Origin of the sequence: Pseudoalteromonas lipolytica, assembly GCF_900116435.1 — a bacterium.
GTDB lineage: Bacteria > Pseudomonadota > Gammaproteobacteria > Enterobacterales > Alteromonadaceae > Pseudoalteromonas > Pseudoalteromonas lipolytica.
Map to the genome: position 1 here is coordinate 1 of NZ_FPAZ01000021.1, position 57671 is coordinate 57671.

The window sequence follows — 57671 nt, forward strand, 5'->3', positions numbered from 1 at the left end:
CGAGTCTGTTAGCAATATCCCACACAGTTTCGTTTCGGAATAAACTCATTCCAATTACAGACCACATAATAGCTTCTAGCGGTAACCGCCTTCTGCGAACAGTGGCAACTCCCGCATGTTCAAATGCTTGTTCAAGAATATCTGGGTCAAGAACCTGCTTAAGTTTGTCGAGTGTATGTACATCATCTAAAAAGGAGGACATATCATCGAAGTGTTGAATTAGAGACATAAAAAAATCCGATACTATTTCTAATATCGGATTGTGAAGCTATGAAAAGATCAGTCAAGTGATCATAAAAATATGCTTAACTGATCTGCATTACGCATATGCGGGCTTTTTCATATAATCAAATAAATGATTAGAACTGCAGGCTAACGTTTGCGAAGTATGCATCGTAATCTGAGTCATCCCAGTTGTTTGCATAACCCACTTTTAAGCCCACATTTTTGTTGAAATAATGTTGAGCACCAAAGCTGTAATCATCTTCTTTGTTAAAGGTAACAAATGCCGATGTTGCTTTTGAGAAATAGTAGTTAGAACCTAACTCCCATGAACTACCTGCATTATCAGTATCAGAGATAGTCCCTTCAACCGTTAAGTAATTACCTTGTTTAAGGTCCATGAAGTACTTCGCATTCACTGCGCGATAATCAAAGTCATCATCCGCTGTTAATGTGAAGCCCACGTAATCTGTGCTGTTTAGCTGGTGATTGTACTTAAGATCAAACATCACCGAATTTTCACCGTCTTCAACGTCGATAAATGTCGCTTTTAACAGTAGGTTCGGATTAAAGAAATAACCCGCAGATACGTTAAATACATCTGTGCTCGAACCATAGTCATAATTGTTATAGCCCGCACCAAATACGAAATCTTTTACAAAGTACTCACCGCCAAGACCCGTCACATCACCAAAGTCATCATCAGCATACGAACCATACACGTTGGTTGTTTTGTTGATGTATTCAAATTGATCATACGGACCTAATGTCGTCTTTGGAGCAAAGTAGTAAGTTGAATCAACACTCACAGTGTCGTTGCCATCGGTGTCCATATACCCTAAATGGCTAATTGATTGATAACTATCCGCAGCAGTCGCGGCAGTTGACAGAAGCATACTTGAAATAATAACTGCTAACTTTTTCATAAACAGATTTCCCTATTAACATTGTTTTATTGCTATTAAAAACTAGCCTGTTGGCTAATGTGGGCACATGCTAACGTGAGAAAACTGAACAACAACTTAACTAAGCGCTTGTTTTTACTATACTAATTGTAATAAAGTGTCGGTAAATGTAAAGAAAAAGTTGGCTTAAACGGATGTTCAAAGCCCCCTTTTTCTAGAAAAGAACAAGCAGTTCAGTACCTTATATAGAGAATTGGCTTATAATTTTATAAACTTCATTAATGTTATCTCCGGCTTTAAAGTCTTTAGTGATTGGTGTTGGATCTGACCCAACCCAAATTTTCAACTCCGCATCTAAATCAAAATGACCGGCACTTTCCTTACTAAACTTGGTGATTTTTGAATAAGCAATACTCAAAATTTCCATTTTAGAACCAGTAACACCTTGTTTATCAATAAGGATTAGTCTTTTATTGGTAAAGATAAACATATCGCGTACAACCTTGTAGGCTTTTTGTACGCTTTCTCCTTCAATTAATGTATTGGCAATTAAATGCTCTAAGTCACTGTTATCGACTTCGCTTGCATTCCCCATTAACCCACTTAATAGACCCATGATTAGCTCTCCTTATTAAATATTTGATTTTCAAGTGTATGACCATTAACCAATTGGCGATAGTGCCAACCTTGTTGATAACAAAAATGAAGAAGATTGATATCAAATGGGTCAGCGCCCTTTTCAAACTCTATAACATATTCTTTTGATTGACTCATATAGACATGGTTGACCTCTGGCAAACTTGATAGTTTGGTCTCTACACCGTCGTATAATTGACTCAGTTGCAAAGTGATATAATGTTTGTTGTCCTGACTTGTTGAACGAGCTTGATGCTCGCTTAACACACCTTGGTCTAAATGCAGCACTTGAGAGCATAAACGCTCGAGTTCAGTTAAATCATGCGAGCTCAAAATAAAAGTCGCTTCATTGCTAAGTGTACTGACAAGCTCGCGCACTTCACGCGCATGAATCGGATCAAGGCCAGCGGTTGCTTCATCTAGCATCACGATTTCAGGTGTGCCTATTAATGCTTGCGCAATTGTGACGCGCTTGCGCATGCCATGCGATAAATCATCAGGGCGCTGTTTAGCTACCTCAGCCAAACCAACCAGCTCAAGTACGCGTGCGGTTTCTTTGTTGCGTACCGCATTGCTTAAGCCTTGTAATTGACCATAAAAATTAAGTTGATGGGCAATGCTAAAGCGCGGGTCCAGTTGAGCATCTTGTGGTAATGCAGTGAGCTTACCAAACAAGGCCGCACTGCCCGGTTTATGTCCCATTACCGATAAACTTCCTGCGCTAGGTAAAATGTAACCACAGAGCAAACTAAATAGCGTTGTTTTACCGGCTCCATTTGGCCCAACCAATGCCACTGGTGCCCCTTTACTAATTTCGAAACTGACATTATCGAGCGCGCGTTTGCTGCCATAATTTTTCGATAGACCTTCGCCACGAATTAATACGGTCATAATGAACTCCTTGCAAAAATACGCTCAGCCACAACTAACAAAACAGCTGTCTGCAGCAAAGGTAAACCGACACCTAACATCAGCCCTGCCCTTTGCCCTGCCATAAGGTCAATTTGATAACCTGGAAACAGATAATTTAACACCTCAAAAATAGGCCATTGCCAGCTTAAAAGACCAATTATAATGTTCCCTGCTGCAAAAAATAAAATAGCCAAAACAAAGGATAATCGCGCAGAACGTGCAAACGTATTTAAAAAACTCATTAACGCGATAAATGGCATAACGGTGATCACTAAATGCAGTAATAAAACAACACTGCGGCTAAGCCCAGATACAAATAAGCTCGGCTCTCGGTACGCTAACATCGAAACAGTGGCCATTAAGGTCACAAATAAAAGTACGGTGAGTATTAATAACTGCCCTAAAAAGCGACCTATAATTATTTCGCTACGCGTCGCTCTCAAGGATAAAAAGCGCAGTGTGCCGCGTTGTTTATCTCCCACGGTTTGGTCACTGCATAAAAATAAACAAAAACCAGGAAAACTAAACAAAGCAATAAGCCAATACACCGCAAGCTCTGATTCTGGCCAATCGAGAAGTTTACTAATTCCGATAGCACCAAACATTTGCCTCGCAAAATCGGCAAAATCTGGCGAACTTATTAAGCTAACAGATTGCGCTATGGGGTAGCGTAAAATTAATAACCAACAAATGGCAAATGCGGCAACGGCTAGTAACCCTCTTTTGGTTAAAAAGAGTCTTACAAGCTCAAATTGTGCAATTTGCGCAAGGCGTTTAGGATGTAACTGCGTCACTCATAATCCTTAATGAATTTTAATATTTAATTTACACTAAGGTGAAACAGCTTGAATTACCAGAAAAAAAGAGCCGATAAACGGCTCTTATGTAACAAAGTATATTTTTAAGTTAGAGGTGCTGCTCATAAATGGCGAGTGCTTGATCTAAATCGGCTAGCAAATCAGCCACATCTTCTAGGCCTATATGTAAACGTATCACAGGGCCTTGCGTCCAACCTGTTTCAGAACGCAGTCCTTTCATGGTTAAGTTTGCCGTGACGAGGCTTTCATATCCTCCCCATGAAAAGCCCATTTTAAAATGCTGTAAGCTATCTAGAAATACATCAATGGCTTGCTGATTACCTGCTTTCATTACAAATGAAAACAAGCCATTACTGCCATCAAAGTCACGCTTAAAGAATTCATGCCCTGGGCATGTTTCGAATGCAGGATGGCGTACATGATCAACCAATGGGTGGGTTTCAAGCCATGTTGCAACGTCAATTGCAGCTTGCTCATGTTGTTTTAATCTCACAGCCATCGTACGAAGGCCGCGCAATGCTAAATACGCATCATCTGCTGAGGTACATTGACCCAATAAATATGAGTTTTCTCTTAATGTTGGCCAATATTTTTTGTTTGAAACCGCCACACCCATCATTACATCGGAGTGACCAACAATGTACTTTGTTGCAGCTTGAATACTGATATCAACACCGTGCTCAAGTGGGCGATAATGCAAACCGTTCCCCCACGTATTATCAAGCATGGTCATCACACCACGTTCGTTTGCTTTAGCAACCATCGCTGGCACATCTTGAATTTCCATGGTGATTGAGCCCGGCGATTCTAAAAATAGCACGCGGGTGTTGTCTTTTATAAGCGCACTAATGCCCGCGCCAATGCCTGGCGGGTAGTAAGTGGTTTCTATGCCCAAGCCCGCCAGTATTTTATCGCAAAAGTCGCGTGTCGGCTCATAAGCCGTGTCGACCATTAAAATATGATCACCCGTTTTTACAAACGACAATAAAGCGTTACTAATCGCAGCAGCGCCTGATGGATAAAGCGCACAGCCTTCGCCACCTTCAAGTTCAGCGATGGCTTCTTGTAATGCAAAGTGTGTTGTTGTTCCTCGTCTGCCATAAAAAAGTGTTTTATCACCCCGTTTTTTTGCTGCTTCTTTTAACTCTGCAACTGAGTCGAATACCACCGTTGACGCACGTTGCACTACCGGGTTAACAACGCCTTGCGTATAGGCTTTCTTACGCCCTGCAGAGACGAGTTGGGTATTTCTATTTATCTTTTTCATTTGTTTTCCAATCTGCTTTACAGGTTGCGCCAGTGCTCAACCAAAAATCGTGAAATAGAATCTTGTCGCGTTAGCTTAAGGTGATTGCCTTGTTCATGCCATTGCCCAAATTCATTAAGTTCTGCACGACTAAACCATCTCGCATCGTCTAATTCGTCTTTATCAACTAAGATATCTTCTGACACGGCGGTTGCCATAAAACCAAACATTATAGAGGAAGGAAATGGCCACGGTTGAGAGGCAATGTATTGAATGTCTGTCACCTCAATCCCCGCTTCTTCCATTACTTCGCGTGCAACGGCTTGTTCTAACGTTTCGCCAGGATCAACAAATCCAGCAAGCGTTGAATAAACCCCTTCGGGCCAACTTGCTTGGCGGCCCAGTAAACAGCGCTCAACGCCATCAGCAAAGGTTTTTGTTACAATCATAATAACGGCAGGATCAGTGCGCGGGAATGTTTGATGTTGGCAGGTTTGATTTTCACATAAGCGTGAATGACCCGCTTCAACCATGTTATTTTCATGACCACATCGACCACAAAAACGATGCGTTGCATGCCAAAAGCATAAACCTCTGGCAAGGGCTGCAATAGAGCCTTGTTTAAGTTCAACTTGAGGGCCTAACTTGCGAATATCAACAAATTCAGCACCATCAAGTACGGGAGCTATTACCGATTCTGGAACGTCACTTACATCCAATGCAAAATGAGCAATGTCCTGCTCATCAAGGCCAAGCAAAATGCCTTTTGATAAGTCTAAATGATCCACTCGCGATAAGCGTAAATAACATACTTGCGGCGTATCTTTTACGAATAAACTTTGATTTTTATTAACTAATAACCAGCGGCTTTGCGAATTTATTTGTGCCTTTAGCCACTTAGGATCTTTGCGACGATTTGATGCACGGTCCAATGGCATTTGAGAGTAATTCAGCATGACGTTCCTTTGAAATAATTTACATCTTCTACTCTAACCATTTAAAGAAACTACGTTTTAGTATCCTAAAAAGGTTCGTCTACGAAATTACCATAAGCTGATGATAAACCCAATTTATAACGGGCATAAAAAAAGCCCAAATGGGCTTTTTTATGCTCTCTCACAATTTTACAAGCTCGCTAGGTGTGCCTGTAATTTTTGGTTTTCAGCCTCTATGTGCTGATAAAACGCCAAATCTTCTAATTTACTTGCGGCAGCTTTATCGATAATAATCACTGCATCTTTGTGTAGCTGCAATGCTGATGCTGGGCATTTCGCCATTAATGGGCCTTCAACCATCGCATGTACAGCATCGGCTTTACTTTCACCTGTAGCTAGCAGCACCACTTTTTTAGCGTCGAGAATGGTGCCAATCCCCATCGTAATTGATAAATGAGGCTGGTATTCGCCCTCAGCAAAAAAACGCGCGTTATCATCTATCGTTGCTTTAGTCAGTGTTTTAACACGTGTGCGTGATGCAAGCCCTGACGACGGCTCATTAAAGCCAATGTGACCGTTACGACCAATGCCCAGTAATTGCACATCGATGCCGCCCGCATCGACAATTTTTTGCTCGTAGTCTTTACACGCAGCCAAAGGATTCTCTGCATCCCCTGGCGGCACATGCGTATTGGTTTTATCGATATCAATATGATTAAACAGCTGCTCATTCATAAAGTATCGGTAACTTTGTGGATGCTCACCTGTTAAACCTAAGTATTCATCTAAATTAAATGTTGTCGCTTGGCTAAAGGAAATATCACCCGCTTTATTTTTAGTAATGAGTTCTTGATATAGCGCAACAGGTGTTGAACCTGTTGCGAGACCAAGTACTGACGCTGGCTTTTTTAATAATTGTTTTGCAAAGATGTCAGCACCATAGGCTGCGACTTGTGCGGCATCATCAAGAATCACTATTTGCATATCGATTAGCTCTAATTTTAAGTTGGAAAAAAATGGGATCTAAAACCCAACCACACGTGCAATCTAATTGGGTTTTAGATCAAGCCACTGCCAGGATACGGTACAGTGACTACAACCATTATGACAACGCTGTCATTATCACTTTTAGATTTAAGTTTGTAAAGTAAAAGTGAATAAAAAATAACTGTTTTCGACAAAAATATGGGGCTATTTTGTCATACACTCACGAAAATTTTGCGGCGGTACATCCAATGTAACACCAGCATTTGAACGGCCAGTAATGCAATAACACTCATTAAAGGCTGCCATATTTCTGGTGTTGAGCGGATCACTCCACCAAACACACTTTGGCTTACATAGCCCCAATTCACCAAACTTGATGCCAAATAAATAATAATTGAATTAGCACCAATGATCACAAATGGATACGCTGCTCGCTGGCCTGGCAGAATATCCACCAGCGCGTAAAACACAGCAAGTAACATCGCACTCCAGCCAACAGTGACCAATACAAACGAACTCGTCCATAATTCTTTATTTACCGGAAAATGTAAGTCCCATAACCAGCCTAAACACACACAGATAACCCCTGAGGCAAACAGTATCACCGACATTTTCCATTCACCCATTTGCTGAGCTCGGGCAATAAGTTGGCCTGCAAACACACCGATTAAAGCATTAACAATCGCTGGAACATTCGACAGCACGCCTTCTGGGTCAACGACACGGTTTTGATAGCTAATGCCTGGTAATAAATGTGCATCAAACCATGCATTCCAACTCCCCGCTGCAGATAAGTCCCCTGCACTGCCACCGGGTACTGGCACAAAGCACAAAAGGACCCAATAACCGACTAAAATAGACAATGCCGTGATAACTTGAGTACGCAGACTCGTGTGCCACACTAGCATGGCACAAAAAAACCACGCGATCGCAATGCGACCAAGTACACTGGCATAACGGATTTCATCAAGCGCCACAGGCATGCCTGTGCCCCAACCATGATTATACAAAATCCCTAATAGGCACAATAATAACAAACGCTTAGCTGCCTTACGGTAATACACTTTACGCTCATCCCAACTTAAGTGGTCAATGCGCTTCGGTGCAAGCCCCATAGCAACGCCTGATAAGAAAATAAATAACGGGAAAATTAAGTCATAAAAAGTAAAGCCATGCCAGGCACTGTGCACAGTATGTGCTTCAAATACTTTCCAGCCAGTCCAGCCTGTTAACACAAATAGCGCTGCGAATATCGACTGACCACCTAATATCCAAAACATGTCCATGCCACGAAGCGCATCTAATGAGGCTAAACGTTTTTTTGTAGGGTGTGTTGTTGTCATGTTATTACCTCGAATACAAAAAGCCCCGCGATACAACGGCGGGGGTTTTTACCAGGGAAGTTAATTACAGCGCTTTACCAGCAATAAAAGTAGCTGTCACACATTGATGCTCATCAAGTACGACAAAATCGGCATCATAGCCTTCTAGTAAGCGGCCTTTTTTCTTTAAACCGAGGTACTGTGCAGGATACAGTGACGCCATGCGTAATGTTTCCGCTAAACTAACATCTAAGGTATTCACGGTGTTTCGCACCGCGCTTGCCATGTCTAATACACTGCCCGCCAACTCGCCCGTCGTTGAATTTAAACGATCACCTGTTCGAATTACTTTTCGACCATCAAAAAAATCAAATTCCATATCATTTGTACCCACAGGTGGCATCGCGTCTGTGACTAACATGATTTTCCCACGTTGCTTGGTACGAATTGCCAACTTGGCTGATGATGGGTGTACATGGTGACCATCAACAATCAATCCGCACCAGCTGTTATCATCCCAAAGCGCGGCACCAACAACACCAGGCTCTCGAGAAGTGAACGCTGACATAGCATTAAATAAGTGTGTAAACCCATCGGCTCCCGCTGCAAGTGCTGCATTCGTTGTCGCAAAATCAGCATTCGTGTGACCAATAGATACTTTTACACCACATTCGATTAAACGAGCAATGTCGTCGGTACTGACACTTTCAGGTGCCAAGGTCACCATTTTTATACCCAAGTCTTGACGTGCATAAATCGCAAATTCTTGTTCTGTTATTGGTCGAATGAATTGCTCACTGTGCGTGCCTTTTTTAGGGAATGATAAATGTGGGCCTTCAAAGTGTATTCCTAGTACCCCAGGTACCCCCTCAGCAAGTGCTTTGGCTGTTGCATCAGCCGCCATCGCCATTACTTCAACTTTATCGGTGATCAAGGTGGGCATCAGTGCCGTAGTGCCAAACTGACCATGTGCTTTCGCTATTCGGTCTAAGCATTCTGTTGTTTGCTCAGCATTAAAGAAGGCACCGCCTCCTCCATTCACTTGTACATCAATGAAACCCGGAGCGACTAAGCCATCTAATTCAATCGCATTATCAACAGCATCAACAAATGTCATCACCCCATTTGCAACACTAAAAAAAACATTTTCTAAAAACTCGTCACCGGTAAACAATGACGTAGCATGATAAGTAGCCATTACAGAGCAACCTCTTGATTTTGTTCGAGCACTGATTGTTGTGCGAAATACACAGCGCCCATTTCTGGTGGCTGAATAGGCGCTTCTACGCGTTTTGCTATCTCAGTATCAAGCCATTTATTAAGGGGCTCTGCTAGGCCACCAATCATCGATAACCGAGGAGGCTTATTTTCAAGTAAACGGTGCGCTAATTTACTCACATAATCAGCACCATCTTGAACGATAGCAGTGGCAACCGCATCGCCATTATTAGCAGCGTCAAACACATAGCGCGCTAGTTTTGCATAACTACTTGAAGGCTGTCCCGACATTTGCTCAACAATACCCATCGCATTTTCAGCAGAAAAATGTTCAGTAATCACTCTTGTTAAGCTCGTTGAAGGCCCTAAGCCATCTAAATTAAGTAATGCGGCTTTAATTGCTTCTAAGCCCATCCATGCGCCACTTCCTTTGTCACCTAACGCAAAACCGTGGCCACCAAAGTTAGTCGTGCGACCATTTACGCATGAAAAACCACATGAGCCCGTGCCTGTAATAATAACAGCGCCATCACTGCCCTCATGTGCCCCTATACACGCGGTGTGTAAGTCGGTCGTTAAGAACATTTGTTTGAATGGATGATCCCATTCCATAATTTTATCGTAAAGGCTCGGAAGATTTACACCCGCTAATCCTAAGCCAGCATAAAGTTGATGAACCGTTTCAAGGGGTAATCCCGCGTCTCGAAGCGCAAGCTGTGTGGAAACCATGATTGATTCAAGTGTGCGTTCCAAACCATGTAATGGATTCGCTGGACCACCCAGGCCGGTTCCTAATACACCCTGTTTAACAGAGTAGATAGTTGCTCGACATTTCGTTCCGCCACCATCAATACCAATAAACAACTGGTCCTCACTCACACTCTTCGCCATCATTTAACGACCCCTAACCTTCGTTTAGTTTTTGTCTCAATCGCACTTTTTTTCTTATCTGAATGCGAAATCATCTCGACCCATGTTGATTTAATGTTACACAACAAATGACAGCGTTGTCATTATATTTTTTATAAAAATTAGCATTAGTTTCATATTTATTCATAATCCACTGAATTAAATAGCTTTATTTAAAGGTAAGAAATTTTAATTCTCCACCAAGGATGGCTGATAACGCTTTCATTCACACCTTTTTTGGCATAAATCTGGTTTTGACAAACCACGTTTCCTTTATTTGTAATCAGTGTAACTCATGTTAGCTTAGCTGAAATAATACTTTATTTAAATATTTTATTTATTATGGAATAATTTTTCTTCACTTACCGAGCAACAAAGAATCATCAATACAATGAAACTCAGCAGCAGCGTGTTTAAGCACATCGGCAGTAAGGTATTCAGCGCCATACACATCGCAAGGAATGTGGTAGTTGTGTGCTAGGTGGCCAAGCAATAAGGCAAAGTCACCATCGCCGGAGAGCAAAATCATTTTATCGAGTTGTTTTGCATGCTCAAGCATATCAATGGTGATACCAACATCCCAATCCCCTTTTGCGCTCCCGTCGCGGCGTTGAATAAAAGGTTTAAGTTTTACCTCAAAGCCAATCGCACGGAGAATATTTTGAAACTGAGACTGTTTCTCATCACCGCGATAAATTGCATACGCAATCGCGCAATCAATCTGATACCGTTCGCTCATTTTCGCCCAGAAGGCATTGTAATCAAAATTCTTTTTATAGCTCTCTCTGCAGGTATAATAAATATTCTGCACATCAACAAAAATGCCGACTTTTGGCTTATCAACTGCTTGCATACTGATTCTATTCTTAGTGGTTTGATCACACTGTAGCATATCTTGGTTGAAATTTACGAAAGAGTAACCTAAATTGGTTACATAAAACAAAGTAACCGAATTTGGTTACTTATCGCGATGTAACCGAATTAAGTTACTTTAAAAAGGAAATCCATAATGATAGCGGTGATCAGTGGTGATTTAATTAAGTCACAAAAAATCCCCCAGCAAGAATACGACGCGATGCTGTATCAGCTTGATCAGAGTCTACGCTTTATTGCTAATCGGTTCGACGCTGACTATACCATTTACCGCGGCGATGCTATGCAACTGCATCTAGCGACGCCTGATACAGTATGTTGTGCGGCGATACTTTTATATTTGCAAATGAAAGCCGCTAATTATGAGCTCAGACAAAGCCTGGCCATTGGAAAGGTTGATAATCCACGGGCTGATATAAAAACAGCCACAGGCAGTGCCTATACTCTATCTGGCCGGGGGTTAGATAATATGGGCCATCAACGACTCATTTTACAAATAGACAATCAGCCCCTTGACGAGGGTTTTTTACTCAATATTGAACTAATTGAAGTATTACTTGAAAAAATGAGTCAAAAACAAGCAAATGCGTTATTTTATTATTTAACAGCAGAACACAACAATCATGCCGAACTTGCTAAAGAACTCGCAACAAGCCGAGCCAATGTCACAAAACTTTTAAATTTAGCTCACTACCAATTAATTGAACGTTTTATGCAGTACAGCCAAACCACACTCAAAGGAATGACAACATGAGTTTTTCATTACTTATCGTAAGCTTAATTTTAGCGCATTTAATTGCCGACTTTTACTGGCAACCCATGAGCTGGGTGCATGACAGAAATACACGCCACTTTCGTGCCAGTAAACTTTACTTACACGTGCTCACCCACGGTGTTAGCTCATTTTTGGTGCTATTACTTTGGGAGTTTAATTATGGTTGGCAAGCGCTTTCAAGCGTCGTTATCGCCACGGCAGTAATTATGGTTACACACTATGTAATCGACCTTGCTAAATCTTACTCAAGTAAAGGCGTGGTTCCTTTTATTGTCGACCAACTTGCACATTTAGTTATCTTGTTGTTACTGGCTATATGGTTAAGCGACAACGATGAGTTTTTTACACATAGCTGGGAATGGTTGATGCAACCGGCAACATTATGGGTGCTGTGTGGCTATTTATTGGTTTTAAATCCAACAGCGGTGTTTATTCGCATGATGTTAGAGCGCATCACATCTGGCTTTAGCGCCACTGGCAGTTTACCAGCCGCAGGACAAAGTATCGGCATGCTTGAGCGCGTATTAATGCTAACATTTATCTTACTGGACCAATTTGCAGGCGTTGGCTTTTTACTTGCAGCAAAATCCGTATTCCGCTTTGGTGATTTAAGTGCCAGTAAAGATAAAAAACTGACTGAATACGTTATGCTCGGTACCTTACTCAGTGTCAGCATGACTTTATTCATTGGCTTAGCGGTTAATTACCTCAAAGCAGTGTGACTTTGCAGACCCATAAAAAAACGCGCCAAAATAGGCGCGCTTTTTATTAATCAACCGATAAATTAGCTGTTATTTGAGCCACCGTTTTTAGGGCGACGTTTGCGTTGAGCATTCCCCCCTACAGACTGACGCTTAGCCCATGGGCTTTGTGTTTGCTCGTCACTTCCTTTAGTGGCATTAGATTTTTTTCCCGAACCACCACGGCGTGGACCTATGCCACTGCCATTGCTATTTGGTTTTTTACTATCCGACTTCGGCTTAGAAAACGGCTGTTTGGCTTTTTTCGGCTTTTTAGGTTTAATTGGGCGTGCATCAAGCTCTCTTTCAGGCACGGGATTGCTTGGTTCAAACCCCGCTTCAGTCGCGCGCGGGATCAATTCACCAATAAAACGTTCAATACCGTATAGATCAATGGCATCCTCGGCTGTCACAAACGAAATAGCATGCCCAGAAGCACCTGCACGACCAGTTCGACCAATACGGTGTACATAATCTTCGTACACATTCGGCAAGTCGTAATTGATAACGTGTGGCAGCTCAACAATATCAAGCCCTCGGGCTACGATATCTGTGGCAACTAATACGCGTACTTCGCCATTTTTAAAACCTTCAAGCGCTTTAACACGCGCACCTTGCGATTTATTACCATGAATAGCCGCGCCCACAATGTCATCACGCTCTAACTGTTTAACCAAACGGTTAGCACCATGTTTGGTACGGCTAAAAACTAATACCTGTTGCCAATTGTTGGTACGAATCAAATGGCTCAGTAGGGCTGTTTTTCTTGACTTATCAACCGCGTAAACCGATTGTGACACAGATTTTGCGGTGGTGTTTTTAGCTGCTACAGAAATCTCGACTGGGTCGTTAATAAGTCCCTTTGCTAAGGCACGTATTTCATCAGAGAACGTCGCTGAAAACATCAAATTTTGACGCTGCGTAGGTAACTTCGCAATGATACGTTTAATATCGTGAATAAAGCCCATATCAAGCATACGGTCGGCTTCATCAAGCACTAACACTTCTAAGGTATCAAACTGGAGCGCATTCTGATTATGTAAATCCAGTAAGCGTCCCGGTGTTGCAACTAAAATATCAACACCTTTACGAAGGCGCATCATTTGCGGGTTAATTTTAACGCCACCATACACCACAAACGAACTAATATTAGAATGCTTAGCATATTCTTCTACGTTTTCGCTCACTTGTAATGCAAGCTCACGTGTAGGTGCAAGCACAAGCGCGCGCACGCGATTTCCACTTGCCTTTTTGCCTTTGGCTAAACGCTCGATTAACGGTAAAGTAAAACCTGCTGTTTTGCCTGTACCGGTTTGCGCCGCGGCCATCACGTCTCTACCCGCTATAATCGCAGGGATCGCTTGTGTTTGAATAGGCGTAGGTGTTTCATAGCCTTTTTCTAAAACTGCATTAACTAAAGACTGTGATAATCCTAAGCCATCAAAACTCATAGTGTCTCTCAAATTCAAAAAGTCAGCTGAATTGCCGAAGTGCGCGCATTATACCTATGATAGCCAATAATGCATGGAATTATTTTATAACGGCGATTTATTGGTATGTGTAGTAAAGACGAAAAAAGCGGCCTGAGCCGCTTCTTTCTAGTCGTTTGCTTTTACTTAACGCCTAGCTCACGTAAACGTTCTTGTAAATAACTATCGGCAGTATAGCGCTCAGACAAAATAACATCTGGACGCGGGTGAAGGAATAACGGTAACGAAATGCGTGATTTCGTTGACGCTTTACCCGTTGGGTTGATCACACGGTGAATAGTCGATGGGAAGTAACCGCCCGACGCTTCTTGTAACATGTCACCAATATTGATGATCAGGTTACCAAAATCACACGGAACATCTAACCAACCGCCATCTGTTGTTTGTACTTGCAAACCTGGTTCGTTGGCTGCTGGTAAAACAGTTAATAAGTTAATATCGCCATGTGCAGCGGCGCGAATCGCACCCGGCTCTTCATCACCCGTCATGGGGGGGTAATGTAAAATACGTAGAAGTGTTTGCTCAGAGTCTGCAATCATATCTTTAAGATCGATAGAAAACTTAGCACGCACGTCTTCTGGTGCTTCAGCTTGAACCCAGCTTAAAAGTGTGGCTGCAAACTCATTGGCTAAGCGATAGTACTCACGAATTTCTTCTTCTAATTGTGCGGGCACTCGGCCTTTAGGATAAACGTGGTAGTACTCTTTAATATCTTTTACGGTAAAGCCTTTTGCAACTTCAGACACAGACGGCGGGAAATAACCATCTTGTGTTTCTTTTGAGAATAAAAACGCATGCTTTTGCTCAGAATTAAAGAATTCTTGCCAATTTTTATAGATTGATTCAACTAATGACTGAGGAATTGGGTGATTTTTTAATACACCGAAACCTGTGTTTCTTAGTGACTCAACAAATTGAGCGGCCGCATCGCTCGCTTTATAATCAACGGTAGGTAAATGTTGCATTGTCTTTTCCAGTGAATAAGGTTCTAGAAGTCTGTGCTAAGCATAGCATTTCTTCATTATAGCGCTTCGCGAGGATAGAGAAACGCAGTTAAAAATATAAGGACTTATGTCCTCCCCTACAGGCTGAGTTCCTGAAATTTGACACAGATCAACTAAACTTTATCGACTATAATACACACGCTAGAACGCACTTTAATGTGCTTATTTAGATACGTTTCAACGTAAAAGGATTGTTTATGTTCGCCAGGCTTCACCTTGTACTTTTCAGCTTACTAATGCTACTCGGTCAATATACCTTTGCAGTAGAACAGACAAGCTATAAGGTTGAAAATATTAAAGACAATATATACCGCTTTAGTGCCGGCCATTACCACAGCGCCTTTATGATCGTTGATAAGGTTGCATTAGTGACTGACCCACTCAATAGTGATGCCGCAAAATATTTAAAAAGTTATATAAAGAAAACGTTTAACGCCGACATTAAATACATGGTGTACAGCCATAGCCATGTTGACCATGCCATGGGCGGTAATGAACTCATTGATAAAAACACCACCGTCGTTTCTCATAAGTTTGCCGCTGACGACCTAAGATTGAATAAAGTGCCGACAGCCCTGCCTGATCTGACATTTAGCGATACATTAACGTTGAACCTAGGTGAGAGTTACGTTGTGCTCAATTACTACGGGCCAAATAATGGCCGAGGTAATGTCAGTATGCGTTTTATGCCAGCTAATGTACTTTACGTTGTTGATTGGATTGTACTTGGCCGCATGCCTTATAAAACCTCATAGGGTACGATATTAACGGAATGCTCTCTTCCACAAAGGCCATTCTTAATGAGCCACCTTTTGCTGTGTTTATAGGTGGGCACGCTGATACTGGCAACCGCGATGATGTGGTGTCGTACTTACACTATATTGAAGACTTACATGCAGCCGTTCGCGATGGCATGTTAGCAGGCAAAAAACTCTCAACCTTACAAAAAGAAATTACTTTAGAGAAATACAGCCATTTAAAAATGTATCAACAATGGCTGCCACTAAATATAGAAGGTGTGTATAACAACCTCGTTGAGATGGGCTATTTTAATTTCCGCAGCGATATTGATGCCCAGTTTTAACTGAATATCAAAAATAATTAATAGCGTGATAGAAACGCATCGAGCTCTTTGCGCATACGCTCGACCAGTACTTTTGGACCACCATCATACATATCATTATGGCGAGAACCTGCCATTGTTACTTGTGTAACAGGGTATAAAGCCAACTCTTGCTGTGTGAGCAATACGTTGTCATCTGCAGGGTAGTCACTGCCGCGTAGCGTAAGCACAGCAATGTTTTTATTACGTGGTATCAGCATACGACGATGATCAAGGGTGATCACTTTACTCACTTTCGCTGGGTAAATAGCGGCATACAAGGCTGCAATATCGCCGCCATTTGAATGCCCAAACAAGGTTAACTGGTTAAAATCATACGCAGGATAACGCCCTTTAAGTTCATTCACTAAAAACACCAGCGTTTCTACACCGCGATGCCAATTTTCCATCCGCGTCGTCATGTAAGGCGGCTCAGGATTTAAACTTGGGTCACCGTTTAATTCATGCGCAACTTCAACCGTTAAATAGCCATGCTGATGAAAAACCTGCTGCGCAAATTGATAATCAGTATGCGCCATACCGTAACCTGCGCCAATAAAAACAACGGGGCACTTTTTCTGCGCGGTGCATTTACTATCGATAGGCGTTATCGTCACTGGAATATGGCGCGATCGTTGGGTATCAAACAAAACCTCAGTTTCAGTAGCAATGGCTCGCTGTCCAAAAAGCGTAAACGCTAATAACAAAGTTATTTTTCTTAGAGTCAACACTTTCTACTGCTCTAATTTATATTCTAAACTGCGTTTAACCATCGGCCACTCGCCATCAATAATTGAAAACACCACCGTGTCACGCACATGCCCATCGGCCATTACTTGGTGGTTTCGAAGTACACCGTCTTGTTTAGCCCCTAAACGTGCAATAGCATTGCGTGATGCCATATTATGCCAATGAGTACGAAACTCTACAGCAATCACATGCAGCGTTTCAAAAGCATAATTAAGCAGTAACTTTTTGCATTCGGTATTGACGGCTGTGCGCTGAAAGCGCTTGGCATACCAGGTATAACCAATTTCTAAACGGCGGTTTTTAGTATCAATATTACAAAAACGGCTTGAACCGATAACCTCGCCACTTTGCTGGTCTATAACTGCAAATGGTAATGCTCGGCCCTGAGCTTGTTGCTCAAATGCCATGGTTAAATAATCATCAACTCGCTCTTCATTGGGCACAGAGGTAAACCATAATTTCCACAACTCACCATCTGCGGCTGCATTTACAAGTGCATCACGATGCGCTGGTGTTAATGGCACTAATTTAATAAATTTTCCTTCCAAGGAGGTGGGACTTAAATTCATGGCTTTCCTTAATCCTATTAGTAATGGTACTTAATCCACCAGCTCTATATCGAGCCCGGCGAGTAAGTCCAAAGCTGCATAACGCTCGAATTTAGCTTTACTTATATTATTAGCGGTTATATCAATAGCAAAATGGCTGGCGCCAATAAAATTAGCTTTACTGAGATTCGTTTGTTGAAACACGCTGTCACGAAAATCAGTATCAGTAAAATCAGCAGATGATAAATCCGCATGCCTAAAATCAACATCTTTGGCAAAACAGCTGCGCATTTTTAAGGCCTTTAAACTGAGTTCAAAAAAGCTGCTATGGCTAAGTTCACAGCCAATAAAACTCACAGGGGCACGGGTGGCAAGCAGCGGCCAATCAACATCTGTAAAGCGTACACTGGTTAATTTACACGCTTTAAAGCTCACCTCTTCAAGTGAGGTATACTTGAGCCCAAGCGCCGCTAAATTACAGTTTTTAAACTCGCATTCTATAAACCGACAGTTTTCAAACTGGCTGTGGCTAAAGTCGCAATCGATAAATTCGCATTGCTCAAATTCGCAATGCGAAAATGTTTGCCCTGCTAGGTTTACTTCAAAGGTGTGTTCAAAGGTGTGTTCAAAATAAAGCGAATGGCTTGTGATCACGCGCTCGTCTCAATATCTTTTTTAAGCGCCAGTACAGCAATAAATACCAGACCAAATAAAGGCATTAAACCTAACAAACCACCGATAATAGCGACAATGATAGGGGTTGTCGTTTTACGTTTACCGAGGTAATAACTCATTACAGCAAAAAACGGAACTAAAATAAGCATTAAGTAATTAATAAAGCTGGCGTTTATATTCATACCCACTCCTTGAAATACACCATATAAAAATTAATTTAAACACAAAAAAGCCCTAAGGGGTACACCTTAGGGCTTTCATTAAAGCTTATAATTCAGTTTATTAAGAATTACTCAGCGTCTTTTGCAACCACATTAATCGCAAGCTCTGTTAACGAATCCGCATTGGCTTTGCTTGGTGCATCTGTTAATAAACATGATGCTTGCGTTGTTTTAGGGAATGCAATTACGTCACGAATGTTATCAGTACCGCATAACAGCATAACTAAGCGGTCAAGACCAAACGCAAGACCTGCATGCGGTGGTGTACCGTATTTTAGGGCGTCAAGTAAGAAACCGAACTTGTCTTGTTGCTCTTGCGCATCAATACCTAAAATTCTAAACGCTGTTTCTTGCATGTCGGCGTTGTGAATACGTACTGAGCCACCACCTACTTCATAGCCATTCAATACCATGTCGTATGCATCAGAGATTGCTGCGGCAGGGTTTGCCTCAAGCTCTGCTGGCGAAATTTCTTTTGGAGCCGTGAATGGGTGGTGAACCGCATGTAATGTACCTTCGTCGTCTTCTTCGAACATTGGGAAGTCAACAACCCATAGCGGTTTCCAGCTATCAAGGTTTGTAATACCTAAATCAACACCAATCTTAAGACGTAGCGCACCCATTGCTTCGTTAACCACGTTGCGTTTGTCTGCACCAAATAGAATGATATCGCCCGATTGCGCATTAGTACGCTCAAGTAATTGGTTAATCACGTCTTCATTTAAGAATTTAGCGATTGGTGATTGTACACCTTCAACGCCCGCAGCACGGTCGTTAACCTTCATCCATGCAAGGCCTTTCGCCCCATAAATACCGATGAATTTCGTGTAGTCGTCAATCTGCTTGCGAGAAAGCTCTGCACCGCCTGGTACAGTTAACACGGCAACACGGCCTTTTTCGTCGTTTGCAGGGCCTGAGAAAACTTTAAATTCAACGTCTTTGACTAAGTCAGCAACATCAACAAGTTGCATTGGGTTACGTAAATCTGGCTTATCTGAACCGTATAAACGCATTGCTTCGCTGTAAGGCATGACAGGGAAGTCACCTAAATCAACGTCAAGCAGTGATTGCCACATTTCACGGATCATTTTTTCTGTCATCGCACGAACTTCATTAGAGCTCATGAATGACGTTTCTAAATCGATTTGTGTGAATTCTGGCTGACGGTCAGCACGTAAATCTTCGTCACGGAAACATTTAACAATTTGATAGTAACGGTCAAAACCCGACATCATTAGTAATTGTTTAAATAACTGTGGCGACTGAGGCAATGCATAAAAGCTGCCTTTGTGCACACGGCTTGGTACTAAGTAGTCACGCGCACCTTCTGGTGTTGCTTTTGTAAGTACGGGTGTTTCGATATCTAAGAAACCATTGTCATCTAAGAAACGACGCACAAAGCTGCTCGCTTTTGCACGTAGTTTAATACGGTCACTCATTTCAAGACGACGTAAATCTAGGTAACGGTATTTTAAACGGCGCTCTTCAGAGTTTTGCTGATTAAAATCAAGAGGTAATGGCTCTGAACGGTTGATGATAGTTAAGCTTGTGCCTAAAATTTCAACTTCACCTGTTGCCATGTCTTTATTTACTTGGCTTTCAGGGCGTGCGCGAACAACACCTTTTAACTGCACACAAAACTCTTGGCGTAGTTTATTCGCAGTGTCCATTAATCCTTCTACTTCAGGATCAAAAACCACTTGAACGAGCCCTTCTCTGTCACGCAAATCGACGAAAATAAGTCCACCAAGGTCACGGCGTTTATTGATCCAACCACATAGTTCAACTTCTTGATCTACGTGAGATTTATTTAGCTGTCCGCAATATATAGAGCGCATAGTATTCCTGTCAGTTAAAGACTTATAGCCGCCTGCTCTTAAGAGTTCGCTATTTTGAGAGCAAAAGCCACTATACAAAGTAATCATTTAAGGCTGAGCATTATACCCAAACCATCTCAAAATGCGAGTGCCAGCAGTGCGCCAAGAAGCCTAAATATGCGCACTGACTTCTGAGCATTCATTTCTTTTGTTACACTACGCGCAGTTTAAATTTATTGGTTGATTTAATGCTGTACTTAGGTTGTCCACAGTGGTCTAGCACCGCATGGAAAGGAAGTTTACTTTCTAGTCACTGTAAAAGTGCCGACATGCTCAACGAGTATGCGCACACCTTCAACTCGGTTGAGGGCAATACCAGCTTTTATGCTGACCCAAGTCACGAATCACTATTACGCTGGTGCGATGCTGTACCCGAAGACTTTAAATTTACTTTTAAGTTTCACCGGCGTTTTAGTCACGAATTACAGCTCACCAATATAAACAATGAGCTAAATGCATGGCTGACCCTGTTTGAACCTATTTTTGCCAAAACTGGGCAAATTATGTTGCAGTTACCAAGTGCCTTTGGCCCTAATGCTCTGCCCCTGCTGACTAATTTTATTACCCAGTTACCCAAACACCTCAATTATGGTGTTGAAGTACGCCACCCCGCGTTTTTTCAAAAAGGTGATGCTGAAATTCGCCTTAATCAGCTACTAATTGAAAACAACATTAATCGCATAAGTATGGATACACGGGCTTTATTTGCAGTGCCCGCAGAAACAGATGCATTGATTGATGCGCAACAGAAAAAGCCTTATTTACCTGTCCATGCTATAGCAACGGGCAGTAATCCGATGCTGCGCTTTGTGATTGCAAGCCTTAACCATGAATACAAATCGTATTACCAACCTTGGCTTAAAAAAATAAAACAATGGCTTGAAGAAGGTAAATCACCATATGTGTTTTTTCATACCGCCGATAACCGCGAATCGCCACTATTGGCGAGGCAATTTTGCCAAGATTTAGGTTATAATCACCCGGTGCTCGCGCCTTTTGCAGGTGAGCGAGAAGCCAGCCAAAGCAGTTTATTTTAATTTCAGAGTGCATATGAAAGACTACAGCCGTTATTTTCAAGGTTACCCGCCCCATATCGTTGACCAAGTATTACAGCTTTTTAGTAATGACAAAGCCGCACAGTATTTAAAAGGTAAATACCCTGACGCGCATAACATCACCAATGATAAAGCCTTATACAATTATGCAACCGAGCTTAAAAAACGTTACCTTAAAAACGCCCTGCCTTTTGGTCGTGCCGCGTTTAAAAAACAAGGCGATATGGTCACCAATGCGTTAGGTACGCATACTTTTCGTATGCAAGGCAAAACGCGTAAGCACGACCTAGCCATTAACAGCGACTTACTATGCGCACCAGAGCCGTTATTAAAAGCATTGGTTGTTCACGAACTTGCACATTTTAAAGAAAAGGACCACAACAAAGCGTTTTATCAACTCTGTTGCCACATGGAGCCGCAATACCATCAACTCGAGCTTGATTTAAGAATATTCAGTGTGTTGGTAGGTGAAGGGAAAAACCCTTATTAATGCTATAAGTAAAAATAATATGAGATCTAGTACCAAAAATAGACTGTTTACTTAAGCTTTTTTATAACATCATCACTAAAGAGCATTAAAATCAATGCACCTTCGCAAAGAGTAAGTAAATAACCAATAGATGCATCAAAATACATTGTGACATACAGCCCAAGAATGTAAGGGCTAACAAGAAAGTTAAAGGCAGTCAGTGAACAAAATAACCACTTTGCTAATTTTTTGTATAAATAAAGACCAAGTAGACTTAATACATATACCATTGAGTAAATATATGGAAACGAGCTTTGAGGATCGATAATTCCACCTGTTCCTGCAGCAGATAATAAGTAAGAAATGTCTTCAGAGTAAATATATTGCCAAATATACGGTAAGAAAAAACGTCGAGTATAAAACTGCTGTAACCAGCACAGTAAACTGAAAATATCTAGTCATGCTTTTCTTACCAAAAATTTTAAACTTAATATTTACAATAATTAAGTTATTGGTTCATAGCAATATGTTCCTCATAAACGTTCAAGCAAAATTGCCCCCTCTCATTTCGGCTCAAAACTGAAAGCTGACAGCTAAACTTCAGTTACCTCAAACCTTCTCTGACCTATCAGCTGCCCTGATTCGGTAACCACTTTAACGACCCATTTTCCTGCGGGATTAGCAGGGAAATTCGTTTTGTGGCTCCATGCTCTATAGCCTTCTTTACGACCGCCGGAAATATCCAGGGCTATGCGTTCAACTTCTTTACGATTATGCACCCAAACATGGAAGACTTTTTCGTTTAAACCTCTCGGGGCTTTAACTGCGCTAAAGCTGTATAGACCTTTTTGATGTAAATCATACTCGGTTAACTTTTGGATAGGCTCTATTGGTTTACGGGCTTGTTCATCAAGCTGATACGACACGCTCATATCGGTTAAACGCAGTGCCGCAGGCGGCACAAAGCTTCGTAATTGCCAAAGCCCGGCACTTAAAGCGCAAAGCAATAGCACCAACAGCGGGAAACGCCACCATTTTGCATTCGGCATCAAGTTTCCTAAACTCGGGATAGTTAAAATAACCGCTGTCACCAGCGCAATTTCAAAACTCTGACTGGTCGTTAATTTTAATAGAATAGGTAAGGTAACCGACAACACGACAAACAAAGAAAAACTATGAAACACACTGAACCAGACACTGTGCCTTGCGAGCTTTTTGTAATAGAGGGGATCAACAACAGAAACGAACGCACAAAGAATGATTAAGGCGGTAAACGCAGCCTGACCATGATCCCAGGTTGTCACCGCTAAGAAAAATGGTAAGGCAAAGAACAGGCTTTCTTGCTGCACAACTTGCAGCGCAAAGCGCACCACGTTGGGCGACACCGCCACACCAAAACGCTCCTCTACTTTATCTCTTAGCCAGTTATCTATTAACAACCACAACCAAGTGACTAATAACAAAATAGAGATAAGTTGCGAAAACGATTCTTTTCGCTCAACAAATACATAGCTTGCCACACCACTGCAAAACGCTAACACCGCCATTAACCCTGGGCGCTTTTGCATCATGAAAACAAATTTAGTTATAACGTTTTTTAAGTAATTCATGCAGTCATCAAATCCTTTTTAGGCTTTATGAGTAAAGCATAAATTGGATGAATGTAGGCTTTAAAGAATAGCTTTGAGCTGAGTAAGTGGTAAAACTAATTTGATATTTATATGTAAAAATAGAAATGAGACTTTACAGGTAGTAGAGCCTAGCAACTCAATATTAATTTGTAATATCTTCGAGATAACTTCAACAATGACCAAGTATGAATTAAACACTATTAGATTCTTTAATGAAATTGAGGTTAGCTCAATACGCATTCCTGAATGTGATAAAAGAACTCCAGATTTTTATATAAAAACTAACAAGTAAGGAATTAATATGAGTATTTTTTCAGGCAAAGCCTAAATGATGATACCACCTACTGAAGTAGGTGGTTTAGGGCCGAAAACAAAATATTTTTGTTGAAGTGAAAGAAATCACGGACAACGAAGCAGAAAAGGAACTTCTGCAAGAAATCAATCAAAATGAGCAAACAAAAGCTTATGACTCATCTAAATTGGGCAAACGATTTCGTTCGTTAATACGGGCAGCAAATCAGAAACAAATGCAAATCAAATGATGCAGATTTAGTAATAATTCAAGACGTGCGAGATTTTCTTACTCTTAGTTGCACACCTCAAGAAGAAATAAAACTAGCGATGTTCGGTGACAGAGTTACATGGGTTAGTGTAAATACAGGCAATATAAAAGCAGATATTTTTGATAAAAAACGACAACTGAACAAAAAATACAACAATAAGCGTTGTTAGGTTAATGCTGAAAATATACAAGATGGTAGCTTGACCTTACATATTTACCATAACCCACATACAAAAAACCTTTATTGTCACCCGTTTTTCAATCACCTAAAGTCTATGAGTATAAAATCAGAAACATTAAGTCTTATGGCGCATTTTAGGAGGTTAGACTTTTAAAAGCAAACAACTGAGATAAATTAAATTATTGATTTAAATAGTAAAATTAATTTATAGAGATTCCTGAAGTTTAAATATTTATATAATATACAAAGAAAAGTGTTCTTAGGCTATTATCAAAAGTAAAACTGAAATAACAATACACTTCTTCATTAACAACTTATATGTAAATGCTTAAATTTTTGACCGTTGGTCTTCAATCGTCTTTTACTGCTAGATAAATATTCGATTATTAAATCAATCACACATACTAAATACATTCACACAATTAATTAAAGAAATTATATTTGCTAAATTCTCATTACCACGGTTACTATAACAGGAACTAAATAAATCTAATCAAGGATTGATATATGGATAATAATTTTATAAAGCACAACTTACTTTATTTTAGAGACAAGATTTTACAAATTTCACCCAATTCTGAAATTGGTAGAGTCGAAATTGCAATTGCCGCAGATATGATATACGAAGGCTCAATTACAAGGGCGAAGTTTAATCAAATTAGCTCTAACAAAGCATATGCTCGATTAATAAAAATAGCCCTCATTGAAGATATGAATAAGCTTTTAGCGAGCGAAATAATTCCCAAAATTTTAAATGCAGCGGATCCTACTAGCCCAGTTGCTGTATCAGGTATTATTGCAGAGTTAGCCTCAGAATTGCCGCAGCCTAAAGCAACTGGGTTTTTATTTACAGCATACTCTACTGCTACCCAGGTAAAAACAATGTGGGACATTCAATCAATTTTAGATAATTTCAGTCGAACACCAAGGATGCTTGAAATTATATTTTCACAGTGGAGAGGTTGGAGAATAGAGGTAGATTATGCACGTTAAAATAAAATTCACTTTATTGCTTTCTTTATCATTACTTTCTATTGGCTGCGTAAAAGCAGAGCAATGTTCAGAGTCGATCCAACTAGGTGACACTACTTTGTATTCAGAGTGTCGAGGTGCTGAAGCAATTTCTTCCAGTACTATAAACTCATCAATGAGCCTAGATGAAGCATTTGAAATGATGTTGAATATTTTAGAGTCTAAGGGCGATATTCAAGCTTCAAAAAACGATTTATATGTTTCTATTTTTTCAATGATGCAGACAGAACAATTTAACTTTAGAGTAACTTCTTTTCCTAACGGGATATTATTGGCTTCAGAGAATACCAGTGCAATTTATCTAAAAATAGATGAGAAAACATGGTTACAAAAAGTACTATGAAATTCTGCCGAGAATGTTAAAAAGCGCGGTCTAAACCGCGCCTCTATTTTATCTGACGGCTGAAAGCTGATGGCTGACAGCTCATGTCGTTGGGTTTCGCTACGCTCAACCAACCTACGAACCCGGTTACAAACCAAGTTCAGCCATAAAATCATCATCGGCATCGTCTGCTTGTGATGCTGCTTTTTGCTTTTCAGCTTTTTGTTTTGCTTCGTTTTCAATGATGTCATCAGGGTCAACCGCTTCTGAAATATCAAAGTCATGAAGCTTGATAAACTCAGTTTTATCCATCGCAAGCTCAAGATAGAAGATATTTTGCTTCGATGTAGTGAATGTCACGCGGCGTGCTTGTGGTCTATCCATAGTGGTATCAACCGAAATCTGTACTTGCTTGTTGATTGCCATCATTTTAGGTTGGTTTTGGGTGATAGACGTATGCAATTGGTCGCGTACTTTAGAAGTAAAATCACCCACGATTTGGTTCATCAGCTCACCAAGTACGTTGGCAACGTCGTCTGATAAATGGCTATTGGCTATTTCTTCTTCTGGCATACCCATACTGCGCATATAATCATGGTAAATTTCCATCGCCGCTTGTGCCGTGAAGTTTGTTACCACCAGGCCTGTAAAACCACCATCGAACAATACAAAACAACCTATATCTGGGCGCATGCAGGTACGGGTAATTTTTTGTACCATAGCCGAATAGCTAATTTTATTGCCACTTGCTGACGATAATACGCCGGTAACTGAATGACACAGAGTTGATAAGATATCTTCTGTACTGATCACTTTGCTTTTAGTCATTAAACTTCTCTTTCTTGTACTTGTTATTGATAATTCTAGCCAAGCTACTGAATTTATCACTGACTATCCAGCTAAAAATGCTAAAATAGCGGTATTATTTTTTAAAGAGACTGTTCACGTGACGCAAAAAGACAGTATTTATGCCACTGAGCAAGCGGTTAAAGACTTTAGTTTTGACCAACATGTAGTTGAAGTATTCCCAGATATGATCCAGCGTTCGGTGCCGGGTTATGCCACTATTGTTAGTACCATGGGAAAACTAGCTGGTGAGTACGCACAAAGTAACTCAAACCTATATGATTTAGGCTGCTCGTTAGGCGCTGTAACATTAAGCATGCGCCGTAATATTCGTACAGATAACTGTAATATCATTGCGGTAGATAACTCACAAGCCATGGTTGAGCGTTGTAAACTGCATTTACAAGGCTTTCGTTCTGAAGTTCCCGTTACAGTTACCCTTGGTGATATTAACGATTTAGCCATCGAAAATGCTTCTGTTGTAGCAATGAACTTTACCCTGCAGTTTATTCCGCCTGAAAAGCGCCACGCAGTGCTTGAGAAAATCTATGCTAATTTAAAGCCCGGTGGCGTGTTGCTGCTTAGCGAAAAAATTAAAGGTGAAAATGAGCAATGCAATAATTTGCTGATTGATTTACACCATGATTTTAAACGTCACAACGGTTACTCAGAACTTGAGATCAGCCAAAAACGCACTGCGATTGAAAATGTTATGCGCCCTGATCATTTGAGTACTCATTTAGCACGCCTCACTGAGATTGGCTTTAGCCAAACCCAAGTATGGTACCAATGTTTTAATTTCTGCTCGATGATTGCCATCAAGTAACAGCACAACGATATAAAGAGTATTTCATGTCTCAATGGTTTAACCAATTTTACGCTGCAATAGCACAAAGCCCGCTCAGTCATTGGCTCGAAACCTTGCCTGCTCAACTTAAGCATTGGGAGCAAGAAGCAAGTCATGGTGATTTACCCAAATGGCAAAAGGTATTAAAAAACTTACCAGAAATCATTACGGATCATGTAAACCTGCAAGATAAAGTACAGATAGGCACAGGCGATGAGTTATCAGAAGGTCAACAAAAGCAGCTCACCCATTTATTAAAACGCATGATGCCTTGGCGTAAAGGCCCATTTAGCTTACACGGTATCGACATTGATACTGAATGGCGCAGCGATTGGAAATGGGATCGTTTGTTGCCGCATATTGAGCCATTAAAAGGCCGTACAGTACTTGATATTGGCTGTGGTTCTGGTTATCACTTATGGCGTATGCGTGGTGAAGGTGCCAACTTTGTGGTGGGCATTGACCCCTCTGATCTATTTTTATGCCAGTTTCAAGCGATTAAACATTACCACCAAGATGACAATGTTCACTTATTACCACTCGGTGTTGAAGCACTGCCAGAGCTTAAAGCGTTTGATACCGTGTTTTCGATGGGGGTGTTATATCATCGTCGCTCGCCTATCGACTTTTTAGCCCAATTAAAAGCACAGCTTCGTCCTGGGGGTGAATTAGTGTTAGAAACGCTGGTTGTCGAAGGTGACGAACACACGGTACTTGTGCCCACCGATCGTTACGCAAAAATGCGCAACGTGTGGTTTATTCCAAGTACGGCAGCATTAAAGCTGTGGATGGAGCGCGTTGGTTTTAAAGATGTCCAAGTTAAAGATTGTGCAATCACCACACTTGAAGAACAACGCAAAACCCCGTGGATGGAAAACGAGTCACTGGTTGACTTTTTAGACCCCACCGACACCAGCAAAACGATTGAGGGCTACCCTGCTCCTCTGCGGGCTATTTTAACGGCGAAAGCCTAACCAATTTTACCCCTCTTTATTTAGGCGCCAGAACACACTGGCGCCTCTATCCTTACACCTTCATTCTCATTTTGCGGACAACTGTCCTTGTCAAGTCGGTTAAAGTGATTTTTCAACTAGCCGCGCCAGTGCAATTGTTGTAAAATACGCGCGTTTCTAAGCAACCCACATGCAACTTTTTTGAGGAAAACCTGTGAGCGAACAAAAACAGTCTCTTAGCTATAAAGACGCGGGCGTAGATATCGATGCCGGTAATGCACTTGTTGAGCGTATTAAAGGCGTCGTTAAAAAAACCAAACGTCCTGAAGTAATGGGCGGTATCGGTGGTTTTGGCGCACTTTGCGAACTACCAACTGGCTATAAAGAGCCTGTCCTGGTTGCTGGCACAGACGGTGTTGGTACAAAACTACGTTTAGCAATCGATCTTAAAAAGCACGATACAGTGGGTATCGACCTTGTTGCTATGTGTGTAAACGACCTTATTGTACAAGGTGCTGAGCCACTATTTTTCCTTGATTACTATGCAACGGGTAAATTAGACGTCGACACTGCAGCTGATGTTGTAACAGGTATCGGTAAAGGCTGTGAGCTTTCTGGCTGTGCGTTAATCGGTGGTGAGACTGCTGAAATGCCAGGTATGTATGAAGGTGAAGACTACGATATGGCTGGTTTCTGCACCGGCGTTGTAGAAAAGTCAAAAATTATCGATGGCACTAAAGTGGCTGCTGGCGACCAATTAATCGCTCTAGCATCAAGTGGTCCTCATTCAAACGGCTTCTCATTAATTCGTAAAGTACTTGAAGTATCAGGTGCTGACACAAGCGCTGACCTAGATGGCAAAACACTGGGCGATCACCTTTTAGAGCCAACTCGCATCTACGTCAAACAACTTCTTGAGTTATTTAAGCAGGTTGACGTTCACGCGTTATCGCACATCACAGGCGGTGGTTTCTGGGAAAATATCCCACGTGTTTTACCTGAATCTGCAAAAGCAGTGATCAAAGGTGACAGCTGGGAATGGCCTGTAATTTTCAACTGGTTACAAGAAAATGGCAACATCACAACTCACGAAATGTACCGTACATTTAACTGTGGTGTTGGCATGGTATTAGTTGTTCCAGCCGATAAACTTGACCAAAGCTTAGCGATTCTAAAAGATCTTGGCGAAAATGCATGGCATATCGGTGAAATCCAAGATGCAAAAGCTGGCGAAGAGCAAGTTGAAATTTTAGGTGGCCGTGATTAATGGCCCCTTGTCGTCTTGTTGTATTAATTTCTGGTAGTGGTTCGAATCTTCAGGCCATCATTGATGCCTGTGGACGTGGTGAAATTAACGCCGATATCGCCGCTGTAATTAGTAATAAAGCCGACGCCTATGGCCTTGAACGAGCAAAGAATGCAGGTATACAAACACGTGTACTTAGCCATAAAGACTTTGACTCACGCGAGGCCTATGATGTAGAGTTAATGGACATTATTGACAGTTTTGAACCAAATCTGGTTGTATTAGCTGGTTTTATGCGTATTCTAACACCTAACTTAGTGCAAAAATTTAAAGGAAAAATGTTGAACATTCATCCTTCTTTGTTGCCTAAGTACCAAGGGCTGAATACCCATCAAAGAGCTATAGACGCAAAAGATGATGTTCATGGCGTTAGTGTTCACTTTGTGACAGAAGAGCTAGACGGTGGTCCCGTTGTGCTTCAAGCCAAAGTGCCGGTACTCGAAAACGATACCGCAGAAACACTCGCACAACGTGTTCATCAGCAAGAACATATAATCTATCCTTTGGTGGTCAAGTGGTTCAGTGAACAACGACTCAAGATGGAAGCAGATTATGCAGTTTTTGACGAAAAACAACTTCCTGCACACGGCGCGCACTACCCAGAATAAAAATCGAAGTGCCCTACTCGCGTGTGTGGGCACTTTATTACTTCCTACCAGTGTTTTAGCTGGCGATCTCACTCAATACCAAGCCAAATACGATGTACTTCGTAAAGGTGAAACCCATGGTAAAGCAGTACGCGAACTTAAAAAAACAGCCAACGATAGCTATGTGCTAACTTATCATAGTGAAATCGAATGGATGATATTTTCTGATTCACGAAAAGAAACCTCAAAATTTACCTATCAAGATCAAAAAGTATCGCCTTTAAGCTACACAATGGAGCGCTCTGGTACAGGACCTGATAAAGAGTACACATTAAAATTTGATGCTGCACAAAAGCAAGTGAACAGTAATCAAAGTAAATACCCGCTAAAATTTGATTGGTCAGATGATTTTCAAGACTCTCTGTCGTACCAAGTTCAAGTACGCGAAGAGTTAAAGCAAGGTAAAACCCAGCTTTCATACCCATTAGTAGATAAAAAAGGAAATCTGCGTAGCTACGACTTTGAAGTCATTGGCACCGAAATGATTTCTTTACCAATCGGCAATATTGAAGCCATTAAAGTAAAACGCTTATACGATAACGATAAACGTCAAGCCCTTGCTTGGTTTGCTCCCGAAATGGATTACATGTTAGTGCGTATGTGGAAAGGCGAAAAAGGCGTGGAACAGTTTGAAGTACAACTTAACTCATTCACAGTAACAGCACCTGTGAGTACGCCGACTGCGGTTAAGCAAGAAATGAGTAACGAAGCGCCGTAAAAGCGCTTCGATTTTATCGTTATATTTTCTCGCCCATTTTAAATAGCACGAACTCACCTGGTTCCATTTTTTGCCAGCGCTCATCGTGGGTAAGTGGTCGGGTTGCAATGACAGTAACCACATCATTCGGTGTGGTTTCTTTTTGAAAATCAACCACCATATCAGCATCAATTAATGTGGCTTTGCCAAACGGCGCACGACGGGTGATCCAATGCAGATTATTAGTACAATAAGCCAACACATACACGCCATCCGTTAATAGCATATTAAACACCCCCTTTTCTCGCAGAGTATGGGCGAGTTTTGCGGCATAACGGAAAACCGACGCCATGTTGGATGGGCGCTTAGGGTACTTTTCACGAATTTTATCGAGTAGCCAGCAAAAAGCCAGTTCACTGTCGGTGTTGCCAACTGGCCGATAGTAATCAGGCTTTAAGTCATGATAATTAGACAACTGACCATTATGTGCGTAAGTAATTTCGCGGCCCCATAATTCACGCGTGAATGGGTGTGTATTTTCAAGACACACGCGGCCACGATTGCCCTGACGAATATGACTAATAACCGAAATACTCTTTATAGGATACGCTTTAACAAGCTTCGCAATCTCAGATTGGCAGCTTGGCTCAGGATCTTTAAACGTACGGCAGCCTTTTCCTTCATAAAAAGTAATGCCCCAGCCATCTTTATGTGGTCCGGTGTTACCGCCACGTTCTAATAAGCCTGAAAAACTAAAACAAATATCCGTTGGTACATTGGCAGACATGCCAAGCAACTCACACATAGAACTCTTTACCTATAAAACTAAATGAAGGAATGGCATTAATAGCGAAGCTGTGCCAGCAGTTATTGTTAAACATAGCGACACTATTAGCAACTACCCTATTTGTATTTTATTAACTATCTGGTTGAACACGCTAAATTTTTACTTTTACCAACATTATTATTTATTAAATCGCAATAATAAACCCGAATGCCAATCTGGTTGTCTGCTCATCATGGTTTACACTGTAAAAAAATGAACAGGTAAAATTAGTTTTATCCGTGTCCACCTCTTGATAATTAGCGTATCTAGCGCTACTCTAAGAGAGGTGGTCTGACCTCTATTAAGGAATAATCAATGACTCTCTTATTTTTACTTGGTTTACTCGTGCTGCTTAGTATTGCGAGTTACCACAGAGCAAGCTGGAATACCTGCTTAGGTATTGCCATTGCGACATTACTTGTTGGCACTTTTGCTGGCGCGTTTGGCGCAATTAGTTGGCTACTATTCTTATTAATTGCTGTGCCACTTTCTGTGACTAGCATTCGTCAACAATACATTATCAAGCCTATTTTTGCTGCATTTAAAAAAGTCACTCCGACAATGTCGGATACAGAAAAATCAGCAATCGATGCCGGTACAACATGGTGGGAAGCAGATCTATTCTGCGGCCGTCCTGACTGGAATAAATTACATCAATACCCAGTACCCAAACTAACCATTGAAGAGCAAGCCTTTATTGATGGTCCTGTTGAAGAAGTATGTGGCATGCTTGATGATTGGCACGCAACTCATGAATTAACCGATTTACCACAAGATGTTTGGCAATATCTAAAAGATAATAAATTCTTTGCCATGATCATCAAAAAAGAATACGGCGGTTTAGAGTTTTCTGCGTTTGCACAATCATGCGTACTGCAAAAGCTTACGAGTAAATCAACACTACTTTCTTCAATTGTTGGTGTGCCTAACTCGTTAGGTCCAGGTGAGCTGCTTCAGCACTATGGTACTAAAGAGCAAAAAGATCATTACTTACCACGCTTAGCAAGTGGTCAAGAAATTCCATGTTTCGCCCTAACCTCACCTGAAGCCGGTTCAGACGCGAGTGCTATTCCTGACTACGGTGTCGTATGTAAAGGTCAGTGGAATGGTGAAGAAGTGGTAGGTATTAGCCTAACATGGAATAAACGTTACATTACCCTAGCACCTGTTGCGACAGTGCTTGGTCTTGCTTTTAAATTACAAGATCCAGACGGGTTATTAGGTGATGACAAAGAACCAGGTATTACTTGTGCGCTCATCCCAACAGACACCCCTGGGGTTGAAATTGGTCGTCGTCACTTCCCGCTAAATGTTCCATTCCAAAATGGTCCTACTCGCGGTAAAGATATTTTCGTTCCACTAGATTACATCATTGGTGGCCCTAAAATGGCTGGCCAAGGCTGGCGTATGTTGGTTGAATGCTTATCGGTAGGCCGCGCAATCACCTTGCCGTCTAATTCAACGGGTGGAATTAAAACCATCGCACTTGCTACTGGTTCATACAGCCGCATTCGTCGTCAATTCCGTTTACCTATCGGTCAAATGGAAGGGGTTGAAGAGTCACTCGCAAAACTTGCAGGTTATGCCTACAGCTCTGATGCCGCAGTCAGCATGTCGACCGGTGCCGTTGACCTTGGTGAAAAGCCGTCAGTGGTATCAGCTATTATTAAATACCACTTAACAGAACAAATGCGTGAAGCAACCATTCACGGCATGGATGTTCACGGTGGTAAAGGCATTATGCTTGGTCCAAACAATTATTTAGGCCGTGGTTACCAAGGTGCGCCAATTGCAATAACAGTTGAAGGTGCAAACATTCTTACGCGTAACATGATCATTTATGGTCAAGGTGCAATTCGTTGTCATCCGTTCGTACTTACTGAACTAGGTGCATGCTCGATTGAAGACCGCGAAGAAGCACTTGCAGTATTCGACAAAGCACTTATGGGTCATATTGGTTTTACCATTTCGAACCTAGTACGTACTAAGTGGTTAGCATTCACCGGTGCGCGCTTTACAAGTACGCCGTACAAAGATGAAACCGCAGAGTTTTACCGCGTAGCGTCACGTTTTAGTGCTTCACTTGCATTAATGTCTGACATCAGCATGGCTGTATTTGGTGGTTCATTAAAACGTAAAGAGCGTATCTCAGCACGTTTAGGTGACTTACTAAGCTACTTATACCTAGTGTCTGCAACACTTAAACGTTACAACGACGAAGGCCGTAAAAAAGAAGATTTTGCGCTTGTTCAATGGAGCTGCCAAGATCACCTTTATCACTGCCAACGTGCACTGGCTGACTTAATTAATAACATGCCGTCTGCTGCGCTTCGTGCGATGCTTAAAATCATGTTATTCCCATTTGGTCGCCCAGTACGCAAACCAACAGATAAGCTTGAGCACAAACTCGCACACTTATTACAAGTACCTAGCGAAACACGTAACCGTTTAGCAAGTTATGTATACCTTAAAAATGAGCCACTTAACTTAGTGGGCCGTCAAGAGCAAACGCTTAAAGACGTACTAGAAGTTGAACCATTATTTGATAAAGTATGCCGCGAAAAAGGTGTAAAACTGCCTTTCTTCCAACTTGATAAAGTGGCACAAATGGGCCTTGAAGCAGGCATTTTAAGCCAAGCCGAAGCTGATAAATTAGCTGCTGTTGAAAAAGCTCGTCTCGATGTAATTAACGTAGACGATTTTGACCCAGCTGACCTCATTGCAGGTAAAGCTGCACGTAGCGGAAATAACAGCAAAGCTGATGCAGCTTAAGCAATTAACGCTATTCCAATTGTTATAACACACCAAACCAGCGCATAATGCGCTGGTTTTTTTTGCGCTAAAAGCTGCTGTAAAAAGCACCACACAGCAGCCAAAGCGACCAGCGGCCATTGTAAAACATTTAACAAAAGCATTGCCGCCAATGTCGCTGCACCATAAAACAGTAAACTGGGTATAAAATGACTTAAATAAAACCGTCTGTACTGACCATTTGTTTGAAAAAACACTCGGTATTTTTGAAGCACAGCAAAGCAATCAAACTGTAATGAACTACCTAGTAATACACAGTTTGCCAACACCATAACCTGTATCGCATGATTAAAGTCGCTACGAATTTCAACTAGTTGCACTGCGGCTAATAGGCTTGCAGTAAACAAAGCACTTCGCCAAATTACACTCCAGCTGTGCTCCAAAAAGTAACTAATCCAAAATGAAGTGAGTGAACTAACCACACGTTTATGACTGAGGTTCATGTTAGGAAAAAATAAACTCCCCATAAAACCAATTAAAAAGCCGCTATGGTAGTGTAAGGAATCTAAACTAAACGGTAAAAGAACCAGAATACTACACGCTAAAAAACCATAAAATAGCGAATAAGGTCTATAAATTACCATTAAACCGCACAGCCACTGCAACAGCATAAATAGAATAAAATGAGGAACCTGCAACCATTGCTGAAGACGAAGGTCAACGGCTATCAATAAGCTTGCCATTAACCACACATTACTGAGTAGTAAAAGCTTACAGTCGATTAAAATTAGCCAAGCAGGCTTAAAGATATGTGCTTGAAAGGCTCTATTTTCTGAGTTTGTTATAGCAGGAGCAACAGCCCATAACATAACGGCTTGCAGTGCCAGATAGAGCAAAGCTAACTGGGCGCTAAAACGGGCATGTTCATGGCTGTCTACAATTTTACCCAGCCCCAAAAATAACAACAGCGCGATGCCTAAAACCGCAGGCCCAAGCACTAACGCAAACAACAAACCAAAGTTTTTAAGCTGCGCCAGTAAGTTCTTAAGTGCAGTTGTATATGCTAAATAGCGGTAGCTCATTAATGCATTATAACGTGACAAGCTCTCTATCATAATGGCGTACACTCAAAGCCTTGGTGTAAAAACACATCTGGCTCGTGGCTGGTTAAAATGATTTGCCCATCGGGTTTATCACTTAAATAGTTATCAAGCAAATTTAGTAAATAATGGATACTTGCTTGGTCAAGTGCTGCACTCGGCTCATCTAAAAGCAAATAAGGCGCCCGCTTCATAAACGTGATTATAAGCTGGCATTTTTTTTGATTGCCTGTCGATAATGCACTAAAACGGGTGTGTAAGTGTTCGCTGAACTTAAATCCGTTAATAAGGTCAATTGGCGCAGGCACATTTAAGGCTTTACAGGTCAGTTGAATAATTTGCTGAGCCGTTAAAAAATCAGGTAAACAAATGCGATCGCTGGCAATAGCCACATACTTTTGTGGTGAACTATGCTGTTTATTAGCATACATTATTTGCCCCGACTGTGATTTTTCAAGGCCAGCAATTATCATCAGTAACGTGGTTTTGCCACTCCCATTGCTCGCCTGTAAGCACATTTTCTTACTGTTAAATTGCTTATTATAATTTTCGAACACGGTTGCTGTAGCAAAACGCTTATTGAGATTTTTTATTTCTATCATTGCCATTCCTTTGCGAAATTTAAATTGTAACACAGCAATGTCCCTAAAAAGTTACATGCTTTGTAACAATTATTTAGCTGCAAAACTTGCGTTTATATATTGAACAAGTAAGACTCAATAACGGAAAAATAATAAGGAATAATTAAAATGAAACCGAGTTTTCAACTAGCAACTATTGCGTGTGCATTAAGCCTTGCATTAGCAGGATGTTCACAATCAAACCAAACGACCACCAGCGCAATTAGTCAGCAACAAGAACACACTATTAAACAGTATGACGCTGAAACATTTTTTGATACCACTTCAATTATGGGCAGCAGCTTTTCACCTAAAGGTGACAAAATCCTTGTTAGCAGTGATGAAAGCGGCATCTATAGCCTCTACGAAATTGATATTAAAACAGCGAACAAAAAACGTTTAACAAACTTTGAAGACAGCACCTATGCTGTTCGCTATTTTCCAAACGATGAGCGCGTATTATTTACCAAGGACTCAGGCGGGAACGAGCGCTATCATATTTATGTACGTGAGACAGACGGCACTGTCAAAGACCTGACTCCTGGCGATGAAACTCGTGCCAGCTTTGCGGGCTTTACAGACGATGGCAAACACTTTTTTATAACGAGTAATCAACGCGATCCTAAGTTTATGGATTTATATCGCGTAGACAGTTCACGCTATGAAATAACACCTGTTTATCAAAATACTCTTGGTCTAGATGTCGGGGCGATTAGCCCTGATGGCCGCTTTATTGCCTTATCAAAAAATAACTCTAATAAAGACAGTGATGTGTTCATTCTCGATACAATGAAAAAAACGCTCAAACCTGAGCTAATCACTCGTCATGATAATGAAGCGCAATATGGCCCTGAAACATTCTCAAAAGACAGCAAGTCTCTGTATTACTCGACCGATGCAAAAGGTGAATTTTCACAGGTTTGGCGCTATGACTTAACGACAGGTGAGCACAGCCCCGCCCTAAAAGATGACTGGGATGTCAGCTTTATTTACTTCTCAAAATCAGGGCGTTACCAAGTAAGTGGGGTTAATGCTGATGCCAGTACTAAAGTGACAATCATTGACACAAAAACCAATAAACAAATCGATATGCCTGCCTTGCCCCCGGGCAATTTACGTGGTGTAAGCTTTTCAGCTGATGAAAAGAGCATGGCGTTTTACCTAAATTCAGATACCTCGCCAAGTAACTTATTTGTTTGGCAATTAGGCGAAACGAAAGCAAAAAAACTGACCCATACTTTAAGCGATGCAATTGATCAAAATGATCTCGTTGAAAGCACGATTGTGCGTTTTAAAAGCTTTGACGGTTTAGAAATCCCTGGCGTTTTATATAAGCCCAAACAGGCTAATAGTAATAATAAAGTGCCTGCTCTAGTGTGGGTGCATGGTGGTCCGGGCGGCCAGAGCCGCACAGGTTACAGCGCAATGCAGCAGCACTTAGTTAATCATGGCTATGCTATATTTGCTGTAAACAATCGCGGTAGCTCTGGCTATGGTAAAACTTTTTTCCATTTAGATGATAAAAAGCATGGTACAGACGATTTGCAAGATATTGTCTACGGGAAAAAGCACTTACAGAGCTTAGACTGGGTTGATGCTGATAAAATTGGCATTATGGGTGGCAGTTACGGTGGCTTTATGACGGCAGCGGCGCTGGCTTTCGAACCTGAAGAATTTAAAGTAGGTATTAATATTTTTGGCGTAACTAACTGGGTAAGAACATTAAACTCTATACCACCTTGGTGGGAAAGCTTTAAAAAAGCGCTGTACGATGAAATGGGTGACCCTGCAACTGATGGCGAACGCCATCGAGCGATATCTCCCCTCTTCCATGCTAAAAACATTACGAAACCACTGATGGTTATTCAAGGTGCAAACGACCCTCGTGTATTGCAAGTTGAGAGTGATGAGCTTGTTGCCGCAGTAAAAGCGAATGGTGTCCCCGTAGAATACGTGTTGTTCGATGACGAAGGTCATGGTTTTACTAAAAAAGAAAACCGTATCAAAGCATCAAACGCGTACCTTGAGTTTTTAAATACGTACTTGAAAAACTAAATTTTAGAAGCCGGTGTACACCGGCTTCTTTATCAAAACACCTGTATAAACCTCAAATATCCTGCATACAAACTACTGTATAAACTTCGATATAAAACACTGTATATATTATTTCATCCATTTTTAACAAAATATCACACTGCAAAGAAACAAAATAACCAATTGTTTTTAAAGATTTAATTTTTTAAAATTATTAAAAACTGAATAATTGGTTAAAAAAATAGCAAAAAAACACTTGCGCAAAAACACTGTATAAACTACTGTATACACATACTGTATAAACAACCAGTGAGTGAAAGTTATGTTACAGCCAATTACCTTAAGAACCGTTAAAAGCTATCAACAAGATAACGACAAAGCGTCGGTTAATTTAATTCAAATTGAAGACGAAATTTCAGCAACATTTGAGCTATTAAAGGTATTACATCACTATAACAGTCAAAGTGCGTGGACATTGTTAATTGCACCTGATCATGTGCCAAGTAAAGCATTACTCGATTCATGTTCAATCGACACCAGTAAACTGTTAGTGATCAGACAAAAGCACCTTGTGAATCTTGAATATGTGTTAAGTTCGGCGCTGCACAACGGTAACTTTGCCGCAGTGATCACCTGGACAGATATTGTCAGCAACAATCAACTAGATTCTATGACTCTTAATTTAGAACATGCATCTGCAAAGTTTTACTGCTTCACCAAAAGCAACCCATTAAACAATTTAGTACCGCAGCCACAATAGGCTTGCTAAAATAGCAATTTATTGTTTTAGGTAAGTTGTTATGACATCACTCACACACTCCCTTTGTCCTTGTGGCAGCAAACAAGATTACTCGCTTTGCTGCCAACCTTTGCACACAGGCGATAGCCAAGCGCAAACGCCGGAACAACTTATGCGTTCTCGCTTTAGTGCTTATGCCTTAAAAGATGCAAAATATGTCTTTACAACATACGCACAAAGCCAACAAACCGCTAACCCTGTTAGCGAAATCAAAGATTTTGCTAATAGCTGTCGTTTTACCAAGCTAAGCGTTTTAGATACTGAATATAACGAGCAAGAAGGTTTTGTAGAATTTAAAGCAAATTACTTTTACCAAAACTTGTATTGTGAGTTACACGAGAAATCGCGTTTTATTAAAGAAAATGGACTATGGCGTTACCTTGATGGTGAAATAACGCCCGTTGCTGATATTAAAATTGGCCGTAATGATGAATGCCCTTGCGGTAGCGGCAAAAAATATAAAAAGTGTCACGCAATTTAAATCACGGCTATTCACTTTTTATATAGCCAATCTAAACCTTGACTAGCCATTGTAGGGAAAGCCGTTGCGTGGTGGGCATGTGATATAAATCAACACAAAATAATGTCATTGTATTTCAGACAATAAAAATGGGCCTCAAGGCCCATTCTTAAATTCTATGAATTATAACGACTATTCTTCGTCAAATTCTTGTAACTGGCGTTGTGCTGGACGCGCTAGAATCTCGACATAAAACGATGTAAGCCCTTTTGCTTCAATATCGCTAATGCATTTATTAATTTCCGCCACATGAACGACTTTCGCGTCGTCAGCTGACTCTCCAAATTTACAATCAAATGCCCAGTAATCGGCATCTTCTGGGAGAGTTTTATTACGCTCACGTTTTAAATACTTCTTCACTTCGTGCTTAGCTGCATCAACCATGCGAGGGTATTTAATTTTCTCATGGTTAAGCGTGAATGTTTTCTTCATTATAGTCCTAATAACTTGGTTCAATGATAATGGCATAAAGCCATTTGGGCGCATTATAACAAGCACATAAAAAATTAGCTGTACTTTTTACTGATTTGCACCAATTTACCTATCTTTGTAAGTGTAGCGTACAAGGCGAGTATGACAATTTCAATTAATTAAGCAGTTGCCAATTGCAAAGGCTGATGAATCGCCTCGTCCGTTAAGCTGTCATAAAACGCAGCTGCATCCATTTGCATACGCTCTGTGGGTGCGTTTTTATCGTAATAGCGTTTTCTGACTGCTGGCTCACAGTTATCGATAACTTCTAACGGCACATGATTTTTATCATCGCGGATAGCAAGCGGCTCAGGACTGAGACAATTACGTAGGCGAATATCTGACAAGCCACCTTGTAAAAGTCGCAGCCCATTATTCTGCCCGATTAACATATCATATTGTTCAGGCGCTAATGGTTGTTTTGGGCCTGCCCCTAACTCATTTCTGAGTACGTGTTCTGAACTCTGAGTATCGGTTAATTCTGTTTTCGGTAAATGAAACTGGCTAAAATCAAGCGCATCATGAGACAGCATCGCCAATAATAAGGCAAACTCACCTTGGCGGTGTTCATGAACACTTTTGTTAAGACGATTATCAAGTTGACTCTCGTTGAGCAACAAACCATCAATTTGCATAGACTTTGGCCGAATAGTTTCAAGATTAACCAGTTATCGGCATTAATCTATTTTTCTTTAGTTTTTTTCTTTACTTAAAGAGCCAGTTTGCTATTATCAGCGCCGTTGCATTGGAGGGGTTCCCGAGCGGCCAAAGGGATCAGACTGTAAATCTGACGGCTCAGCCTTCGCTGGTTCGAATCCAGCTCCCTCCACCACTTTTCTACGCTCAGTTAAGTGGGGCCAAATGCAATAAAAATTAGTGTGGAGGGGTTCCCGAGCGGCCAAAGGGATCAGACTGTAAATCTGACGGCTCAGCCTTCGCTGGTTCGAATCCAGCTCCCTCCACCACTTTCCTTCTCTGCTAATTCACTATTCTATTTTTCATCTTATTATTTACTTCTCTTTTCCTAAATCGTTAAACTAAAAATACAGCTATTTCAATTGAATTATCCTTTTGTTATACCATTACGCTTAATTAAGTGGTCTATTTTGAGGCAATAAAACCGCGTTGATAACAAGGCAAAAATTTAGTTATTTAGTTATTTAGTTGTTCTCGGCAATTGCTCCTGCATTGCTCTACCTCCTGCATCCATGCAGTCGTAAATCAGACATTTTTAACGCAGGTAGCGACTGGTTTAATCACTCAAAATGATTAAGTATTTTTGCGGATTAGTATTAGAGCCAGCGTAAAAATGGACCATTCACTTTCAGCCAATTGCTTGCTTTTTTATGTTCGGGATAAAACTCACTCACCCGTTGCCAAAATGCCGCACTGTGATCCATATGCTTTAAATGCGCAAGTTCATGAACAACAACATAATCAATAACCCATAGGGGCGCACTGGCTAAGTGCAAATTAAAGGTTAACTCTCTTTGGCGATTACAACTGCCCCATCGCCACTTGTAATGTTGAATTTTAAGGCGTGTTGGTAACGCTTCTCTCATTTGAATACAGTAGTTTTGTATACGCATCTCAAGGTAGGTTTCTAACTTGTCATGTAAAAACTCTTCCATCAATGCAAGATACTTTGCGTCTGTGAGTTTAACGCGCGGTGAAATAGCAAGGGTTAATTCATGAGTATCAGTGTCTTGATACCATTGGCTGCAATTTTCTTGCTTAAATACAAGGGGAATTACCTGATCAAATAGCTTGATTTGCGAATTTTTAATGGGAAATTGACACTGCTCAGCGTGTAATGATTGTTTAGTAACTTGCTCTGCAACCCAATGCTGCTTTGTTTTTAACCACGCTTCAATATCTTTACGCGGGACAAAGTGAGGTGCATACACAGTCAACTGCTGCTCAGCGACTTTAATCGCGACAGTTTTTCTACGTTTACTGCGTTTTAACGTGTACTCAAACAAAATAAGCCAATGTAATTAATAAAATCTTTGTATTATATTTTACCCCGTAAAATACCTGCTAATCTATAAAGATGACTCATAAATAAGTTTTTATTCTTATGCCTGATAAACCGTGTTGTAGCTACATTTCACCAACAGGTAACACGTGTCAAGAAACCGATATGGGTTCTGGGTATTGCTTTTGGCATGATAATAAATTTGATAAATCAGGCTTAGAGCTGACTCAAAAACTTGAACGATATGCAAAAAAGGGCGGGTTACTTCAGGGTCTGCAATTACAACGTGCAAATTTAGTGGGTCTAAATTTAATAAAGAAAGATGATGAAGAAGGTTATGATCTTTCTTACTGCAATTTTTATCGAGCCAATTTGTCGGGGGCACATCTTTTCAACAATAAAATTGCCAATGCATCCTTAATGAAAGCGAACCTTCATAGCGCCAGCTTACACTACTGCGATTTGCGAAATACCAACCTACTTGGGGTTAAACTCAGTGATAGCCGCATTGATAATATCGATTTAGGCGAACAATTACTACAAGAAGCCGAGGCGTTTAAAGCTCGTCGAAATAGGCAATACTCGACTGCGCGCGACTTATTTGAACAATCCGAAGAAATATACAGAAATTTACGTAAAGCGTCTGAACACCAAGGGCTTTTCGAGCTCGCGGGTAACTTTACCTATAAAGAATTAAGAATGCGCCACGCACAGTACCCGAAAGGATCAACGAAACAAATTACTTCCAGCTTTATTGACATGTTATGTGGTTATGGTGAAAAACCTGAAAATGTCATTCGCTTTAGTCTGTCTCTTATCGTTTGTTGCGCAATATGTTACTTTTTATTTGGTGTCAGCTATCAAGATTCATTGCTTAGATTTAGTTTTGATAATTCGTTCGATGATAACGTATCAGCACTTTTAAACAGCATTTACTTTAGTGTTGTTACTTTTACAACGCTAGGCTATGGCGATATTACCCCCATTGGATTATCAAGGCTCATAGCAGCGATTGAAGCATTTTGTGGCAGCTTTTCGCTAGCGCTGTTTGTGGTGGTGTTTGTAAAGCGTATGACACGTTAATGGATTATGTGAGAACCTTGATGCTTTTTAGCCTCGTACATTTTCCGATCAGCACGATTTATAAGCTCCTCAGCACCGACTGTGCTGTCTAAAGGCGCTGAAATAATGCCAAAGCTCAAATGTAACGCGGGGTATTTTGCTTCAAAAGCAACGATCAGCTTATTACATATCGCAATGGTGTTTTCTACGTCGCAATCTGGCATGATCAGGCAAAATTCATCTCCCCCATAACGACAGGCAATGTCTATTTCTCTTGTATTCTTTTTAAGATATTTCCCGATGAATTTTAATACCTCGTCACCTTTCAAATGCCCTTGTGTGTCATTCACTGATTTAAAGTTGTCTAAATCAAAATATACAATAGTCAAAGGTAGCTTCTGACGGCGCGCTCTTGCTAATTCTCGCTGAAACAACTCTTGCATTTCTCGGCGATTATACAAATTTGTGAGGGGGTCTAGTTTGGCAAGTTTTTCAAGTTCATGTGTACGCTGCGCCACTTTCTCTTCAAGCCCTTTCGCATACACTTCTGTTCTTCGTTTCGCATTTTCTATTTCGCCAACAAGACTCGCAATGTACGTATCAAACACTAATGTTGTATCAAAATAAATAAGCTTATCAATAATGGTTAATGTTTGATTTAGCTCTGCATGGTCTTTTATGGTGTTTCTTAACACATCAAAAATGAGCTCTTTAAGGGTACATACCGCCGATAAATAAAGTTTGGGCTCTACCCCAATTCGCTTATGTACCATGCCAATACGTAGCCGATTATTAACGTAATCATTTTCATAACAGCCACAAAATAAATCTATAATGTATTGTCTTTGTGCATCTCTTAAACGTGTCAGTGTGTCAGCATCTCCAATAAGTAATGAAATTTCATCGACTTCTGTTTGCTTTTTATAGAACTCATCAACCATTTTCTCAATCGCCGACTCGATAAGTGGTTTATAGTTAATGAGTGATGCTAAGCATTGTGAAGAGAGCCCTAATAAATTCATTCTATGCTGAATTTCAACATCATTTATTTGCATTTGCTCGACGAGTGTCTGCTCAGTCCTGCGCATGGGTAATCTCACACTTAAGTATTTTCTAATTAAATATAGCTAATGAAATAAATCCTACTTAGTCTGTCATATCTTTTTTCTCTAAATCTAGCGCAAATTGTATTAGACTGACATTACTTGCAGTCTGAACGAATTATTATGCTCGCGAAATTTTTTATTACCGATCAAAATCCAAGCTTAATCATAAGTGGGGTGTACAATCCTAGTTTAGTTGTCCTTTCGATTGCTACCGCTATTTTTGCTGCATATTTCTCATTGCATATTATTGATTTAGCCAATAAAACCCGCTTTGAATCATACAGAAAACTAGGCAATGCAACCGGCTCTCTAGTCTTGTCTGGCGGAATTTGGAGTATGCACTTTATTGGTATGCTTGCATTTTCTTTATGCACAACCATTAACTATGATCCTGCTCTGACATTTTTTTCGTTTATTCCTGCTTTTTTAGCCTGCTACACAGGTATGTCACTAATACGCAGTAAAGACATTGCACATATTCCCGCAGGGTTAAAGTTACTCATGAGTTCTGTGTTAGTGGGCGCAGGTATTGGTACCATGCATTACACGGGTATGGCGGCAATGGAAATGAGCCCATTACTTCGTTATGACCCTATGTGGTTTGCTGCATCCATTTTTGTTGCCGTGTTTTTATCATTTATTGGGCTGTATACTCGCTTTCATTTGAACGACCACTTTCAAAATTTAACCGCATTACAAAACCGGATTATTTGCGCCATTATTTTAGGTTTTGCTGTCGCCGGTATGCATTACATGGGCATGGCTGCAACGCGATTTGTCGCGACCTCCCCTTTTTTATCCGATAACACAGACAATACCAATCTTGTTTTTATTGCTGCCATGGTGTCATTTGCTACCGTGTTATTAACCGCTGTCGTTGCGATTATCAATGGTATGGTGCGCTATCGTATGCTGCTTGCTGAAAAATCGGCAGAAGAATCACGACTCGATGCCATTTTAAGTACGGCAATCGATGGTATTGTGACAATTAATTGTCGCGGTATTATTTTAAGCTTTAATAAATCTGCAGAAAGTATCTTTGGCTGGAAACAAGAAGAAGTGCTCGGTCAGAACGTGAAAGTGTTGATGGATGACGACATTGCGGCTCAGCACGATGGTTATTTGCTAAACAGTGGCAACCACGCTCTTAAAAAAGTGATTGGCGTTAACCGCGACGTGTGTGCAAAACACAAGGAAGGTCATTTATTCCCTATTCGCTTAGGTCTTGGTGAAGTGAAACAACCCGATGCAGAAACGTTGTTTGTGGGCTTCATAACCGATTTAACCGAACAACGCGCATTACAACGCAGCCTAGAAGAAAAAGAACAGCAATATCGCACATTAATGAATAACACGCCTGGCGCTGTATTTCGTTGTTTGCTCGATGACCATTGGAGCATGCTGTTCATTAGTCCCAATGTATTTGATCTAACGGGCTATACTGCCGAAGAATTTACGTCAAAAGCCATCAGTTTTGCTGACATTATAAATAAAGAAGACGAAGCGCATATTAATGAGATCATGACAAAAGCAATCTCTGAAAAAAATCAATATGCACTTGAGTATCGCATACGCCATCGCAGCGGTAAGGTCGTTTGGGTATTAGATCAAGGTTCTATTAACAAAACGGATGATTCTGAAGTTCAGTGGATTGATGGTGTATTAGTTGATATTACCGCACGCCATATCTATGAAGAATCATTAAAACACGCAAAACAAGAAGCTGAAGCCGCTGCACAAGCTAAACAGGCATTTATGGCAAATATGAGCCATGAAATTCGCACGCCCATGAATGCAATTATCGGGTTCAGCGATATTTTAATGGACAGCCCACTTAATAAAGAACAACAAAAGCACATCGTTACCGTAAATACCGCAGCACGCTCATTATTGCATCTTCTAAACGATGTTTTAGACTCGGCAAAATTAGAAAAAGGCAAACTCGATATTCATCACGAGCACTTTAACTTACAAGCCCTTCTCGATAACATCGTTTCTACCTTTTGGCTTGAAGCAAAGCGCAAAAACCTGTTATTAGATTTAAAAATTGCTGATGATGTCGCACCAATTTATATCGGTGATGACGCGCGTATTCGTCAAGTACTCAATAACTTAATTGGTAATGCGGTTAAGTTTACAGAATCAGGTTCTGTCACGATTAGTGTCAGTAAGACACAAAACAATCAGCTCTTTTTTGAGGTGCAAGACACTGGGATTGGCATTGCAAAACACCGCTTGAAAGCAATTTTCCAACCTTTTGAACAAGCCGATGGAACGATGACGCGTCGCTTTGGCGGCACAGGCTTAGGCACCACCATAAGCAAGCAATTGGTCGAGCTTATGGGAGGCACAATAAGTGCCGTGAGTAATGAAGGCGAAGGCAGTTGTTTTTTCTTTTCTCTTCCTTTGCAAGAAGGCGACATTAATAAAGTAGATAAACTCAGTAATAACCTACTTACATTACCACCTCTTCGTGTCTTAGTGGTTGATGATATTGAACAAAATGTCGAGCTATTAAACATATTACTCTCACAAGCTGGCCACACAGTGTATAAAGCAAAAAATGGGCTAGAGGCTATTGCTGAATTTAAACAACACAGCTTCGATATCATTTTAATGGATATCCACATGCCTGAATGCGATGGTATAACTGCTTGTAAAAAAATTCGTGAATTAGAGCAGCAACAACAATTAAAGAAAACACCTATCATCGCGTTGACCGCCAGCGTGCTTCAACAAGATAAGCTCACAGCTAAGCAAGCAGGTATGAATGGCTTTGCAAACAAACCCGTCGATATACAACAAGTTAATCATGAGATAGCGAAAGTGCTCGGTTTAGAAATTAAGCACATCACAGCTAAGCCTGATAACAAAGCAAAGCAACATATCAATTATGTTAAAGGTATCCAAATGTGGGGTAGCAAAGAAAAGCTTAATACTGAAATACGCTTATTTCTTGCTAATCATCAGCAGAGTATCCTACGTTTAAAAGAGTCAACACTTAATGCATCTGAACAAACGACACTGTTACACACGCTAAAAGGTGTGGCGGGCAATTTGACACTAACGAAATTACTGTATTTATTGTCGCTGGCCGAAAAAGAACAGGGTAAAGAAGACTTTTCTAAATTAATAACTGCGTGCTATCAAGAGTGGCAAGCACTGGCTACTTTACTCGATGAGCAAGAGCAGGTTAATACTGATAAAACACCTTCGCAAGCGGTATCGATAAGCGTATTTTTAAATCACATCGAGGCACTACAAAATCAAGCCGAGCATGCTGAAATAGATGATGAACTACTGAGTGATGTTCAAAACAATGCCCCTGTCGAGTATAAAGACGCAGTCGCAGAGATAGTTGGACATTTTGATAACTTTGACTTTGATGCAGCAAGTACTGCATTAGCCAATTTAAAGCACCGCATTGCAGCTGATTAAGGAGCAGTCATGAGTCAAATTACTGATCGAGCAAGAATTCTTGTCGTTGATGATGAGCCCGCAAATCTTAAGGTCATGCGTGAAGTTCTTGCAAATGACTATCGGTTATCATTTGCTAAATCGGGTGATTTAGCTCTGCAGCTCATTGAAAATGAACCTCCAAAACTAATTTTACTGGATGTCATGATGCCAGATATGAATGGCTTCGAGGTATGTAAAATTTTAAAAGCGAACCCTGAAACAGCTCATATTCCCGTGATATTTGTCACGGCACTGTCCCATGAACAAGATGAGTCCGAAGGCTTTTCACTTGGTGCTGTTGATTATATAACCAAACCCATCAGCCCTGCTATTGTGCGAGCCCGAGTGAAAACACATTTATCGCTAGTGCAGGCCGAGCAATTACAATTAGCCCATATTGATTTAATTAATCGCTTAGGCCGAGCGGCAGAATATAAAGACACAGATACAGGTGAGCATATCGCCCGTATGAGTCGCTACAGCAAAGTACTCGCGTTAGCTTATGGTATGACTGAATACCAAGCTGAACAGTTGAAACAAGCCGCCCCTATGCATGATGTTGGCAAAATAGGCATACCTGATTCGGTACTTTTAAAACCCGGCCGTTTAGATGCCAACGAGTTTGAGCATATGAAGCAACATGCTGTCATTGGTGCAAAAATACTCGAAAATTCAAGCTCTCCCCTATTACAGCTCGCTCATAAGCTTGCACTGGAGCATCATGAAAAGTGGGATGGTACGGGTTACCCTCTTGGTTTAAAAGGAGAAGAGATCAGCATTGAAGGTCGTATCGTCAGTATTGCTGATGTATTTGATGCACTCACCTCTGTGCGCCCATACAAAGATGCGTGGCCGGTTGAAAAAGCAGTAGAGCTGCTACAAGCCGAATCAGGTAAACACTTTGATCCCCAACTCGTCGATTTATTCATTGGCCAAATCGACGCAATTATCGAGATTAAAAACACTTACTCTCGCTAGTTTATACCTATTAAAAGGGGCCTTACTCAAGGCCCTTTTTAATTTGCTCATAATCATGAGAGGTAATTTCATGACTGTTGCCAGCACAGTCTTTAAAATACATAGAATAAGTCACACCATGGTCGGCAATCACCGTTTTTATATTAAATTGAGCTAAATGCTCAAGCCACGCTAAAAATTGCTCTGCGTTTACACTAAAAGCGATCCCTTTACTATTGCCGGGCGCTTCAAATAATGCGAGACGGATTGTTTTTGCCTGATCTTCAAGGGTTAATGGACCTTTACCTTCATCCCAAAAAGCAAGCTCAGGAACCACAGAAAAACCTAACACATCACGGTACCATGTCACTGCCCGCGTCAAATCATCAACATTTAAATGGCAGTGATCAACCCCGTTTAATAAAGGTATACCCATGGTTACTCACCAATCTCAGATTTAAGTTGCTCTAGAAAGGCCAACATATACTCTGTTCGTCTTTTTGCTTCATCTTTCGCCGAGGGAGTATTCATACTTTGGGCGATATGTAATAGTTTAATAAAAAAGTGATCAAGCGTGTATTTAGTGTCATCAGGCTCACGATGTAAACAGAATGGATCGTCTTTATGGTAAAGATAACGCCCTATCGAGCCACCCACTTTCATGCAGCGACTTACCCCAATAGCCCCTAATGCATCCATTCGATCAGCGTCTTGGACTATTTGTGCTTCAACACTTTGTACAGCGATGTTAGCGCTAAAACTATGTGCAACAATGGCGTGATGAATTGCGGCAAAGTATTGCTCAGGGTAATTAATGGATGATAAAAAACTCAACGCTTTGTCGGCAGCCATTGTTGACGCTTTCGCTCTATCAGGGTGGTTTTTAGCAACCGCAACGCAATCATGTAACCAGGCTGCGGGTAACACGACTGCCATATTAGCCTCTTCTGCAGTGCACAGCTGTTTTGCAACCCTCACCACTCGCTCAATGTGGCTAATGTCGTGTGCCACATCGGCATGAAGTAAAGATAAAATAAAATCTCGACACTGGGTTTCAAGTTCTGCAAAGTCTATTTTTGACTGCATAAAGCGGCTGTTACCATTAACTGATTGAAATTATGCTTACTTTAACGTGGTTACTGGATTTGTTCAAAACATTCATTGTATGTTTGCCAGTGCTTCATTAAACTATGCCCCCTTTTGTTTGACGCGAGAATCCCTATGTCATCTGCTATTTACCTACAAGCTGGACGAGAAAAATCATTAAAAAGAAAACACCCTTGGGTGTTCTCTAAAGCCATTAAAAAAGTAAAAGGTAAACCAGGACTAGGTGATACGGTTACTATTTATGATAATGACGGTAAGTTTCTCGCCATTGCAGCTTACAGCCCAGAGTCACAAATACGCGCACGTGTATGGAGCTTTGACCAAAACGAAGTGATTGATCAAGCATTCTTCGAAAAGCGTCTTCGCCGTGCGTACGATGCACGCCAGCAAGTGATCAGCGAGGGAGGCTTAACAGGCTTTCGTTTAAGTGCTGCGGAGTCTGATTACTTACCGGGTATCACAATCGACAAGTTTGATAACGTATTAGTATGTCAGTTACTCAGTGCAGGTGCAGAGCGCCATAAGGGCGAAATAGTCGCGGCACTAATGGCTATTTTTCCTGGCTGCGATATCTACGAGCGCTCTGATGTCGACGTGCGAACAAAAGAAGGGTTAGATCCAATCAAAGGTGTTCTGTGGGGTAATGCACCGACAGAGCCCGTATTAATTGAAGAAAACGGCCTAAAGCTAGAAGTCGATATTATAGAAGGTCATAAAACAGGCTTTTATTTAGACCAACGTGACAGTCGTGCGGCTCTAGAACGCTTCTCTAAAGATAAAACAGTGCTTAACTGCTTCAGTTATACTGGCACATTTTCGCTGTACGCATTACGTGGCGGCTGTCAGCATGTAACCAATGTGGATGTATCACAACCTGCGCTCGATACCGCCAGACGCAATGTGGAGCACAACAACCTAGATTTGAATAAAGTCGACTTTGTTAAGCAAGACGTCTTTAAGTTACTGCGTCAATACCGTGATGAAGGCAAGCTGTTTGATACCATCGTGATGGACCCGCCTAAATTTGCAGACAATAAAGCACAGCTGACCGGCGCATGTCGCGGCTATAAAGATATTAATATGATTGCGATGCAAATACTAAAGCCCGGTGGCACCTTATTAACGTTCTCGTGCTCTGGCTTAATGGAACAAAACTTATTTCAAAAAGTGGTTGCCGATGCAGCGCTAGATGCAGGTAAAGATTTACTGATTATGGAACGATTAAACCAAGCTGCCGACCACCCTATTGCTGGCAGCTACCCCGAAGGTTTTTACCTAAAAGGCCTTATCTGTAAAGTGTACTAAAACAGCTAAAACCTAGTTAAAGTGAACAATTTCAAGTCCTGCACTCAAGGAGCCATCTTGCTCCTTGGTTGCTCTAATAACTTTAACTGTTGCATCAAACGAGGTGATTGCTGTGCTCGTAGAGGCAATCACCACTCGGTAAACACTGCCAATTTCTAATACTTCATCACAACATATTGCTAAGCCTGTTGCACTTAAATCAGTGCATGTAACGACTATTTCGGTGTGACTATTTTCGCCCTCTAAAGGTATTAACTTTGCGGGGGTATGAATTTGCATGCGGCGAAAATCGCGCTTTTCCTCATGGAACATGACGCCTCCTTACACAAGTGCTTTTATTTTTTCTATGAGTGTTTTTACAGAAAATGGTTTCACTACATAGGCGTCACATCCAGCATCAAATCCTGCTTTTTGCTCAAGTTCAGATTCTAAGCCAGATACCATAACAACGGGGATATTTTCTGTTTCCGGGGTGTTTTTTAATAACCGACACGTGTCATAACCATCAAGACCAGGCATACACACATCTAATAAAATGGCATTGGGAGGGTTTGCAATAGCCGATGCCAAACACGATGTTCCTGAATCTGCATAGCTTAACGAAAACTCATTACTTAAGGTTGCTTTGAGCATTTCGAAGTTAAAATATTCATCGTCAACAACCAAAATTTCTGGTCGTACTCGACGTGAAGTGTCTGCTGGAACTGCAATCGGTTTATCCTTTTCTATGCCCACATAATCTCCTTTTAGCATTTGTGTTACTAATTCAAGCGCAATGAATTCACTGTTTCATTGCGCATACCTTTACTGAATTATAACTCACATTCTTTGATTGCGTTTAAAACACGCTTTGCAGATACAGGATAAGGTGTCCCTAGTGTTTGTGCAAATAAAGAAACACGTAATTCCTGCTGCATCCAAAAAATAGACCTGATTTCATCAGGTACGGGCATTCCTTTGGGAATTTTATTCGCCAGTTTTTGATACTGTTCAGCCACTTTTTCTAGTTCAAGTACACATAAACGATCTCGATTAGGATCAACAGGGAGTTTTTCTAGACGACGTTCAATCGCTTTTAAATAACGAATTAAATCCGCCATTTTTGCCGCGCCGTGCTGACTTACAAACCCTTTAAAAACGAGGCTTTGTAATTGTGATTTAATATCACCATGAGCAGTGATCATGGTTAAATCTACGCGCCCTTTCATACGCTTATTAAGACTGTGAGCAATGCTGAGCACTTGCTCAACTTGCGTTGCTATGTCGACCACCGTATCGCCCAACTCACCACGAATTTGCTCTTTAGCCTGCTCAAATGCTTGCTGAGTACGAATGTTGCCGTACTTTATCAATAAACTATCAACACCTGCAGCAATACAATCATCAATCAAATCATTCACTTTACCAAAGGGGTTAAAATACAACCCAAGCTTAGATTTATTAGGTAAATTTTGCTGCAAATACTTAATCGGTGACGGTACATTTAAAAGCACTAAACGACGTAAGCCCTGTTGGTGCGCCTGCTGTGCTTTTTGTTCGTTATCAAATAACTCAACCGCAGCGGAGTCTTTTTTATCGACTAAAGCTGGAAACGCTTTTATTTCATACTGACCTTGCTTTTTAACATAGGAAGCTGGTAACTCACCAAAGCTCCACTGTGTTAAGTCGGCTTTTTCTATGCCTTTATCAGCCACTTTTGATAAGGTATCGGTGACTTTGCCCTGAAGCTGAGCTTTCAGCTTAGCCAAATTTAGACCTCGAGCAAGTAACTTATCGTGCTCATCGCGAACTTCAAACTGCAAACGCAAATGAGGGGCCAACGTTGAGTAATCCCAAGCGTCTGGCTCAACACGTACCCCTGTCATACGCAGCAAACGAGTGCTTATGGCGTCAATTAAATTGCCTTGCATAGGCTCAATTGCCGCTAATACAGCATCGGCGTAGTTCGGAGCTGGAACAAAATTACGGCGTAGTGTTTTTGGTAATGACTTAATTAATGCGCAAATCAACTCATGCCTAAACGCAGGAATATGCCAATCAAAGCCGGTTTCTTGTACTTGATTAAGTAATGCAACCGGAATTTGAACCGCAACACCATCAACAGCTTGCCCTGGATCAAAATGGTACGTCAGCGGCAAGAGTAAGTTTTCTTGTTGCCATGTATCTGGGTAATCAAATTCGGTGACATGATCAGCACCATGCTGCATTAACGCTTCACGTGACATGTGCAAAAAGCGTTTATCTTTTTGTTTTTGTTGCTTCCACCAGGCGTTAAATGCCGCACGATTGTTGATATCAGCAGGAATTTTTTTGTCGTAAAACTCATACAGTGTTTGCTCATCCACTAAGATATCGCGACGACGAGACTTATTCTCAAGCACTTGAATATCATCAATAAGCTCTTGGTTATACTGTAAAAAGCCTTCATTCTGACCAAGCTCTTGTTCAACCAAAGCGCCACGAATAAACAGCTCTCGGCTCACTTTAGGATCAATTTTGCTGTATACACAACGACGCTTATTAACAATAAGCAGGCCGTATAAAGTTTGCTGCTCGAAGGCGATAACAGCACCCGGTTTTTTCTCCCAATGAGGCTCGCTGTAGCTGCGCTTCACTAAATGTTGAGCAAAACCTTCAACCCATTTAAGGTCGATACGGGCATTTATACGCGCGTAGAGTTTACTTGTCTCCACCAGCTCCGCAGCCATAATCCACTTAGGGCTCTTTTTAAATAATCCTGAGCCCGGAAAAATATGGAACTGACTATTACGTGCGCCTTTGTAAATTTGTTTTTCGTCTTTAAAACCAATGTGGCTCAACATACCGCTTAAGAGTGACTGATGAATTCGGTCGCTGTCGGCTACGTTAGTTGTTGCTTTCATGCCCATTTCATTACACACGGTCGACAGTTGATAAACGATATCTTGCCATTCTCGAATACGCATATAAGCTAAAAAGTCTTTTTGACACAGCTTTCTAAACTGACTATTGCTTAACTCACTTTGTTGCTCTTCAAGATAATTCCACAGATTTAAAAATGCGATAAAGTCTGAATCTGGATCATCAAATCGGCCATGTTTTTCATCAGCTGCCCCCCGCTTTTCTTGGGGTCGCTCACGAGGGTCTTGAATCGAAAGCGCAGCAACAATAATAATGACTTCACGCAATGCCCCAAGGCTGTCTGCGGTTAGCACCATTTTGGCTAAACGCGGGTCGACGGGTAAACGACTTAAACTACGTCCTGATTTAGTCAGCTCAGTTTGCTTATGGCGCTTAGCTGGTTTAACCGCCTCAAGCTCTTCGAGTAACGTTAAACCATCATTGATGTTACGACTGTCTGGCGCTTGTACAAACGGAAATTGTTGCATATCGCCCAGCCCAAGGCCTAGCATTTGCAAAATAACCGACGCTAAGTTAGTACGTAGAATTTCAGGGTCAGTAAATTCTGGACGCGAATTAAAATCATCTTCGCTGTATAAACGAATACAAATACCCGCTTCGATACGACCACAACGGCCTTTACGCTGATTGGCACTGGCTTGTGAAATTGGCTCTATTGGTAAGCGTTGTACTTTAGTACGGTAGCTGTAACGGCTAATTCGCGCGGTGCCTGGGTCAATAACATACCGAATGCCGGGCACGGTTAACGAGGTTTCTGCCACATTTGTGGCTAAAATGATGTGGCGACGTGAATGCGGTGCAAAAATACGATTTTGTTCTGCATTCGATAAACGCGAATAGAGTGGCAGGATATCTGCGCCTTTTAAGTTGCGTTTAGAAAGCGCATCGGCAGTGTCGCGTATTTCACGCTCACCATTCATAAAGATAAGAATGTCACCGGGTCCTTCGTCACACAGCTCGTCAACGGCATCAAAAATACCTTGCAGTTGGTCACCATCGGCTTCCATCTCTTCTTTATTAATCTCTGTAGTTGGGCGATAACGTACTTCTACAGGGAAAGTGCGTCCTGACACTTCAATAATCGGGGCGTCATCAAAATGCTGAGAAAATCGCTCTGGATCGATGGTTGCTGAGGTAATAATGACTTTTAGATCGGGGCGTTTTGGCAATAAATTCTTTAAATAGCCCAAAATAAAATCGATATTTAGGCTACGCTCATGGGCTTCATCGATAATAATCGTATCATATTGATTTAAAAAGCGGTCTTGCTGAATTTCAGCCAGCAAAATACCATCGGTCATCAATTTTATATAACTATTATCTGAGACCTGATCACTAAAACGAATTTTAAAACCGACTTGCTGACCAAGCTCACATTGCATCTCTTCAGCAATACGGTTAGCAACGCTGCGAGCTGCCAAACGCCTTGGTTGAGTATGCCCTATGTAGCCCTCTACCCCACGACCAAGCTCTAAGCACATTTTTGGAATTTGTGTTGTTTTACCCGAGCCAGTTTCACCTGCAATGATCACCACTTGGTTGTTGGCAATCGCCTGCTTAATATCCTCTTTCTTTTGGCTAACAGGAAGTTGCTCTGGATAGGTTACTGTTGGTAATGCCGCTATACGTTGAACACGCAATTGCTGTGAGCGAGCAATATCATCCGCGATTTTTTGCGCTATGTTCGCTTGCTTTGTTTCATCGTTTATTTTTTTGATGCCATGCAGGCGTTTTTTGAGGATGAATTGATCTTTGCGTAAGCATGTTTTTAATTCGCCGAACAGCGGACCTAGGTTAACCACCCGATACCCTTATAGTTATTTGCCAATAGGGCAACCATTGTATCAAATAATCTATTGGGTGGTCATGGCTTATTTATGCCAATTCGCTCAATTAAATGAACAGTTTTGAGGCAATCAAACCGAGTTGATAACAAGGCAAAAATGTCGTTATTGAAGTGTTCTCGGCAATTGCTCCTGCATTGCTCTACCTCTTGCACCCATGCAGTCGTAAATCAGACACTTTTAACACAGGTAGCGACAGGTTTAATCCCTCAAAATGATTAAGTATTACTGCTACTTGGCATTATTCGCTCGGTTGGAATAGACATGGCACATACGTCGATGTAATGTGGACTTTCAACGAACCAATCTTCTACTCGATTTTTGCGCGCATCGATTAACTGTTTAAAAGCAGTTGAATCTGTTTTCATTACTTTAAACTGGCTTGTATCAATGTCTGTAATATCAGCCAGAACTTGCATATCTGTAATAGGATTAAATACCGCACCTTCAATGGGCTTTCGCATTAATTGATTAAAGTGCTCCATCCCCTCTAATACACGCCCAAACACTGTAATATTTCGGTCTAGGTAGCGCTGTGCATTACCTATCGTGACATAAAATTCTGTGCCACCACTGTTAATATCGTTATCACGAGCCATTGCAAAGATGCCGGGGCAATGCACTTGCCATGTTTGTGTTTGACTTTCATTTTGCGCAACCGCAAACCCATTTAGAAAGCCCGTTTTTACTGCGTAACCATCTGGGCCTTTTAATTCAGTGATCGCCAGTGGTGTATCCGTTTTGAAGTAAAATTCAGCAGGCAGCGCTTTTTTCGCCTTTTTAACCGACTTTGTTTCATTCGCGTCACCACCTTGCGCGACAAAACCTTCAACAAAGCGGTAAATACTCAGCCCTTGATAAAAACCTTCTTGGGCGAGTAGTCGCATATTTTTGGCGTGCAAAGGCGCCAAGCCATCATTGAGCTCAATATACGCGGCACCCGTCGGGAGAGTAAGTTTAAGAACGTTGTTTGGTTGCACAATGCGCCATTGAGACTCATCTGCGGTTTCAATAGTTTCAGCTGCTGAGCGTTTTTCAACGTTATCAGCAGCGTGAATAGGCCCTGTTAAAAGTGCAGCAACGCATACCGTTAATAGACTAAATTTCATTATTATTATCTTTTAAGTAATTGACAATTCAGCCTATTAACTTCTTAACAATTAAGCAAGTAAAAATACCCCAACGCACTGTGATACGATTCGCTTAATTAAGTGCTCTATGTTGAGGCAATATAACCTCGTTGATAACAAGGCAAAAATGTCGTTATTGAGGTGTTCACTGCAATTGCTCCTGCATTGCTCTACCTCCTGCATCCATGCAGTCGTAAATCAGACATTTTTAACACAGGCAGCGACAGGTTTAGTCCCTCAACATGATTAAGTCTTATTGCAGATTGGTATGGCTATTAATCCCAGTCAAATTTATACAGAATATCAACATTTTGATAAAGACCGCTGGTTACTTCAATATACAGTTGTGACAAGAGTTGATAGCGCACTGCCACCTCACTCAATGAATCAAAAATCCCCACGCTGTATTTCACTTGAATACCGGGCGTAACATAGCCTGATATTTCAACTTTAGTATCATCGCCACTGCCTGTAGAACTCAAGCTCACATCCGATAAACCAAAGCTTTCGCCAATTTTAGATACCACACCTTCACTGCGGTTAACACCTTGCGCTAATAATAGTTGCGTCAACATTGCATCGGTTGAGCTGTCCCCTTCGTCAAGTGGCTGACCATTCAATAAGTAAGCCAATGCTTGTGCTTGATCCATTGCCGGCTCTGAGAACACTTTTAACGATGGCTGTTCCACATTCCCGGTTAAAGTAATACCCGCAACCACACCATTTGCGGTGTTATCAGGGTTGCGAATAGCTTTAATATTTAAATACGGTTTATCTACAGAGCCACTAAAGCCAACTTGACCTGTCCGTATTTGTAAATCTTGGCCAAAAGCGCGGTAGGTTCCTTCAACAAGGTTTAATTCTCCGGTGGCAATCATCGGTGTCGTCTGGTCCATGTTGATATTAATATCCCCTTCGACTTTTGACTGTAATCCAAATGAATCAATACGCACGTCTCTTTCAACCAGTACCTTTAAGTTGATAGCGT

Annotated in this window: 56 protein-coding genes and 2 tRNA genes (1 of these 58 running past the window's edge); 23 read left to right on the forward strand and 35 right to left on the reverse strand. The window is 41.2% G+C overall.

Features of this window, described 5'->3' with window-relative positions:
- The 12 genes from BM378_RS17975 to BM378_RS18030 all read right to left on the reverse strand — a co-directional run.
- Positions 1–229, reverse strand: a 229-nt coding sequence (locus tag BM378_RS17975; protein ID WP_218158194.1) for a transposase domain-containing protein, incomplete at its 3' end; no start/stop codon positions are given.
- A gap of 130 nt (positions 230–359) precedes the next feature.
- Positions 360–1148 (reverse strand): putative porin, encoded by a 789-nt coding sequence (locus BM378_RS17980; protein WP_036969325.1) that lies wholly within the window; start codon positions 1146–1148, stop codon positions 360–362.
- Between the two features lie 220 nt (positions 1149–1368).
- A complete protein-coding gene (locus BM378_RS17985; RefSeq protein ID WP_036969326.1) occupies positions 1369–1743 on the reverse strand; it encodes a PH domain-containing protein in 375 nt (124 codons plus the stop codon).
- A gap of 2 nt (positions 1744–1745) precedes the next feature.
- Entirely contained in the window at positions 1746–2654 is a 909-nt protein-coding gene (locus tag BM378_RS17990) for an ABC transporter ATP-binding protein (RefSeq protein WP_065979344.1), read from the reverse strand.
- A complete protein-coding gene (locus BM378_RS17995; protein ID WP_036969330.1) occupies positions 2651–3469 on the reverse strand; it encodes an ABC transporter permease in 819 nt (272 codons plus the stop codon). The genes BM378_RS17990 and BM378_RS17995 overlap by 4 nt, the downstream gene beginning before the upstream one ends.
- Before the next feature lie 112 nt (positions 3470–3581).
- Positions 3582–4760 (reverse strand): cystathionine beta-lyase, encoded by a 1179-nt coding sequence (locus BM378_RS18000; protein ID WP_074989712.1) that lies wholly within the window; start codon positions 4758–4760, stop codon positions 3582–3584.
- Between the two features lie 17 nt (positions 4761–4777).
- On the reverse strand, positions 4778–5695 hold the full coding sequence (gene nudC, locus BM378_RS18005; RefSeq protein ID WP_074989713.1) for an NAD(+) diphosphatase: 918 nt from the start codon (positions 5693–5695) through the stop codon (positions 4778–4780).
- A gap of 168 nt (positions 5696–5863) precedes the next feature.
- A complete protein-coding gene (gene nagB / locus BM378_RS18010; protein ID WP_036969336.1) occupies positions 5864–6658 on the reverse strand; it encodes a glucosamine-6-phosphate deaminase in 795 nt (264 codons plus the stop codon).
- Between the two features lie 215 nt (positions 6659–6873).
- Complete coding sequence (gene nagX / locus BM378_RS18015) at positions 6874–8004, reverse strand: transmembrane glucosamine N-acetyltransferase NagX (protein ID WP_065979347.1); 1131 nt, start codon at positions 8002–8004, stop codon at positions 6874–6876.
- Positions 8005–8068: 64 nt separating this feature from the next.
- On the reverse strand, positions 8069–9181 hold the full coding sequence (nagA, locus tag BM378_RS18020) for an N-acetylglucosamine-6-phosphate deacetylase (RefSeq protein ID WP_036969341.1): 1113 nt from the start codon (positions 9179–9181) through the stop codon (positions 8069–8071).
- A complete protein-coding gene (gene nagK, locus BM378_RS18025; protein WP_036969344.1) occupies positions 9181–10095 on the reverse strand; it encodes an N-acetylglucosamine kinase in 915 nt (304 codons plus the stop codon). Before nagK ends, nagA begins: the two co-directional genes overlap by 1 nt.
- A 373-nt stretch (positions 10096–10468) precedes the next feature.
- Positions 10469–10963 carry a LabA-like NYN domain-containing protein gene (locus BM378_RS18030; RefSeq protein WP_081759726.1) on the reverse strand — a complete coding sequence of 165 codons (495 nt, stop codon included), beginning with the start codon at positions 10961–10963 and terminating at the stop codon, positions 10469–10471.
- 156 nt (positions 10964–11119) lie between these two features.
- On the opposite strand from BM378_RS18030, the gene BM378_RS18035 reads away from it, so the two are divergent.
- Both BM378_RS18035 and BM378_RS18040 read left to right on the forward strand, forming a co-directional pair.
- On the forward strand, positions 11120–11737 hold the full coding sequence (locus BM378_RS18035; protein ID WP_074989714.1) for a hypothetical protein: 618 nt from the start codon (positions 11120–11122) through the stop codon (positions 11735–11737).
- Positions 11734–12480 (forward strand): DUF3307 domain-containing protein, encoded by a 747-nt coding sequence (locus BM378_RS18040; protein ID WP_074989715.1) that lies wholly within the window; start codon positions 11734–11736, stop codon positions 12478–12480. The genes BM378_RS18035 and BM378_RS18040 overlap by 4 nt, the downstream gene beginning before the upstream one ends.
- Before the next feature lie 62 nt (positions 12481–12542).
- On the opposite strand, the gene BM378_RS18045 is transcribed toward BM378_RS18040, so the two are convergent.
- The gene (locus BM378_RS18045; RefSeq protein WP_036969351.1) at positions 12543–13949 is read right to left on the reverse strand and encodes a DEAD/DEAH box helicase; all 1407 of its coding nucleotides are present in this window, start codon (positions 13947–13949) and stop codon (positions 12543–12545) included.
- A gap of 161 nt (positions 13950–14110) precedes the next feature.
- On the reverse strand, positions 14111–14953 hold the full coding sequence (locus BM378_RS18050; RefSeq protein ID WP_074989716.1) for an isopenicillin N synthase family dioxygenase: 843 nt from the start codon (positions 14951–14953) through the stop codon (positions 14111–14113).
- 236 nt (positions 14954–15189) lie between these two features.
- On the opposite strand from BM378_RS18050, the gene BM378_RS20305 reads away from it, so the two are divergent.
- Positions 15190–15747: an MBL fold metallo-hydrolase gene (locus BM378_RS20305; protein WP_083422936.1), complete on the forward strand. Its 558-nt coding sequence runs from the start codon at positions 15190–15192 to the stop codon at positions 15745–15747.
- 17 nt (positions 15748–15764) lie between these two features.
- Positions 15765–16076 (forward strand): hypothetical protein, encoded by a 312-nt coding sequence (locus BM378_RS20310; RefSeq protein WP_083422937.1) that lies wholly within the window; start codon positions 15765–15767, stop codon positions 16074–16076.
- A 17-nt stretch (positions 16077–16093) separates the two neighbouring features.
- Here BM378_RS20310 and BM378_RS18060 read toward each other — a convergent pair whose 3' ends face one another.
- The 5 genes from BM378_RS18060 to aspS all read right to left on the reverse strand — a co-directional run bounded on the left by BM378_RS18060 (position 16094) and on the right by aspS (position 20126).
- On the reverse strand, positions 16094–16825 hold the full coding sequence (locus BM378_RS18060; protein ID WP_065979351.1) for an alpha/beta fold hydrolase: 732 nt from the start codon (positions 16823–16825) through the stop codon (positions 16094–16096).
- Positions 16826–16828: 3 nt separating this feature from the next.
- The gene (locus BM378_RS18065; protein ID WP_074989717.1) at positions 16829–17413 is read right to left on the reverse strand and encodes a GNAT family N-acetyltransferase; all 585 of its coding nucleotides are present in this window, start codon (positions 17411–17413) and stop codon (positions 16829–16831) included.
- Between the two features lie 30 nt (positions 17414–17443).
- The gene (locus BM378_RS18070; RefSeq protein ID WP_371915644.1) at positions 17444–18046 is read right to left on the reverse strand and encodes a pentapeptide repeat-containing protein; all 603 of its coding nucleotides are present in this window, start codon (positions 18044–18046) and stop codon (positions 17444–17446) included.
- On the reverse strand, positions 18043–18249 hold the full coding sequence (locus tag BM378_RS18075; RefSeq protein ID WP_036969362.1) for a hypothetical protein: 207 nt from the start codon (positions 18247–18249) through the stop codon (positions 18043–18045). Before BM378_RS18075 ends, BM378_RS18070 begins: the two co-directional genes overlap by 4 nt.
- Positions 18250–18356: 107 nt before the next feature.
- Entirely contained in the window at positions 18357–20126 is a 1770-nt protein-coding gene (aspS, locus tag BM378_RS18080) for an aspartate--tRNA ligase (protein ID WP_036969365.1), read from the reverse strand.
- A 227-nt stretch (positions 20127–20353) separates the two neighbouring features.
- On the opposite strand from aspS, the gene BM378_RS18085 reads away from it, so the two are divergent.
- Positions 20354–21202 carry a DUF72 domain-containing protein gene (locus tag BM378_RS18085; protein WP_074989718.1) on the forward strand — a complete coding sequence of 283 codons (849 nt, stop codon included), beginning with the start codon at positions 20354–20356 and terminating at the stop codon, positions 21200–21202.
- Between the two features lie 13 nt (positions 21203–21215).
- The gene (locus tag BM378_RS18090; RefSeq protein WP_074989719.1) at positions 21216–21710 is read left to right on the forward strand and encodes a M48 metallopeptidase family protein; all 495 of its coding nucleotides are present in this window, start codon (positions 21216–21218) and stop codon (positions 21708–21710) included.
- Between the two features lie 572 nt (positions 21711–22282).
- Here BM378_RS18090 and BM378_RS18100 read toward each other — a convergent pair.
- A complete protein-coding gene (locus BM378_RS18100; protein WP_074989721.1) occupies positions 22283–23299 on the reverse strand; it encodes a DUF5924 family protein in 1017 nt (338 codons plus the stop codon).
- Positions 23300–24570: 1271 nt separating this feature from the next.
- Between BM378_RS18100 and BM378_RS18105 the strand changes: the two genes are divergently transcribed.
- Together BM378_RS18105 and BM378_RS18110 are read left to right on the forward strand one after the other, a co-directional pair.
- On the forward strand, positions 24571–25056 hold the full coding sequence (locus BM378_RS18105) for a hypothetical protein (protein WP_074989722.1): 486 nt from the start codon (positions 24571–24573) through the stop codon (positions 25054–25056).
- The gene (locus BM378_RS18110; protein ID WP_074989723.1) at positions 25046–25438 is read left to right on the forward strand and encodes a hypothetical protein; all 393 of its coding nucleotides are present in this window, start codon (positions 25046–25048) and stop codon (positions 25436–25438) included. The genes BM378_RS18105 and BM378_RS18110 overlap by 11 nt, the downstream gene beginning before the upstream one ends.
- A gap of 126 nt (positions 25439–25564) precedes the next feature.
- Here the strand turns inward: BM378_RS18110 and BM378_RS18115 are convergent, their stop codons facing one another.
- Positions 25565–26245: a DUF3334 family protein gene (locus tag BM378_RS18115; RefSeq protein ID WP_036969376.1), complete on the reverse strand. Its 681-nt coding sequence runs from the start codon at positions 26243–26245 to the stop codon at positions 25565–25567.
- A 118-nt stretch (positions 26246–26363) separates the two neighbouring features.
- On the opposite strand from BM378_RS18115, the gene cmoA reads away from it, so the two are divergent.
- The 5 genes from cmoA to BM378_RS18140 all read left to right on the forward strand — a co-directional run bounded on the left by cmoA (position 26364) and on the right by BM378_RS18140 (position 30734).
- Positions 26364–27089: a carboxy-S-adenosyl-L-methionine synthase CmoA gene (gene cmoA, locus BM378_RS18120; protein ID WP_036971611.1), complete on the forward strand. Its 726-nt coding sequence runs from the start codon at positions 26364–26366 to the stop codon at positions 27087–27089.
- Positions 27090–27115: 26 nt separating this feature from the next.
- Entirely contained in the window at positions 27116–28084 is a 969-nt protein-coding gene (gene cmoB, locus BM378_RS18125; RefSeq protein WP_074989724.1) for a tRNA 5-methoxyuridine(34)/uridine 5-oxyacetic acid(34) synthase CmoB, read from the forward strand.
- Between the two features lie 193 nt (positions 28085–28277).
- Positions 28278–29330 carry a phosphoribosylformylglycinamidine cyclo-ligase gene (purM, locus tag BM378_RS18130; RefSeq protein WP_074989725.1) on the forward strand — a complete coding sequence of 351 codons (1053 nt, stop codon included), beginning with the start codon at positions 28278–28280 and terminating at the stop codon, positions 29328–29330.
- Positions 29330–29977, forward strand: a complete 648-nt coding sequence (gene purN / locus BM378_RS18135) for a phosphoribosylglycinamide formyltransferase (protein ID WP_074989726.1) — start codon at positions 29330–29332, stop codon at positions 29975–29977. Before purM ends, purN begins: the two co-directional genes overlap by 1 nt.
- Positions 29922–30734 (forward strand): DUF3108 domain-containing protein, encoded by an 813-nt coding sequence (locus tag BM378_RS18140; RefSeq protein ID WP_083422938.1) that lies wholly within the window; start codon positions 29922–29924, stop codon positions 30732–30734. The genes purN and BM378_RS18140 overlap by 56 nt, the downstream gene beginning before the upstream one ends.
- A 19-nt stretch (positions 30735–30753) precedes the next feature.
- Here the strand turns inward: BM378_RS18140 and BM378_RS18145 are convergent, their stop codons facing one another.
- The gene (locus tag BM378_RS18145) at positions 30754–31518 is read right to left on the reverse strand and encodes a class II glutamine amidotransferase (protein ID WP_036969389.1); all 765 of its coding nucleotides are present in this window, start codon (positions 31516–31518) and stop codon (positions 30754–30756) included.
- Between the two features lie 336 nt (positions 31519–31854).
- On the opposite strand from BM378_RS18145, the gene fadE reads away from it, so the two are divergent.
- Positions 31855–34311, forward strand: a complete 2457-nt coding sequence (gene fadE / locus BM378_RS18150; protein WP_074989728.1) for an acyl-CoA dehydrogenase FadE — start codon at positions 31855–31857, stop codon at positions 34309–34311.
- Here the strand turns inward: fadE and BM378_RS18155 are convergent.
- Entirely contained in the window at positions 34308–35393 is a 1086-nt protein-coding gene (locus BM378_RS18155; RefSeq protein WP_256213681.1) for a DUF6136 family protein, read from the reverse strand. The two genes, fadE and BM378_RS18155, sit on opposite strands and share 4 nt — an antisense overlap.
- An 8-nt stretch (positions 35394–35401) precedes the next feature.
- Positions 35402–35992: an ATP-binding cassette domain-containing protein gene (locus tag BM378_RS18160; RefSeq protein WP_074989730.1), complete on the reverse strand. Its 591-nt coding sequence runs from the start codon at positions 35990–35992 to the stop codon at positions 35402–35404.
- A 147-nt stretch (positions 35993–36139) separates the two neighbouring features.
- On the opposite strand from BM378_RS18160, the gene BM378_RS18165 reads away from it, so the two are divergent.
- From BM378_RS18165 to BM378_RS18175, 3 genes are all read left to right on the forward strand, one after another.
- Positions 36140–38065: a S9 family peptidase gene (locus BM378_RS18165; RefSeq protein ID WP_074989731.1), complete on the forward strand. Its 1926-nt coding sequence runs from the start codon at positions 36140–36142 to the stop codon at positions 38063–38065.
- Positions 38066–38366: 301 nt separating this feature from the next.
- Positions 38367–38804: a SulA-like leucine-rich domain-containing protein gene (locus BM378_RS18170; protein WP_036969400.1), complete on the forward strand. Its 438-nt coding sequence runs from the start codon at positions 38367–38369 to the stop codon at positions 38802–38804.
- Positions 38805–38844: 40 nt separating this feature from the next.
- Positions 38845–39324, forward strand: coding sequence for a YchJ family protein (locus BM378_RS18175; RefSeq protein ID WP_074989732.1), 480 nt, complete (start codon positions 38845–38847; stop codon positions 39322–39324).
- 171 nt (positions 39325–39495) lie between these two features.
- Here BM378_RS18175 and BM378_RS18180 read toward each other — a convergent pair whose 3' ends face one another.
- Positions 39496–39795 carry a DUF6172 family protein gene (locus tag BM378_RS18180; protein WP_036969405.1) on the reverse strand — a complete coding sequence of 100 codons (300 nt, stop codon included), beginning with the start codon at positions 39793–39795 and terminating at the stop codon, positions 39496–39498.
- Positions 39796–39953: 158 nt separating this feature from the next.
- Entirely contained in the window at positions 39954–40469 is a 516-nt protein-coding gene (locus BM378_RS18185) for a VC2046/SO_2500 family protein (RefSeq protein WP_065979363.1), read from the reverse strand.
- 112 nt (positions 40470–40581) lie between these two features.
- Here BM378_RS18185 and BM378_RS18190 point away from each other — a divergent pair.
- A tRNA-Tyr gene (locus BM378_RS18190) sits at positions 40582–40666 on the forward strand.
- Between the two features lie 48 nt (positions 40667–40714).
- Positions 40715–40799 (forward strand) — tRNA-Tyr (locus BM378_RS18195).
- 327 nt (positions 40800–41126) lie between these two features.
- On the opposite strand, the gene BM378_RS18200 is transcribed toward BM378_RS18195, so the two are convergent.
- Positions 41127–41816 (reverse strand): M48 family metallopeptidase, encoded by a 690-nt coding sequence (locus tag BM378_RS18200; RefSeq protein ID WP_074989733.1) that lies wholly within the window; start codon positions 41814–41816, stop codon positions 41127–41129.
- Positions 41817–41914: 98 nt separating this feature from the next.
- On the opposite strand from BM378_RS18200, the gene BM378_RS18205 reads away from it, so the two are divergent.
- Complete coding sequence (locus tag BM378_RS18205) at positions 41915–42895, forward strand: ion channel (RefSeq protein WP_036969411.1); 981 nt, start codon at positions 41915–41917, stop codon at positions 42893–42895.
- Here the strand turns inward: BM378_RS18205 and BM378_RS18210 are convergent.
- Positions 42892–43962, reverse strand: coding sequence for a GGDEF domain-containing protein (locus BM378_RS18210; protein WP_036969415.1), 1071 nt, complete (start codon positions 43960–43962; stop codon positions 42892–42894). The genes BM378_RS18205 and BM378_RS18210 overlap by 4 nt on opposite strands.
- A gap of 138 nt (positions 43963–44100) precedes the next feature.
- Here BM378_RS18210 and BM378_RS18215 point away from each other — a divergent pair, with 138 nt between their 5' ends.
- Both BM378_RS18215 and BM378_RS18220 read left to right on the forward strand, forming a co-directional pair.
- Complete coding sequence (locus BM378_RS18215; protein WP_074989734.1) at positions 44101–47418, forward strand: PAS domain S-box protein; 3318 nt, start codon at positions 44101–44103, stop codon at positions 47416–47418.
- A 9-nt stretch (positions 47419–47427) separates the two neighbouring features.
- A complete protein-coding gene (locus tag BM378_RS18220; RefSeq protein WP_036969419.1) occupies positions 47428–48417 on the forward strand; it encodes a response regulator in 990 nt (329 codons plus the stop codon).
- Between the two features lie 22 nt (positions 48418–48439).
- Here BM378_RS18220 and BM378_RS18225 read toward each other — a convergent pair whose 3' ends face one another.
- Both BM378_RS18225 and BM378_RS18230 read right to left on the reverse strand, forming a co-directional pair.
- A complete protein-coding gene (locus tag BM378_RS18225) occupies positions 48440–48832 on the reverse strand; it encodes a VOC family protein (protein WP_074989735.1) in 393 nt (130 codons plus the stop codon).
- Between the two features lie 2 nt (positions 48833–48834).
- Positions 48835–49482, reverse strand: a complete 648-nt coding sequence (locus tag BM378_RS18230) for an HD domain-containing protein (RefSeq protein ID WP_036969424.1) — start codon at positions 49480–49482, stop codon at positions 48835–48837.
- 135 nt (positions 49483–49617) lie between these two features.
- Between BM378_RS18230 and BM378_RS18235 the strand changes: the two genes are divergently transcribed.
- A complete protein-coding gene (locus BM378_RS18235) occupies positions 49618–50808 on the forward strand; it encodes a class I SAM-dependent methyltransferase (protein ID WP_036969427.1) in 1191 nt (396 codons plus the stop codon).
- 12 nt (positions 50809–50820) lie between these two features.
- Here BM378_RS18235 and BM378_RS18240 read toward each other — a convergent pair whose 3' ends face one another.
- From BM378_RS18240 to tamB, 5 genes are all read right to left on the reverse strand, one after another.
- Entirely contained in the window at positions 50821–51120 is a 300-nt protein-coding gene (locus BM378_RS18240; protein WP_036969429.1) for a PilZ domain-containing protein, read from the reverse strand.
- Between the two features lie 9 nt (positions 51121–51129).
- Positions 51130–51537: a response regulator gene (locus BM378_RS18245; protein WP_256213682.1), complete on the reverse strand. Its 408-nt coding sequence runs from the start codon at positions 51535–51537 to the stop codon at positions 51130–51132.
- Positions 51538–51620: 83 nt separating this feature from the next.
- Positions 51621–55511, reverse strand: a complete 3891-nt coding sequence (gene hrpA, locus BM378_RS18250) for an ATP-dependent RNA helicase HrpA (protein ID WP_074989736.1) — start codon at positions 55509–55511, stop codon at positions 51621–51623.
- Between the two features lie 260 nt (positions 55512–55771).
- Positions 55772–56662 carry a peptidylprolyl isomerase gene (locus BM378_RS18255; protein ID WP_074989737.1) on the reverse strand — a complete coding sequence of 297 codons (891 nt, stop codon included), beginning with the start codon at positions 56660–56662 and terminating at the stop codon, positions 55772–55774.
- A gap of 296 nt (positions 56663–56958) precedes the next feature.
- A protein-coding gene (gene tamB / locus BM378_RS18260) for an autotransporter assembly complex protein TamB (RefSeq protein ID WP_074989738.1) crosses the window boundary here: on the reverse strand, positions 56959–57671 show its end. It continues 2989 nt past the right edge of the window; the window shows 713 of its 3702 coding nt (coding positions 2990–3702); its start codon lies beyond the right edge, outside the window — the gene reads right to left on this strand; its stop codon occupies positions 56959–56961.

Coding starts and splice junctions, on each gene's coding strand:
- BM378_RS18035 (WP_074989714.1), top strand. CDS start 11,120: ATGATAGCGGTGATCAGTGGTGATTTAATTAAGTCACAAAAAATCCCC.
- BM378_RS18050 (WP_074989716.1), bottom strand. CDS start 14,953: ATGCAACATTTACCTACCGTTGATTATAAAGCGAGCGATGCGGCCGCT.
- BM378_RS18100 (WP_074989721.1), bottom strand. CDS start 23,299: ATGAATTACTTAAAAAACGTTATAACTAAATTTGTTTTCATGATGCAA.
- BM378_RS18030 (WP_081759726.1), bottom strand. CDS start 10,963: ATGCAAGCAGTTGATAAGCCAAAAGTCGGCATTTTTGTTGATGTGCAG.
- BM378_RS18140 (WP_083422938.1), top strand. CDS start 29,922: ATGCAGTTTTTGACGAAAAACAACTTCCTGCACACGGCGCGCACTACC.
- nudC (WP_074989713.1), bottom strand. CDS start 5,695: ATGCTGAATTACTCTCAAATGCCATTGGACCGTGCATCAAATCGTCGC.
- BM378_RS18210 (WP_036969415.1), bottom strand. CDS start 43,962: ATGCGCAGGACTGAGCAGACACTCGTCGAGCAAATGCAAATAAATGAT.
- BM378_RS18165 (WP_074989731.1), top strand. CDS start 36,140: ATGAAACCGAGTTTTCAACTAGCAACTATTGCGTGTGCATTAAGCCTT.
- BM378_RS18175 (WP_074989732.1), top strand. CDS start 38,845: ATGACATCACTCACACACTCCCTTTGTCCTTGTGGCAGCAAACAAGAT.
- BM378_RS18075 (WP_036969362.1), bottom strand. CDS start 18,249: ATGAATATAAACGCCAGCTTTATTAATTACTTAATGCTTATTTTAGTT.
- aspS (WP_036969365.1), bottom strand. CDS start 20,126: ATGCGCTCTATATATTGCGGACAGCTAAATAAATCTCACGTAGATCAA.
- BM378_RS18240 (WP_036969429.1), bottom strand. CDS start 51,120: ATGTTCCATGAGGAAAAGCGCGATTTTCGCCGCATGCAAATTCATACC.
- purN (WP_074989726.1), top strand. CDS start 29,330: ATGGCCCCTTGTCGTCTTGTTGTATTAATTTCTGGTAGTGGTTCGAAT.
- nagA (WP_036969341.1), bottom strand. CDS start 9,181: ATGGCTACTTATCATGCTACGTCATTGTTTACCGGTGACGAGTTTTTA.
- BM378_RS18115 (WP_036969376.1), bottom strand. CDS start 26,245: ATGACTAAAAGCAAAGTGATCAGTACAGAAGATATCTTATCAACTCTG.
- BM378_RS18255 (WP_074989737.1), bottom strand. CDS start 56,662: ATGAAATTTAGTCTATTAACGGTATGCGTTGCTGCACTTTTAACAGGG.
- BM378_RS17990 (WP_065979344.1), bottom strand. CDS start 2,654: ATGACCGTATTAATTCGTGGCGAAGGTCTATCGAAAAATTATGGCAGC.
- BM378_RS18085 (WP_074989718.1), top strand. CDS start 20,354: ATGCTGTACTTAGGTTGTCCACAGTGGTCTAGCACCGCATGGAAAGGA.
- BM378_RS18160 (WP_074989730.1), bottom strand. CDS start 35,992: ATGATAGAAATAAAAAATCTCAATAAGCGTTTTGCTACAGCAACCGTG.
- BM378_RS18040 (WP_074989715.1), top strand. CDS start 11,734: ATGAGTTTTTCATTACTTATCGTAAGCTTAATTTTAGCGCATTTAATT.
- BM378_RS18105 (WP_074989722.1), top strand. CDS start 24,571: ATGGATAATAATTTTATAAAGCACAACTTACTTTATTTTAGAGACAAG.
- BM378_RS18185 (WP_065979363.1), bottom strand. CDS start 40,469: ATGCAAATTGATGGTTTGTTGCTCAACGAGAGTCAACTTGATAATCGT.
- BM378_RS18215 (WP_074989734.1), top strand. CDS start 44,101: ATGCTCGCGAAATTTTTTATTACCGATCAAAATCCAAGCTTAATCATA.
- BM378_RS18205 (WP_036969411.1), top strand. CDS start 41,915: ATGCCTGATAAACCGTGTTGTAGCTACATTTCACCAACAGGTAACACG.
- nagB (WP_036969336.1), bottom strand. CDS start 6,658: ATGCAAATAGTGATTCTTGATGATGCCGCACAAGTCGCAGCCTATGGT.
- BM378_RS18180 (WP_036969405.1), bottom strand. CDS start 39,795: ATGAAGAAAACATTCACGCTTAACCATGAGAAAATTAAATACCCTCGC.
- BM378_RS18230 (WP_036969424.1), bottom strand. CDS start 49,482: ATGCAGTCAAAAATAGACTTTGCAGAACTTGAAACCCAGTGTCGAGAT.
- BM378_RS18090 (WP_074989719.1), top strand. CDS start 21,216: ATGAAAGACTACAGCCGTTATTTTCAAGGTTACCCGCCCCATATCGTT.
- BM378_RS18145 (WP_036969389.1), bottom strand. CDS start 31,518: ATGTGTGAGTTGCTTGGCATGTCTGCCAATGTACCAACGGATATTTGT.
- BM378_RS18170 (WP_036969400.1), top strand. CDS start 38,367: ATGTTACAGCCAATTACCTTAAGAACCGTTAAAAGCTATCAACAAGAT.
- nagK (WP_036969344.1), bottom strand. CDS start 10,095: ATGATGGCGAAGAGTGTGAGTGAGGACCAGTTGTTTATTGGTATTGAT.
- BM378_RS17980 (WP_036969325.1), bottom strand. CDS start 1,148: ATGAAAAAGTTAGCAGTTATTATTTCAAGTATGCTTCTGTCAACTGCC.
- BM378_RS18235 (WP_036969427.1), top strand. CDS start 49,618: ATGTCATCTGCTATTTACCTACAAGCTGGACGAGAAAAATCATTAAAA.
- BM378_RS17985 (WP_036969326.1), bottom strand. CDS start 1,743: ATGGGTCTATTAAGTGGGTTAATGGGGAATGCAAGCGAAGTCGATAAC.
- BM378_RS18225 (WP_074989735.1), bottom strand. CDS start 48,832: ATGGGTATACCTTTATTAAACGGGGTTGATCACTGCCATTTAAATGTT.
- BM378_RS20310 (WP_083422937.1), top strand. CDS start 15,765: ATGCTCTCTTCCACAAAGGCCATTCTTAATGAGCCACCTTTTGCTGTG.
- fadE (WP_074989728.1), top strand. CDS start 31,855: ATGACTCTCTTATTTTTACTTGGTTTACTCGTGCTGCTTAGTATTGCG.
- BM378_RS20305 (WP_083422936.1), top strand. CDS start 15,190: ATGTTCGCCAGGCTTCACCTTGTACTTTTCAGCTTACTAATGCTACTC.
- BM378_RS18045 (WP_036969351.1), bottom strand. CDS start 13,949: ATGAGTTTTGATGGCTTAGGATTATCACAGTCTTTAGTTAATGCAGTT.
- cmoB (WP_074989724.1), top strand. CDS start 27,116: ATGTCTCAATGGTTTAACCAATTTTACGCTGCAATAGCACAAAGCCCG.
- BM378_RS18110 (WP_074989723.1), top strand. CDS start 25,046: ATGCACGTTAAAATAAAATTCACTTTATTGCTTTCTTTATCATTACTT.
- nagX (WP_065979347.1), bottom strand. CDS start 8,004: ATGACAACAACACACCCTACAAAAAAACGTTTAGCCTCATTAGATGCG.
- BM378_RS18065 (WP_074989717.1), bottom strand. CDS start 17,413: ATGAATTTAAGTCCCACCTCCTTGGAAGGAAAATTTATTAAATTAGTG.
- BM378_RS18220 (WP_036969419.1), top strand. CDS start 47,428: ATGAGTCAAATTACTGATCGAGCAAGAATTCTTGTCGTTGATGATGAG.
- BM378_RS18000 (WP_074989712.1), bottom strand. CDS start 4,760: ATGAAAAAGATAAATAGAAATACCCAACTCGTCTCTGCAGGGCGTAAG.